The sequence below is a fragment of the Streptomyces sp. NPDC101178 genome (assembly GCF_044767965.1).
In the GTDB taxonomy this organism is placed as follows: Bacteria; Actinomycetota; Actinomycetes; order Streptomycetales; family Streptomycetaceae; genus Streptomyces.
The window spans coordinates 714,272-771,942 of sequence record NZ_JBIWOZ010000002.1 but is presented as its reverse complement, the minus strand read 5'-3'; the positions used below and the strand labels follow the sequence as shown (position 1 = coordinate 771,942).

At 71.7% G+C, this 57,671-nt stretch carries 47 protein-coding genes (1 of these 47 cut by a window edge); 39 read left to right on the top strand and 8 right to left on the bottom strand.

Going from position 1 to position 57,671, the window contains the following annotated elements:
- The 16 genes from ACIRR8_RS07575 to ACIRR8_RS07500 form a co-directional block, all read left to right on the top strand.
- On the top strand, positions 1-78 hold the 3' end of the coding sequence (locus tag ACIRR8_RS07575; protein WP_404060211.1) for an MFS transporter. The gene continues 1,257 nt to the left of window position 1, outside the view; only the last 78 of its 1,335 coding nucleotides appear in the window; its start codon lies off the left edge, out of view; the stop codon is at positions 76-78.
- Between the two features lie 207 nt (positions 79-285).
- A complete protein-coding gene (locus ACIRR8_RS07570) occupies positions 286-540 on the top strand; it encodes a phosphopantetheine-binding protein (protein WP_404060208.1) in 255 nt (84 codons plus the stop codon).
- Positions 537-3,704 carry an amino acid adenylation domain-containing protein gene (locus ACIRR8_RS07565; protein WP_404060205.1) on the top strand — a complete coding sequence of 1,056 codons (3,168 nt, stop codon included), beginning with the start codon at positions 537-539 and terminating at the stop codon, positions 3,702-3,704. Before ACIRR8_RS07570 ends, ACIRR8_RS07565 begins: the two co-directional genes overlap by 4 nt.
- Positions 3,701-4,423, top strand: a complete 723-nt coding sequence (locus ACIRR8_RS07560) for a thioesterase domain-containing protein (RefSeq protein WP_404060202.1) — start codon at positions 3,701-3,703, stop codon at positions 4,421-4,423. The genes ACIRR8_RS07565 and ACIRR8_RS07560 overlap by 4 nt, the downstream gene beginning before the upstream one ends.
- Entirely contained in the window at positions 4,420-5,160 is a 741-nt protein-coding gene (locus tag ACIRR8_RS07555) for an SDR family NAD(P)-dependent oxidoreductase (protein WP_404060199.1), read from the top strand. The genes ACIRR8_RS07560 and ACIRR8_RS07555 overlap by 4 nt, the downstream gene beginning before the upstream one ends.
- A gap of 6 nt (positions 5,161-5,166) precedes the next feature.
- The gene (locus ACIRR8_RS07550; RefSeq protein ID WP_404060196.1) at positions 5,167-6,450 is read left to right on the top strand and encodes a glutamate-5-semialdehyde dehydrogenase; all 1,284 of its coding nucleotides are present in this window, start codon (positions 5,167-5,169) and stop codon (positions 6,448-6,450) included.
- Between the two features lie 39 nt (positions 6,451-6,489).
- Positions 6,490-6,768: an acyl carrier protein gene (locus tag ACIRR8_RS07545; protein ID WP_404060193.1), complete on the top strand. Its 279-nt coding sequence runs from the start codon at positions 6,490-6,492 to the stop codon at positions 6,766-6,768.
- Positions 6,765-8,126, top strand: a complete 1,362-nt coding sequence (locus ACIRR8_RS07540) for a TrpB-like pyridoxal phosphate-dependent enzyme (protein ID WP_404060190.1) — start codon at positions 6,765-6,767, stop codon at positions 8,124-8,126. Before ACIRR8_RS07545 ends, ACIRR8_RS07540 begins: the two co-directional genes overlap by 4 nt.
- Entirely contained in the window at positions 8,123-9,310 is a 1,188-nt protein-coding gene (locus ACIRR8_RS07535; protein ID WP_404060187.1) for a hypothetical protein, read from the top strand. The genes ACIRR8_RS07540 and ACIRR8_RS07535 overlap by 4 nt, the downstream gene beginning before the upstream one ends.
- Positions 9,307-10,824: a class I adenylate-forming enzyme family protein gene (locus ACIRR8_RS07530; RefSeq protein ID WP_404060184.1), complete on the top strand. Its 1,518-nt coding sequence runs from the start codon at positions 9,307-9,309 to the stop codon at positions 10,822-10,824. Before ACIRR8_RS07535 ends, ACIRR8_RS07530 begins: the two co-directional genes overlap by 4 nt.
- Positions 10,808-12,100 carry a type III PLP-dependent enzyme gene (locus ACIRR8_RS07525; RefSeq protein ID WP_404060182.1) on the top strand — a complete coding sequence of 431 codons (1,293 nt, stop codon included), beginning with the start codon at positions 10,808-10,810 and terminating at the stop codon, positions 12,098-12,100. The genes ACIRR8_RS07530 and ACIRR8_RS07525 overlap by 17 nt, the downstream gene beginning before the upstream one ends.
- Positions 12,100-12,375, top strand: coding sequence for an acyl carrier protein (locus ACIRR8_RS07520; RefSeq protein ID WP_404060179.1), 276 nt, complete (start codon positions 12,100-12,102; stop codon positions 12,373-12,375). The genes ACIRR8_RS07525 and ACIRR8_RS07520 overlap by 1 nt, the downstream gene beginning before the upstream one ends.
- Positions 12,372-13,571 carry an acyl-CoA dehydrogenase family protein gene (locus ACIRR8_RS07515; RefSeq protein WP_404060177.1) on the top strand — a complete coding sequence of 400 codons (1,200 nt, stop codon included), beginning with the start codon at positions 12,372-12,374 and terminating at the stop codon, positions 13,569-13,571. The genes ACIRR8_RS07520 and ACIRR8_RS07515 overlap by 4 nt, the downstream gene beginning before the upstream one ends.
- Positions 13,564-14,697 carry an acyl-CoA dehydrogenase family protein gene (locus ACIRR8_RS07510; RefSeq protein WP_404060174.1) on the top strand — a complete coding sequence of 378 codons (1,134 nt, stop codon included), beginning with the start codon at positions 13,564-13,566 and terminating at the stop codon, positions 14,695-14,697. Before ACIRR8_RS07515 ends, ACIRR8_RS07510 begins: the two co-directional genes overlap by 8 nt.
- Positions 14,694-15,335 carry a 4'-phosphopantetheinyl transferase family protein gene (locus tag ACIRR8_RS07505; protein ID WP_404060171.1) on the top strand — a complete coding sequence of 214 codons (642 nt, stop codon included), beginning with the start codon at positions 14,694-14,696 and terminating at the stop codon, positions 15,333-15,335. The genes ACIRR8_RS07510 and ACIRR8_RS07505 overlap by 4 nt, the downstream gene beginning before the upstream one ends.
- The gene (locus tag ACIRR8_RS07500) at positions 15,326-16,279 is read left to right on the top strand and encodes a hypothetical protein (protein WP_404060169.1); all 954 of its coding nucleotides are present in this window, start codon (positions 15,326-15,328) and stop codon (positions 16,277-16,279) included. Before ACIRR8_RS07505 ends, ACIRR8_RS07500 begins: the two co-directional genes overlap by 10 nt.
- A 134-nt stretch (positions 16,280-16,413) precedes the next feature.
- Here ACIRR8_RS07500 and ACIRR8_RS07495 read toward each other — a convergent pair whose 3' ends face one another.
- Complete coding sequence (locus ACIRR8_RS07495) at positions 16,414-17,592, bottom strand: PP2C family protein-serine/threonine phosphatase (protein WP_404060733.1); 1,179 nt, start codon at positions 17,590-17,592, stop codon at positions 16,414-16,416.
- Positions 17,593-17,924: 332 nt separating this feature from the next.
- Between ACIRR8_RS07495 and ACIRR8_RS07490 the strand changes: the two genes are divergently transcribed.
- The 12 genes from ACIRR8_RS07490 to ACIRR8_RS07435 all read left to right on the top strand — a co-directional run bounded on the left by ACIRR8_RS07490 (position 17,925) and on the right by ACIRR8_RS07435 (position 35,081).
- Positions 17,925-20,372, top strand: coding sequence for an ABC transporter family substrate-binding protein (locus ACIRR8_RS07490; RefSeq protein ID WP_404060166.1), 2,448 nt, complete (start codon positions 17,925-17,927; stop codon positions 20,370-20,372).
- Positions 20,373-20,729: 357 nt separating this feature from the next.
- On the top strand, positions 20,730-22,601 hold the full coding sequence (typA, locus tag ACIRR8_RS07485; RefSeq protein ID WP_404060164.1) for a translational GTPase TypA: 1,872 nt from the start codon (positions 20,730-20,732) through the stop codon (positions 22,599-22,601).
- Positions 22,602-23,238: 637 nt separating this feature from the next.
- On the top strand, positions 23,239-24,861 hold the full coding sequence (locus tag ACIRR8_RS07480) for an ABC transporter substrate-binding protein (RefSeq protein WP_404060161.1): 1,623 nt from the start codon (positions 23,239-23,241) through the stop codon (positions 24,859-24,861).
- 94 nt (positions 24,862-24,955) lie between these two features.
- The gene (locus ACIRR8_RS07475; RefSeq protein ID WP_404060159.1) at positions 24,956-25,882 is read left to right on the top strand and encodes an ABC transporter permease; all 927 of its coding nucleotides are present in this window, start codon (positions 24,956-24,958) and stop codon (positions 25,880-25,882) included.
- On the top strand, positions 25,875-26,837 hold the full coding sequence (locus tag ACIRR8_RS07470; protein WP_404060156.1) for an ABC transporter permease: 963 nt from the start codon (positions 25,875-25,877) through the stop codon (positions 26,835-26,837). The genes ACIRR8_RS07475 and ACIRR8_RS07470 overlap by 8 nt, the downstream gene beginning before the upstream one ends.
- A gap of 11 nt (positions 26,838-26,848) precedes the next feature.
- The gene (locus ACIRR8_RS07465) at positions 26,849-27,907 is read left to right on the top strand and encodes an ABC transporter ATP-binding protein (protein ID WP_404060153.1); all 1,059 of its coding nucleotides are present in this window, start codon (positions 26,849-26,851) and stop codon (positions 27,905-27,907) included.
- Positions 27,900-29,042, top strand: coding sequence for an ABC transporter ATP-binding protein (locus tag ACIRR8_RS07460; protein WP_404060150.1), 1,143 nt, complete (start codon positions 27,900-27,902; stop codon positions 29,040-29,042). Before ACIRR8_RS07465 ends, ACIRR8_RS07460 begins: the two co-directional genes overlap by 8 nt.
- A 165-nt stretch (positions 29,043-29,207) precedes the next feature.
- A complete protein-coding gene (locus ACIRR8_RS07455) occupies positions 29,208-30,839 on the top strand; it encodes an ABC transporter substrate-binding protein (protein ID WP_404060148.1) in 1,632 nt (543 codons plus the stop codon).
- A gap of 144 nt (positions 30,840-30,983) precedes the next feature.
- A complete protein-coding gene (locus tag ACIRR8_RS07450) occupies positions 30,984-31,907 on the top strand; it encodes an ABC transporter permease (RefSeq protein WP_018490251.1) in 924 nt (307 codons plus the stop codon).
- Complete coding sequence (locus ACIRR8_RS07445; RefSeq protein ID WP_404060146.1) at positions 31,900-32,877, top strand: ABC transporter permease; 978 nt, start codon at positions 31,900-31,902, stop codon at positions 32,875-32,877. Before ACIRR8_RS07450 ends, ACIRR8_RS07445 begins: the two co-directional genes overlap by 8 nt.
- Positions 32,878-32,890: 13 nt before the next feature.
- Complete coding sequence (locus ACIRR8_RS07440) at positions 32,891-33,868, top strand: ABC transporter ATP-binding protein (protein ID WP_404060144.1); 978 nt, start codon at positions 32,891-32,893, stop codon at positions 33,866-33,868.
- Entirely contained in the window at positions 33,858-35,081 is a 1,224-nt protein-coding gene (locus ACIRR8_RS07435; protein ID WP_404060141.1) for an ABC transporter ATP-binding protein, read from the top strand. Before ACIRR8_RS07440 ends, ACIRR8_RS07435 begins: the two co-directional genes overlap by 11 nt.
- Before the next feature lie 11 nt (positions 35,082-35,092).
- Here the strand turns inward: ACIRR8_RS07435 and ACIRR8_RS07430 are convergent, their stop codons facing one another.
- Both ACIRR8_RS07430 and ACIRR8_RS07425 read right to left on the bottom strand, forming a co-directional pair.
- Positions 35,093-35,578: a DUF3515 family protein gene (locus ACIRR8_RS07430; protein ID WP_404060139.1), complete on the bottom strand. Its 486-nt coding sequence runs from the start codon at positions 35,576-35,578 to the stop codon at positions 35,093-35,095.
- Positions 35,579-35,826: 248 nt separating this feature from the next.
- Positions 35,827-37,953 carry a prolyl oligopeptidase family serine peptidase gene (locus tag ACIRR8_RS07425; RefSeq protein WP_404060136.1) on the bottom strand — a complete coding sequence of 709 codons (2,127 nt, stop codon included), beginning with the start codon at positions 37,951-37,953 and terminating at the stop codon, positions 35,827-35,829.
- Between the two features lie 171 nt (positions 37,954-38,124).
- Here ACIRR8_RS07425 and ACIRR8_RS07420 point away from each other — a divergent pair, with 171 nt between their 5' ends.
- The 4 genes from ACIRR8_RS07420 to ACIRR8_RS07405 all read left to right on the top strand — a co-directional run bounded on the left by ACIRR8_RS07420 (position 38,125) and on the right by ACIRR8_RS07405 (position 42,371).
- Positions 38,125-38,319 (top strand): hypothetical protein, encoded by a 195-nt coding sequence (locus ACIRR8_RS07420; RefSeq protein WP_109163769.1) that lies wholly within the window; start codon positions 38,125-38,127, stop codon positions 38,317-38,319.
- Positions 38,320-38,438: 119 nt separating this feature from the next.
- Positions 38,439-39,425: an N-acetyl-1-D-myo-inositol-2-amino-2-deoxy-alpha-D-glucopyranoside deacetylase gene (mshB, locus tag ACIRR8_RS07415; protein ID WP_404060133.1), complete on the top strand. Its 987-nt coding sequence runs from the start codon at positions 38,439-38,441 to the stop codon at positions 39,423-39,425.
- Complete coding sequence (locus ACIRR8_RS07410) at positions 39,422-39,961, top strand: DUF6113 family protein (RefSeq protein WP_404060131.1); 540 nt, start codon at positions 39,422-39,424, stop codon at positions 39,959-39,961. Before mshB ends, ACIRR8_RS07410 begins: the two co-directional genes overlap by 4 nt.
- Before the next feature lie 175 nt (positions 39,962-40,136).
- Positions 40,137-42,371 carry a hypothetical protein gene (locus ACIRR8_RS07405; RefSeq protein ID WP_404060128.1) on the top strand — a complete coding sequence of 745 codons (2,235 nt, stop codon included), beginning with the start codon at positions 40,137-40,139 and terminating at the stop codon, positions 42,369-42,371.
- A gap of 89 nt (positions 42,372-42,460) precedes the next feature.
- On the opposite strand, the gene ACIRR8_RS07400 is transcribed toward ACIRR8_RS07405, so the two are convergent.
- Complete coding sequence (locus ACIRR8_RS07400; protein WP_404060125.1) at positions 42,461-44,281, bottom strand: coagulation factor 5/8 type domain-containing protein; 1,821 nt, start codon at positions 44,279-44,281, stop codon at positions 42,461-42,463.
- 321 nt (positions 44,282-44,602) lie between these two features.
- Here ACIRR8_RS07400 and ACIRR8_RS07395 point away from each other — a divergent pair, with 321 nt between their 5' ends.
- On the top strand, positions 44,603-45,112 hold the full coding sequence (locus ACIRR8_RS07395) for a DUF4265 domain-containing protein (protein ID WP_404060122.1): 510 nt from the start codon (positions 44,603-44,605) through the stop codon (positions 45,110-45,112).
- 71 nt (positions 45,113-45,183) lie between these two features.
- Here the strand turns inward: ACIRR8_RS07395 and ACIRR8_RS07390 are convergent, their stop codons facing one another.
- On the bottom strand, positions 45,184-45,750 hold the full coding sequence (locus ACIRR8_RS07390) for a sugar O-acetyltransferase (protein ID WP_404060730.1): 567 nt from the start codon (positions 45,748-45,750) through the stop codon (positions 45,184-45,186).
- A gap of 444 nt (positions 45,751-46,194) precedes the next feature.
- On the opposite strand from ACIRR8_RS07390, the gene lanKC reads away from it, so the two are divergent.
- The 4 genes from lanKC to ACIRR8_RS07370 all read left to right on the top strand — a co-directional run bounded on the left by lanKC (position 46,195) and on the right by ACIRR8_RS07370 (position 52,883).
- Positions 46,195-48,846, top strand: coding sequence for a class III lanthionine synthetase LanKC (gene lanKC, locus ACIRR8_RS07385; RefSeq protein WP_404060119.1), 2,652 nt, complete (start codon positions 46,195-46,197; stop codon positions 48,844-48,846).
- A gap of 69 nt (positions 48,847-48,915) precedes the next feature.
- Positions 48,916-49,047 carry a SapB/AmfS family lanthipeptide gene (locus ACIRR8_RS07380; RefSeq protein ID WP_327220400.1) on the top strand — a complete coding sequence of 44 codons (132 nt, stop codon included), beginning with the start codon at positions 48,916-48,918 and terminating at the stop codon, positions 49,045-49,047.
- Positions 49,048-49,252: 205 nt separating this feature from the next.
- Positions 49,253-51,004: an ABC transporter ATP-binding protein gene (locus tag ACIRR8_RS07375; protein WP_404060116.1), complete on the top strand. Its 1,752-nt coding sequence runs from the start codon at positions 49,253-49,255 to the stop codon at positions 51,002-51,004.
- 28 nt (positions 51,005-51,032) lie between these two features.
- Entirely contained in the window at positions 51,033-52,883 is a 1,851-nt protein-coding gene (locus tag ACIRR8_RS07370) for an ATP-binding cassette domain-containing protein (RefSeq protein ID WP_404060113.1), read from the top strand.
- On the opposite strand, the gene ACIRR8_RS07365 is transcribed toward ACIRR8_RS07370, so the two are convergent.
- The 3 genes from ACIRR8_RS07365 to ACIRR8_RS07355 form a co-directional block, all read right to left on the bottom strand.
- Positions 52,852-53,475, bottom strand: a complete 624-nt coding sequence (locus tag ACIRR8_RS07365) for a LuxR C-terminal-related transcriptional regulator (protein ID WP_404060110.1) — start codon at positions 53,473-53,475, stop codon at positions 52,852-52,854. The genes ACIRR8_RS07370 and ACIRR8_RS07365 overlap by 32 nt on opposite strands.
- Positions 53,476-53,928: 453 nt before the next feature.
- Positions 53,929-54,810, bottom strand: a complete 882-nt coding sequence (locus ACIRR8_RS07360; RefSeq protein WP_404060107.1) for a tetratricopeptide repeat protein — start codon at positions 54,808-54,810, stop codon at positions 53,929-53,931.
- Between the two features lie 50 nt (positions 54,811-54,860).
- Positions 54,861-55,880: a GNAT family N-acetyltransferase gene (locus ACIRR8_RS07355; RefSeq protein WP_404060104.1), complete on the bottom strand. Its 1,020-nt coding sequence runs from the start codon at positions 55,878-55,880 to the stop codon at positions 54,861-54,863.
- Positions 55,881-55,997: 117 nt separating this feature from the next.
- On the opposite strand from ACIRR8_RS07355, the gene fdxA reads away from it, so the two are divergent.
- Complete coding sequence (fdxA, locus tag ACIRR8_RS07350) at positions 55,998-56,318, top strand: ferredoxin (protein ID WP_003966501.1); 321 nt, start codon at positions 55,998-56,000, stop codon at positions 56,316-56,318.
- Positions 56,319-56,440: 122 nt separating this feature from the next.
- The gene (dapC, locus tag ACIRR8_RS07345) at positions 56,441-57,535 is read left to right on the top strand and encodes a succinyldiaminopimelate transaminase (protein ID WP_404060101.1); all 1,095 of its coding nucleotides are present in this window, start codon (positions 56,441-56,443) and stop codon (positions 57,533-57,535) included.
- Positions 57,536-57,671 lie beyond the last annotated feature (136 nt).

Genomic DNA, 57,671 nt, shown 5'->3' with positions numbered 1-57,671 from the left:
CTCACCATCCCGCCGTTCTTCAAGGTGCTCACCGGGGCCGCGCTCACCGAGGCGTTCGGGGACACCGCGCGCACCTGACGCGTCAGCTCGTCCCGCACGAAGGGGAGGCCGGAATTCCGGCCTCCCCTTCGTGCTGCGTGTATTGAAATCTCTGATGGGCACCGGCCGGAAAAACCCTCCATCAGTTCCTTCGATGGGAGTCCGAAGGGGCAGTTGACCCTCGCGAGCGACCTGCTGAATCATTTGTGGTGCGCCAGGAAGCGAACTTTCCGAGGAGTCCAAGAAATGAATCCCGCGGACGTGACAGCCGATGGAGAAATCAACTCCGTTCTTGAGAGAAACATTCGCACGTCGTTCGACGACAATTCACCTCTCGCAGAGGTGGGTCTGCATTCGCTGTCCGTTCTGCGCATCGCCGGTGAGGTGATCACCGATCCCGACCGGGAGATCGATCCCAGCGGCCTCGCCGCCGTACGGACGGTGGGCGATCTCCGGCAGTGGCTCCAGGAACTCCGCGCCCCCGAGGAGAACGCCCGATGACCCTCGCCCCCGAGACCGCCACCGGCACCCTCCCGCTCACCGCGGCCCAGCAGGGCCTGCTGGTGGTGCACCACACCGTGCCGGTGCCCCACCTCTACAACGTCACGGCCGAACTGGAGCTGGACCCCGGCCTCGCCCCGGACACCGTCGGGGCCGCGCTGACCTCGGTGCTCGCCGTCCAGCCGGCCCTGCGGCTGGCGATCCGCGGGGGCGCGAAGCCGCACGCGGTGCTGGGCGACGTCCCCGCCGCCCCACCGCTCGACACGGTCACCGTCGACGCCGGCGCGTTCGCCGGGGAACGGGCCCGGCTGCTCGGTGAACTCGGCACCACCGCCTTCGACCTCGACGACCCCCCACTGCTCCGCGCGGTGGTGCTGCGCGCCGCCGACTCCACCCGCACCACCCTCCTGATCGTGGTGCACCACCTCGTCTTCGACGGCTTCTCGCTGCGCCAGCTCGTCCGCGACCTCGGTGCCGCCGTGCGGGGCGAACTCGACGTCGACACCGTCCGCGCCGCCCGAGAACGCGCTCTGCACCGGGAACTGGCCGCCCAACTGCGCGCCGCCGACGACGAGAAGGCGGAGCAGGCGGCGAAGGTGCTGGCCGAGCGCCTGCGTACCGCTCCGGCGACCGTCCTCAACCCGCGGCCCCACCGTCCCACCACCACCGGCTTCACCGGCGCCCGGCGCGAGATACACCTCTCCGCGCAGCGGTCGGCCGCGCTGGACCGGTTGTGCGCCGACCTCAAGGTCAGCCCGTTCGTCCTCTTCTCCGCCGCCTACGCGGCCGTACTCGCCCGGCACTCGGGCAACTCCACGGCCGTCTTCGGCAGCCCGGTCATGGCCCGCCGCACCCTCGGCTCCTTCGACCTGTGCGGCTTCTTCGTCAACACCCTGCCGCTCATCGTCGACGTGCCCTTCGACACTCCTTTCGACAGCTTCGTGCGCGAGAGCGTCCAGCCCGAGGCCGACCGGGCGCGCGCCGACGCCGCCGTCTCCTTCGACCGCATCGTGCGCCACGTCGACCCGGACCGCTCGACCAACCGCAATCCGGTGTTCTCCTGCATGCTCGCCCTCCAGGACGCCACCGGAGCCGAACCCGGCTCCGTGGTGCGGCAGGTGCGGGAACACGGCAACGGCACCGCGAAGTTCGACCTGTGGCTCGGCGTCACCCCCGCGGCCGACGGCTGGCTCCTGGAGCTGGAGAGCGACCGCGAACTGCTGCCGGAGCCGCTGGTGGACGCCCTGGCCGCATCCCTCGAAACGCTTCTCGCACGGGCCGCCGAGAGCCCCGGACGTACCCTCTCCGACCTCTTCGAGGACGCCTCGGCCACCGACTCCCACGCGCACGACGGATACCGGCGCCGCCTGGCCGAACCCGACCTGCCCCACGCGGTCCGGGCCGTCGCGGCCGCGCACCCCGGGCGGATCGCGGTGGAGGAGGACGGGCGGCACCTCGCCTACGGCGAACTCGACCGCCTGGTCACCGTCGGCGCGACCGCGCTGGCCGCCCGTGGCGTGGGCCACGGCACCGTCGTCGGGCTCACCACGACCACCCTCGTGGACACCGTCGTCGCCGTGCTCGCCACCCTCGCCCGGGGCGCCGTGTTCCTCCCGCTCGACCTCGGCCTGCCCGCCGACCGGGTCGAGTACATGACACAGAAGGCCGACTGCCGCCTCGTCATCGGCGAGGAGACCGTCGACGGCGTCGCCCTCATCACCCCGGCGCAGCTCGCCGCCGCCCCGGCACCGGAGGCGGCCGTCCCGGACGAGGCGGCCACCACCGCGACGGGCCCCGACGACGGCGTCTACATCATGTTCACCTCGGGCTCCACCGGCCGCCCCAAGGGCGTGCTCATGCACAACGGGCCGCTGCGCAACCTCACCGAATGGCAGCTCGACGCCCTGGACATGGACGAGCGCACCCGGTTCCTCCAGTACGCGCCGCTCGGCTTCGACGTCTCCTTCCAGGAGATCCTGCCGACCCTCGTCGCCGGCGGCACCCTCGTCTCCCGGGAACCCGCCGACCGCCGGGACCTGCCCGCGGTGGTCGAGCGGATCCGTGCCCACCAGGTCACCCACGTCTACCTCCCGGTCGCCGCGCTGCCCGGATTCGTCCGGGCCGCGCAGGACACCGGCGACGAACTCGCGCAGCTGCGCCAGGTCTGCGTCTCCGGTGAACAGCTCCTCATCACCGACCAGGTGCGGAGCTTCTTCGCCGAACGTCCCCACCTCACCCTCGTGAACCTGTACGGGCCCACCGAGACGCACGCCGTCACCACCCACCGGCTCACCGCCGGCACCTCGCCCTGGCCCTCCCACGTCCCCATCGGCCGTCCGCTCACCGATGTCGCCGCGCACCTGGTGGACACCACCGGGCACCTCGCCCCGCGTGGTGTGCCCGGTGAGCTGTACCTCGCCGGCGCCTGCCCGGCACGCGGTTACGTCAACGACGCCGAACGCACCGCGGAGCGCTTCCTGCCCGACCCGTACGCCGACGACCCGCACGCCCGCATGTACCGGACCGGCGACCAGGTCATGCGCGACGAGAGCGGCGATCTGGTCTTCCTCGGCCGCAACGACGACCAGGTCAAGATCCGCGGCTACCGGGTCGAGCTCGGTGAGCTGGAAGCCGCGGCGGTCTCCCACCCGGACGTACGGCGCGCGGTGGCCGTCGTCCACGGCAACGCCGCCGACCTGCGGCTCGCCCTGTTCGTCCTGCCCGAGAACGACCGCACCCCGGAGCCGGAGCGGGTGCGCGACCACGTGGCGGGCGTCCTGCCCGGATACATGGTGCCCACCCGCACCTTCGCCCTCGACACCGTGCCCACCACGCCCAACGGCAAGGTGGACCGGGCAGCGCTCGCCGCCCGTGCCGAGCGGGCCCTCGCCGAGGAGACCCGGACCGCACCGGCGGCGACCGTCTCCGACGACCCGCTCGTGGTGGAGCTGCGGCTGCTGTGGGCGGACCTGCTGGGCGTCGCCGACGTCCCGGTCGACCGCTCCCTGCTGGAGCACGGCGCGCACTCGCTCACCATCATGTCCGCCGCCGCCACGATCGAGGAGCGGTACGGGGTCCGCATCCCGATCCTCGACTTCTTCCGGTCCCCGACGATCCAGGCCCAGGCCGACCGGATCACCGAGCTGCGCGAGACCGCGTCATGACCGCCACGACGCCGGACGCCGGCCTGCTCGTCCAGTTCGCGACCCGCCCCGGGCCGCTCAGCTCGGTCCTGATCCACCCGGCCGGCGGCGGCCTCGGCCAGTACCTCGCCGTCGCCGCCCACCTCTCCCGGCACGGCGACGTGTTCGGCATCCGCGCCGCGGGCCTGCTGCCCGATGAGGAGCCCGTGGCCGACGTCGAGGAGATGACCAGGACCTACCTCGGCCTGATCGGCACCCTCCCCGAGCGTCCCCGCCTGCTGTTCGGCTGGTCCCTGGGCGGTGTGATCGCCTGGGAGCTGGCCGCGCGCATGGCGCAGGACGGACCCGCGCCGGCGGTCGTCATGATCGACAGCTTCGCCGGACTCCCGCGCGCCACCGACGAGGACTACACCGACATCATCGAACGGTCCGTCAGCCACCTCGACACGGGCATGGACGCCGCCCGCGTCCGCACCACCGCCCACGCACACATCCGGGCGGCCACCGGTCACCGCACCCGCTCCCGCGCCGCCGGCCCCGCCCTGCTCGTCACCTGCGCCGGTCCCGACCGGCAGCGGCAGACCGCCGCCTGGCAGGAACTGGACGACCGGCTGACCGTACGGGAGCTGGACTGCGGCCACTTCGAGGTGTTCGCCCCGCGGCACCAGGAGCACCTCATCACGCACCTGGACAGCTTCCTCCCCTCCCTCATCGACGTGGACCGGGAGACGCCCCGATGACCGACAACGCCCCCCTCGCCGTCGTCACCGGCGGAACCCGCGGCATCGGCCTGGCCCTGTCGGCCCGGCTCCGCCGCCTGGGGTACCGCACCGTGGCCCTCTACCGCTCCGACAAGGACGCCGCCCAGGAGGCCGCCGACCGGCACGGCCTCACGGTCGTCCGGGCCGACCTCGCCGACAGCTCCTCGGTCCACGCCGCCGCCCGCCGGATCCTCGCCGAACACGGCCCGCCCGAGGTGCTCGTCAACAACGCCGGCGTCAACATCGACCGGCCCTTCCTGGAGCTCACAGAGGACGACTGGCGCCAGGTGATCGACACCAACCTCTCCGGCCCGTTCCACCTCACCCAGGCCTTCGCCCCGGCGATGCTCGATGCCGGCGGCGGCACCATCGTCAACGTCGGCGCCACCACCGGCATCCGTCCCCGCCTCAACGGCGTCAACTACGCCGCGTCCAAGGCCGGTCTGCTCCAGCTCACCAAGTGCCTCGCGCTGGAACTCGCCCCCACCGTGCGCGTCAACTGCCTGATTCCCGGCATGACCGAGACCCAGGAACTCGTCGAGCGCTTCGGGCTCGACGACCCGGAGCGCCGCGCGGCGGTGCTGACCGAGATCCCGCAGCACCGCATCGGCACCACCGACGACATCGCCGACGCCCTCGAATACCTCGTAGGCCCGCTCAGCCGCTACGTCACCGGTCAGAAGCTGATCGTCGACGGCGGCCAGTTCATGTGGTAGGAGATCATGACCGACGAACTGCTCGTATCCGCCCGCGAAGCCGTGGCCGCCGCCCCACCGGTCGGCGACCTCGCCTACGAGAACTACTGCCGGGAACTCGCCAAGAGGCTCGCCGCCCGCTGGCCGGCGGTCCTGGAGGCCAACGCCGAGGACGTGGCCCGCGCGGAGGAGCGCAAGCTGCCCCCGGTGCTCCTCGACCGGCTGCGGCTGACCCCCGCGCACCTGGGACAGCTGGAGCGCCTCGCCGAGACCGTCCTGGCCGAACTCCCCGCCGTCAGCGCGCCCGGTGACCCGGTGCCGGCGGGGGAGTGGGGGACGCGCCACCTGGTCCCCAAACCGCTGGGCGTCGCCTTCATGGTCTTCGAGGCCCGCCCCACCGTCACCATTGAGGGAGCCCTGCTGCCGGTCGCCGTCGGCAACGCCGTCATCCTGCGCGGCGGCAAGGAGATCGCCCGCACCAACCAGGCCCTCGCCGGCGTCGTCCACGAGGCGCTGGAGGCCGCCGGGCTGCCGGCCGGCCTGGTCAGCGTCCTCGACGACCCGGACCGCTCCGCCCTGCGCGCCCTGATCAAGCGTCCCGACGCGATCGACGTGCTCATCCCGCGCGGCAGCCCGTCCCTCATCGACTACTGCCGCAACTCCTCCTCGATCCCCGTCATCGCCAGCGGTGGCGGCGTCAACCACCTGTACGTCCACCGCAGCGCGGATCTCGACCTCGCCGCCGAAGCCGCGCTCGACAGCAAGCTCCCCGAGCCGACCGCGTGCAACACCGCCGAGATGGTCCTCGTCGACGCCGAGGTCGCCGCGGACCTCGTCGCGGCCGTCCTGCGCGCCTCCGAGCGCGGCCGGCGCCCCGTCACCGTCCGCCTGTCGACCGGCACACCACGCCCCGACGGCGCCCACGAGCCCGTGGCGGACCGGCCCTGGAAGATCGGCGAACTGCGCGAGCACGACTTCGGCCGCGAGTTCCTCGACGCCACCATCGGCGTGCACCCGGTCGCCGGCCTGAGCGAGGCGACCGGCCACATCCGCCGGTACGGCTCGGGGCACACCGAGGGCGTCATGGCCCGCGACGAGGACGTGACCCGGGAGTTCGCCCGCCACGTCGACGCCGCCACGATCGTGGTGAACGGCTCGCTGCGCCTGCACGACGGCCCCACGCTCGGCCTCGGTTCCGAGCTCTCCATCAGCACCGGCCGCCTGCACGTGAGGGGGCCCGTGACGCTGGCGGCGCTCGTCACCCACAGCTGGGTCGTCGAGGCCCGCGGCACCCTGCGCTCCTCCCTCTGACACCGCTCACTCCGCCCCAACCCCTCACGGAGCTCTTTCATGATCACAGGACTGGACCGGGCGGCGGTCGCCACCACCGTCAAGCGCGTGGTGCTCGCCGAGTCCCGCCTGCCGCTGCAACCCTCCGAGGTCGACGACCACGAGCCCCTCAACGGGGAGCTCCTCCAGGTCAACTCGCTCGGATTCGTCGGCATGCTGGTGCTGCTGGAGGACGAGCTGGACATCGTCCTGCCCGACGACCTCTTCGTAGGCCGCAGCTTCCACACCGTGAACGACCTCATCGAGGTCGTCATGCTCGGAGCGGAGGAGGGCCGATGATCACCACGCAGTTGCCCACCACCTGGCGCAGCGTCCTGCCCCACCTCGACGAACCCCTGCCCCCCGACCGCACCCCGCCCTCCGCCGGCCGCGACGGCGTACAGGTCAACCTGCCGATGGAGCTCGTCCGCCAGAGCGTCCTGCCCCGCGAGCACTGGGACATCCCCGCCGAGGTCGCCGACGCCTACCGGTCCTTCCGGCCGACCCCGCTGTGGCGGGCGCGGGCCTTCGAGCGCGCCGTCGGCGCGCGGGTGCCGATCTACGTCAAGTACGAGGGCGGCAACATCTCCGGCAGCCACAAACTCAACACCGCGCTCGCCCAGGCCTACTACTACGCCAAGGCCGGCGTACGGGAACTGGTCTCGGGCACCGGCGCCGGACAGTGGGGGACCGCGCTCGCCGCCGCCTGCGCCCTGTTCGGGATGAAGTGCACCATCTTCATGGTCGACGGCAGCCTGCGCCGCAAGCCCTACCGCGGAACACTGATGCGTACCCTCGGTGCCACCGTGCACGCCAGCCCGAGCACGCTCACCGAGGTCGCGACGCAGAGCGAGGCAGGCGTCAACAGCCTCTCGCTCGCCATCGGTGAGGCGGTCGAGTACGCCGGCCGCACCGAGGGCGCCGCCTTCTGCATCGGCAGCGGCGAGACGTACAGCATCCTGCACCAGTCCGTGATCGGCCTGGAGGCCATCGACCAGCTCGCCGGGGTCGAAGCCGACATCGACGCCGTCGTCGGCTGCGTGGGCGCCGGCTCGAACTTCGGCGGCATCGCCCTGCCGTTCCTCGCCGCCTCCGCCACCGCCGGCACCGACGCGCCCCTGCTGCTCGCCGCCGAGTCCGCGACCACGCCCAAACTGACCCGGGGCACGTACGCGTACGACCGCACGGACGCCACCGGCACCGGTCCGATGGAGGCGATGTACACGATCGGCAGCTCCTACCCGATCCCCGACTCGCACTCCGCCGGGCTGCGCTTCCACGGCGCCGCCAAGGTCCTCTCCGCACTGCGCCACCGCGACCGCATCGCCGCCACCGCCATCGGCCAGGTCGACGCGCTCGACGCGGGACGGCTGTTCACGCGCAGCGAGATGGTGCTGCCCGCCCCGGAGTCCGGGCACGCCCTCGCGGCCGCCGCCCGGCTGGCCGCCGGCGGAGCCGACGCCAACAGCGGTCCGGTGCGCGCCGAGAAGGGTGTCGTCGTCTGCGTCAGCGGCCACGGCTACCTCGACCTCGGCGCCTACCAGCAGCTCCTGGACGGCGAGTTGAGCGACGCCGCGCCCGACAGCGAGCAGCTGCGCCGCGCCATGACCGGACTGGAGCCGGCCCAGGAATCCGCCGGGACGGGAGCGAGCGCGTGAGCGGCACCCCTCCCACCACCGCGGACTGCGCCCTCTTCGACTGCGTGCAGGTCAACCTCGCCGTCCTCGCCGACCGCTGGCACGGCCCCGGCACCCACCGGGCGCTCGGCGCCGTCCTGCGCTTCGCCCCGAGGCCCGACGCCGACGGTCTGCCCTCCGTGGAGCCGACCGTGGCCGACCACCTCGCCGACGCCCGCCGGCTGCTCGGACTGAGCGTCGTCGCCGAGCGGAGCACCGACCCCGGCGAGCCGCTCCGGCCCGAGCCCGGCCACTACGTCGTGGCCGACGCCTACCACCTGCCCTGGCTGCCGTACGCGGGCCACCGGCACATGGAGCACAGCTTCCTGCTGGAGGGCGACGCGCACGCCCCGGTCGTCCTCGACGGCTACCACAACGAGACGCCGTGGGGCAGCGCCCGTCCGCTCACCCGGAGCATCACCGCAGAGGAGCTGGCCGCCGCCGTCCCCGGACCCGCGACCAGCATCGTCCTCGCCCCGTCCGACCCGTCCCCGGCAGCCGCCGAACCCGACCTGGGCGGGGGCGCGGCGGTCGACGCGTATGTCGCCGCCTACGCCGAGCACCCGGACCGGACCGTCGCCTTCGACCGGCTCACTCTCCAGACGTGGCTGCTGGCCCGCTCCCGCAAGCTGCACGCCCGGTTCCTCGACGACCGCGACCCGGCCGGCGGCCAGGCGCGGGACGCGCACGTCCGGGCCTGGGAATCCCTCGCCGAGAGCGTGTACGTCGGGTACCGCAGGGTCGCCAGAGGGCGCCCAGAACCGACCGGCACGTTCGACCGGCTCGCCGCCCAGCTCCATGCCGACCGGACGGCCTTCGGGACCACGACCGGCTCCACCGCACCGGCCGGCACCGAGCCCGCCGAGGTGCCCGCCGCCCTGCGCGAGAAGGTCGCGCACACCGTCGCCGACGTGCTGGGCACCGACCCGGCCACGGTCCTGGGGGCCGGCTCCCTCGCCGACCTGGACCGCTTCACCTCGTTCCGGGTCGTCGAGATCATCGAGCGCCTGGAGCGGGACCTGTCCGTCGAGTGCGCCGCCGACGACCTCGTCCCCGAGAACCTCCACCACCTCGACGGCATCGGCCGCATCGTCCACACCGCCCTGCGCGCCGCACCGCAACCGGTGCCGGCCCGCGTCGCCGTCCGACCGGGAGGGAACCGGTGACCGCACACCCCGACCTTCTGCACGCCTTCCTCGACCGCACGGCCGCCGACCGGCCGGACGCGCCCGCCGTCAGCAGCGGCGGTGAGACCCTCACCTACCGCGCGCTCCACGACGGCTCCCGGCGGCTGGCCCGCTGGCTCCTGGAGCGAGGACTCGAACGCGGCGACCGGCTCGTCGTGTGCGGGCCCGGCTCCGTCCTCCAGCCGGCCCTGCTCTACGCCGCGTCCCGCGCCGGCATCACCTTCTCGCTCCTGCACGAACAGACCCGCGGCATCCAGCTCGACCACGTGCTCGACGACTGCGAACCGGCGCTGCTGGTCACCGACAACGCCGACGCGGCAGCGGCGGCCGAGCGGCGGAACGTGCGTACGGTGGACACCACGGCCCTCACGGAGGTGGCGTTCGCCGACACCCCCGTACCGGAAGAGGTGCCGCCGGGACCGCTCGCGGTCGATCCGGTCTGCCTCATCTACACCTCCGGTACGACCTCGCTGCCCAAGGCCGTCGTCAGCACGCACCAGCAGCTGACGTTCGCCGCCCGCGCCATCCAGTCCGTGCTCGGATACCGGCCCGACGACGTCGTCTACAGCCCCCTGCCGCTCTCCTTCGACTACGGCCTCTACCAGCTGTTCCTGTCCACCCTGGCCGGAGCCCACGTCACCCTCGGCCGACCCGCCGAGGTCGGGCCGGCGCTCCTGACCAACCTGGTGCGCGCGAACGCCACCGTCCTGGCCGCCGTCCCGTCCGTGGCCGAGGCGCTCGCCCGGCTGCTGCGGCGCGCCCGGGGCCGGGGTGCCCCGCCGCTGCGGCTGCTCACCAACACCGGTGCGGCCATGCCCGGCGAGACGCTCGCCGCCCTGCGCTCCGCCCTGCCCGACCTGCGCGTCCAGCTGATGTTCGGACTCACCGAGTGCAAGCGGGCCACCATCATGCCGCCCGACGGCGACCTCACCCGGCCCGGTTCGAGCGGTCGCGCGCTGCCGGGCACCGAGGTCTTCGTCCTCGACGAGGACGGCAACCGGCTGGCCCCGGGCGAGATCGGCGAGATCGTCGTACGCGGTCCCAACGTCATGTCCGGCTACTGGCGCCGCCCCGAGCTGACCGCCCAGCGGTTCCGCCGCGTCGAGGGCCTCTTCCCGCAGCTGCACACCGGCGACTACGGCTGGGTCGACGAGGACGGCTTCCTGTTCTTCGACGGCCGCCGCGACGACATCTACAAGGCGAGCGGCTTCCGCGTCAGTGCCACCGAGGTCGAGGCCGCCGCCCGCAGGGTGCCCGGCGTCACGGCCGCGGCCGTGCTGCCTCCGCAACCCACCGCGCCGGCACTGCTGTTCGTGGTGGGCGACGTCGATGCCGGCCAGGTGCTCGACGGCATGCGCGAGCAGATCGAGGAGTTCAAGATCCCCGGACACTGCCTCCCGCTGGACGCGCTGCCGCTCACCGGCAACGGCAAGGTCGACCGCAAGGCGCTGGCCGCCCTGACCGAGGAGGCCGTCCGTGTCCGCACCCGCTGAATCCCTCGCCCGGCCGCTGGGCCTGGACCCCGCCGTACTGGCCGGCATCCCGACCCCCACGTACGTCTACGACCTGGCGGAGGTCCGCCGCAACCACAGCGCCCTGCGCGCCGCGCTCCCCGACGGCAGCGGCCTCTACTACTCGCTGAAGGCCAACGCGCACCCGGCCCTCCTGCGCACGCTGCGAGCCGAGGGAGCCGCCCCCGAGGTCTGCTCCAGCGGCGAGCTCGACGCCGCCCTGGCCGCGGGCTGGCCCGCCGCCGAGGTCCTCTACACCGGCCCCGGCAAGCGTGACGCCGAGGTCGACGCGGCCGTGCGCGCCGGGGTGCGCCACTTCTCCGTCGACTCGCCGCACGCCATCGAGCAGCTGGACCGGATCGCCGCCGGGCACGGCGTCCGTGCCGAGTACCTGCTGCGGATCAACGACGACCAGCCCGTGCCCGGCCAGGGTCTCGCCATGACCGGTGTCGCCTCGCAGTTCGGCGCGGACACCCGCTGGGTGCTGGCGGAACCGGCCCGGTTCGCCGGGCGGCCGCACGCCGAACTGACCGGCCTGCACCTGTACATGGGCACCAATCTGGCCCAGCCCGAAGCGCTCCTGGGCCAGTTCGCCCGGTCGCTCGACACCGCCAAGACCCTGCGCGCCGAACTGGCCCGGCACGGCGCGCGTATCCGGGTCCTGGACCTCGGCGGCGGCTTCGGCGCGCCCTTCGCCACCGCCGGGGAGCGGATCGACCTGACCGCCCTGCGCCCGGAACTGACGGAGCTGCTCGACCGGGAACTGCCCGGCCGGGGCTCCGACGGCACCCGCGTCGTCTTCGAGTCGGGCCGCTACCTGGTGGGCACCGCCGGCGTGCTGCTGACCTCCGTACTGGACGTCAAACGCTCGCACGGCAAGGACGTCGTGACCCTGGAGTCCGGCATCAACCACCTCGGCGGCATGCCCGGCCTGCGCCGTCTGCCCCCGCTCAACCCCCACCTCGTCGCCCCATCGGGCGAGGAGCGGCCCGCCGACGTGGAGACCCTGGTCACCGGGCCGCTGTGCACCCCGCTCGACACCTGGTCCCGCGCGGCGAAGCTGCCCCCGCTGCACCCCGGGGACGTGCTCGCCGTGCCCAACGTCGGCGCGTACGGCCTCAGCGCCAGCCTCGTCGCCTTCCTCGGCCACCCGCTGCCGACGGAGGCCGTCGTCGACGGCGACGCCCCCGGCCGCGCCCCCGAACTCACCCGTGTCCACCTGACCCGCACCGCCGAACCCGCCTCAGGAGTGAAGTGATGGACCCCCGTTTCACCGAAGCGCTCACCCCCTTCCTCAAGTTCCTCAACGGCCAGGAGATCGACCCCCAGGCCTCCCTGCGCGGATACGGCCTGGACTCGATGCAGGCCATCGAGTTGCTGTTCGCCCTGGAGGACGCCTTCGAGGTGACGCTGCCCGACGACGCCATGAACGACGCCACCTTCGCCACCGCCGACGCTCTGTGGCGGGCCGTGTCCGAGGCGCTGGAAGCGCAGCACGGCGGCGCGGGCACCACCACGGCGGCCGTCGCATGACCGCCCCCACCGCGCTGCTGGAATCCCGCCCCGCCGGCCCCGGCACGCTCGGCATCGACGAACGGCTCGCGGAGGTCGCGGCCGTCACCGCCGACCACCTCGCCCGGCACGAGCGCGACGCCGACTTCCCCGTCGAGGCGCTGGCCGCGATGCGCACCACCGGCCTGCTCGGCCTGCTCGTCCCGCGCGAGTACGGCGGTCTCGGCGGCACCACCGCCGACGTGATCCGGGCCGGGGTGGCCCTCGGCCGGGTCGACATGTCCACCGCGATGATCCTGGTCATGCACTGCCAGCAGGTCGCCGCCCTGGTCCGCTTCGCCGGTCCCCGGCTGCGCGACGACGTGCTCCCGGAGATCGCCGCCGGCCAGCAGTACCTCGCCTCCGTCACCACCGAGGCGGGCAAGGGCGGCCACCTGCTGACCTCACACAGCGCCCTCGCCACCGACGACGACGGCCTCGTCCTGGACCGGTTCGCGCCGATCGTCACCGGCGGCGAGCACGCGGACGCCTTCCTCGTCACGATGCAGAGCCCCGGCACCGAGAACGCGCAGGAGGTCTCCCTGGTCTACGCCCACCGCGACCAGCTGAGCGTCGAACGCTCCGGCGACTGGGACCCCCTGGGCATGCGGGCGAGCCACAGCGTCGCCCTGCGCCTGTCCGGGACCGTTCCGGCCCACCAGGTCGTCGGTGAACACGGAGACTTCCACACCGTCGTCACCTCCGTGTTCGGACCCATGGCCCACCTGGGCTGGTCCGCCTGCTGGCTCGGCACCGCGGCCGGAGCCCTCTCCCGCGTGGTGAAACTCCTGCGCTCCCCGCGCACCCGCGGCCGGGCCGACCTCGACTCCGAACTGCTGCTCACCCGGCTCTCGCGGACCCGGCAGCGCATCGACACCGTGCACGCGCTGCTCCAGCACACCCGCACCGCCCTGGAGCAGGCTCCGGACGTGACCGCCCCCCGGACGCAACTCCTGCTGAACGGACTGAAGATCACCGCCGCCGAGGAGTGCCACCGGGCCGTCGACGAGCTGGTGGAGGCCGTCGGGATGCGCCACGGCTACCTCAAGGACTCGCCCACCCGGCTGGAGCAGAGCCTGCGCGACCTGCGTTCCGCCGCGCTCAACTACAGCAACGACCGGCTCCACCTCGTCGACGGCAAACTCACCCTGCTCGACTCCGAGGTGCGTCTTGACTGACCTGCCCACCATCCGGGCCCCGCGGCCCCCGGCCCCGCCACCGGAGGCCGCCGACGCCCTGGCCGCCCTGCCCGGGCACGCCCCCGCCGCACGCGTGTGGGAGGCCTGCGGGGCGGCGGGGCTGATCGGGGGACTCTACGACGAGCAGGGCACGGTGGTCCCACGGCGTCTGGCGGACCTCCTGGCGGCCGTCGACGCCCGCGGCGACAACGGCGCCACGCTCAGCGTGCTCGTGCAGGCGGCGAGCGCCCTGCCGGTCCTGGTCACCGAAGCGCCCGGCGAGGGGCCGGTACGCCAGGCGCTGGACGGGGTCCGCTCCGGCCGGCAGACCCTCGCCCTGGCCGCCACCGACAGGGATGCCGCCGGTTCCGACCTCGCCGGGCTCACCACGGCGGTGGACATCGGCCCCGACGAGCTCGTGCTGCGCGGCGGCAAACGCTGGATCACCACCGCCTGCGCCGCCGACTGGTTCCTGGTGCTCGCCCGGCACCGGCCCGGCCGGCACTTCACCAGCTTCACCTGGGTCCTGGTGCCGTCCGGCGCCCCCGGGGTCCGGGTGACCCCCGCAGAGACCGATCTGCTGCCCGGCTCCGCCACCGGACACGTCGAGTTCACCGACGTACGGCTGGCCCCCGGTCACGTCGTCGGCCGGCCCGGACGCGGCATGGCCGCCTTCGCCCGCCACATGGGCACCGAACGGCTCGCCGGAGCCCAGTGGGCCCTCGCCCTCACCGGCAGAGTGCTCGCCGACACCAAGGAACGACTGACGCTGCGCACCGTGGACGGCACCCCGCTGTGGCAGAACCCCGCCGTACGCCAGCGCTACGCCACCTGCCTCGTACAGGTGCGACAGCTGCGGGCGCTCTGCGACCAGCTCGGCGACCGGATCGCCCGGCAACGGGACCTCGCGGCGGCGGCCCTGCTCAAGAGCGCGGTCGGTCTCACCGTGGACCCGGTCCTCACGGCCTGCTCACAGCTGCAAGGGGCGGACGGCCTGGCGCGGGACGGGGCCCAGCGCATCCGTGCCGAGGCCGCCGTGTTCGGCATCGGCGGCGGAGTCACCGAACTCGTCCTCGACGCCGTCGCCGACCACGCGGACCAGATCCTCGGGGAGCTGAGCCCGTGACCGCGACCCCCACCCGCGTCGCCCCGGACGTCTGGGTCGCCACCGGAACGCGCGACCGGTGGCGCGCCGCCGCCGCACACGCCGAGGATCTGGCCGCCGCGGCACCGCTGCCGCACCCGCGCCGGGCCGAATACCTCGCGGGCCGCGCCCTGCTGCGCCACCTGCTCCGGCTCACCGTTCCCGAGCACGCGGAGGCCTCCGTGCGGACCGACGGGCACGGGCGGCCCTACCTCGAAGGCGCTCCGGACACCGGCATCAGCATCTCCCACGACGGGGATACGGTGGCGGCCGCCGTGGGCCGCCGCCACCGGGTCGGCGTGGACGTCCAACTCCCGTCGCGGAGTGTGCCCGACGGTCTGCTGCGCCGCTGTCTGGGCCCGCACGCCGACCACGTACGAACCCTGCCCGCACGGCGGCGCGCTCTCGAACTGGCCTGGGTGTGGACCGTGCAGGAAGCCTGCGTCAAAGCCGCCGGCACCGGACTGTCCGGCAGCCCCTGGACCATCGACGTGCCGCCCGGACACCGGCAGGGTACCTGGGGCGCCTACCGCTGGATCAGCCTGCGCGACCACTCCCGCACTCCCTTGAGCTGTGCCTACACCCGCCTCGACGATGCTCGGGAGACCCTGTGTTCCTGACCGATGTCCCCTCCACCATGCCGGGCCTCAGCTGCTACACCACCAACCTGCTGGCCCACCTGGCGCCGGACCTGCCCGACGTCCGGCGGCGGCTGGCCGGCGGCGTCCGGCTCGCCGTACGCACCGACCTGCCGGCCGGGCACCTGGCCTTCTCGCACCATCCGCGTATCGACACCGGCGACGACGGCAGCCGCCTGGAAGCGGCCGGTGCACCCGACTGGGCCGGCACGCGCGAGGCCCTGCACCACCTGCTGCGCCGGGACGGCCGGGTCCTCGCCGCCGGGAACGTCCGCCATCTGCCCTGGTCGCCGGCGTACGGTCAGATGGACGCCCCGCACTGGTTACTGGTCCGGGAGCACCGTGACGGCCGCTGGCTGATCGCCGACCACTTCGCCGCCCTCACCCCCCACGGCGACCAGGAACCCTTCCGCGGCTGGATCGAGGACGCCCAGCTCGCGGCGGCTCTCGCCCCGACCGGGGAGCCGGCACCGGAGATCGCCCGGCGCGACCGTCTCGCCCTCGGCGAGGAGATCTCCCTCCCGCCGCACGACCACTACCGCTGGTTCGCGCGCGCACCCGCCCCACCGGACCGGCAGACCGGCGGGACACCCGGACCCGGTACCTGGATACTCGGGCTCGACCCCGCGCTGGAACACGTGTCCCAGGTCCTGTGCGCGGACCCGGACGCGGTGACGCGGCACGTCGACGACCTGTGGGCGGCATCCCGCCACCACACCTTCAGGCTCGCCTTCGACGTCGCGGCCGGCACCGCCGACTCCGACAAGGCGGCGGCCGTCTCGACCGCCTGGGAGGAGCTGCCCCGGGCGCTGAGGTTCGCCGCCCAGTCCGCCGCCCGCGGCCGTCCCCGGCCGGGGGCGATCGAGCGCTCGGTGGATCAACTCCGCGCGGCGCTCAAGGACATGCCGGCAGCCGACGGGGCGTGACAGCGGGCCGGCCCGGACCGCCCCGGGCCGCGCCCCGGGGGGTCGGACCGGGTGCCGCACGGGATCGACGCCGGTGAGTCGTACGACGCACGTCATCGGCGCGGGGCCGCCCGGGTGTCCCGGCCGTGCGGGGCTCAGGCGCGTGGCCGGCCGGTCTCGCTCCGGGGGCCGTTCCAGTCCAGGCACAGGACCGTGGCGTCGTCCTTGGGCGGGCGGCCGCCGTAGGCGTCGGCCACCGCGGTGATCACCGTGCGGACGACCTCACGCGGGTGCTCCGCGGCGGTCCGCGCAAGGAGTCCGGGCAGGTCGACCGTCTCCGCCTCGCGCTCCTGCACGCCGTCGGTGTACAGCAGGACGCGGTCGCCGGGGCGCAGGTCGAAGTCCTGGATCCGGTAGGCACCCTGCGGAGGGAAGCCGAACGGCATGTCGACCCGCAGCGCGACCTCCGCGACCTGGCCGTCGCGCATCCGGAGCGGTGCGGGATGGCCGGCGTTGACGAGCTGGGCGCGGCTCCCGTCCAGGGCGACGCGGAGCAGCTGGCCGGTGGCGAAGGTGTTGGTCCCGTGGTCGAGGAGGGCCTGGTGCATCTGGCGGGCCTGTTCGGCCAGATCGGTTCCGGCGCGGCGGGCGCCGCGTGAGGCGTTCACCGCGAGCGTGGCGATCAGCGAGGCGTTGACGTCGTGGCCCATGGCGTCGGTGACGGACAGGTGCAGGGCGCTGTTGTCGAGGCTGTAGTCGTAGGTGTCCCCGGCGATGTCGGAGGCCGGGACCAGCGCTCCGGCGAGAGCGAATTCGACCGCGTCGCAGGAGGGAGCGGAGGGCAGGAGCTGGCGCTGGATCTCCGCCGCCAGGCTGACCGGCGTGGTGCGGTTGCCCCAGTGGTAGAGGTCGGTGAAGCGGCGGTCGGTGACGATGATGTACGCCAGCGCGTGCGCGGCCTCCGCGACCTGGGCCAGTACGTCGTCGGTGACGGTGTCGAGGAACAGCTCCAGCACGCCGATGGCGTCACCGCGGTTGGTCACCGGCGCGAGGACGCGCTGCCCCTTCCCGTCCTGCCCCTCCCGCACCGGCTTCTGGGACCGCAGCACCTTCTCGTAGATGCCGCTGCCGGCCAGCGGCACCGGCTCGGTCCGGTGCTCCTGGGAGGTGCCGGCCATGTCGCTGACCCGCAGCAGGCGGTTGCCGACCATGTCCACGAAGAGGAACGACACGTACCGCGCACCGAACCGGGTGCGCAGGTCGCGCGCCACGACATCGACCGAATTCACCGGTGCGGCATCCCGCGCGGCCGCCAGCACCGAGGCCAGTTCCATCCCGTCACCCGCCACCACAGCCTCCTCAGTAGGACGTGCTTATGCCCTCCCTGCCCCGGTTCAGTGCCGCCGGGTACGCAGCCGGGTTCGCCGGATGTCCTCGTACACCGTGGGGGCGCGCACCCGGCCGACCGTGCGCTGCTTCTGAGGAATCGTTCCTCCGGGTGGGTGAGCTTGCGGTCTCCTTCCGCCGTGTCGGCTGTTCCTCCCGCGCGGGGGCGCTTTCAGTGGGTCACAGGAATCAGTGTGATCAACTGCAAATGCCATCAGATACGCACTATCCGGTCCATTCCGGTGCGGGGTGGTCCGGGACGGCCCCGGAGGTATCAGCCATGTCCCACGTCGGCGTCCCGCGCGGGACGGTACGAAAGCGCCGCTCGCTCGCGCTCCTCACGGTGGGGGTGCTCACGATCCCCGCGCTGGCGGGGTGCAGCTCCGACACCGAGGACACCTCCCGAGGGGTCCCGCAGGACATCGCGCCCGCCGCCCGCGACCGGGTCGCCGACGGATCCACGGTGAACTGGGCCGTTGACGCGATGCCCACCACCCTCAACGCCTTCCAGGCGGACGCCGACAGCGCCACCACCAAGATCACCGGGGCCCTGCTGCCCACGCTCTTCGCGATGGACGCGGCCGGGCAGCCCAAGCTCAACCCGGACTACCTGGAGTCCGCCAAGATCATCGAGCGCGAGCCGAAGCAGGTCGTCCTCTACAAGCTCAACCAGCAGGCGGTCTGGAGCGACGGCCGCGAGATCGGCGCCCCCGACTTCGTCGCCCAGTGGCGGGCGCTCAGCGGCAAGGACTCGGCCTTCTGGACGGCCCGCAACGCCGGTTACGAGCGGATCGAGAAGATCGAGCGCGGCGCCGACGACCTCCAGGTCCGGGTCACGTTCGCGAAGCCGTACGCGGACTGGCGCTCGCTCTTCTCGCCGCTCTACCCGAAGGAGATCACCGGCTCGCCGGACACCTTCAACGACGGCGCGCGCACCGCGCTGAAGAACACCGCGGGGCCCTTCCAGCTCAAGAGCGTGAGCAAGGCCAAGGGGACCGTCACCCTCGTTCGCAGCCCCCGCTGGTGGGGCGATAAGGCCAAGCTGGACAGCCTCGTCTTCCGGGCCGTCGCGCCCAAGGACCGCACCAAGGCCCTCGCCGACGGCACCGTGCACATCGCCGACATCGACGCCACCACCGCCGACCGCATCACCCTCGCCCTCCGCGACGGCAGCAACGGCCAGCCGCTCACCCACGGCCCCGGCGCCGACCTCACTCCCGCCGCCGCGCTGCGCTCCTGGGCCCTGGCGCACGGCTCCGACGAGGAGCAGGCCGAGATCGCGCAGGCGGCCCGCGAGAAGACCCGCAAGGCCGTCGCCGCGTACGGGGCGGAGCAGAAGGCCCTGCGCGGCTATGCCGTACGCAAGTCCCTGGAGCCCGCCTACACCCAGCTCGCGCTGAACGGCGAGTCGGGCCCGCTCGCGGACGACCGGGTCCGCCGCGCGGTGGCCCGAGCGCTGGACCGGCAGGAGATCGCCGAGACCGTACTGAAGCCGCTCGGGCTCCCGGCGAAGCCGCTCGGCAGCCACCTGGCCCTGGCCGGGCAGCCCGGCTACAAGGACGGCAGCGGGGCGCTCGGCGACCAGAACACCAAGGAGGCCCAGGCGCTGCTGGCCGACGCGGGCTGGACGCAGGGCGGTGCGGCGGAGAAGCCGAAGGACACCAAGGCAGGCAGCGAGGCGGAGAAGAAGGACAGCAAGGAGGAGGAGAAGGACAGCAAGGACAGCAAGGACAGCAAGGAAGGCACGGAGAAGACCGAGGCGGACGAGGAGAAGGCCGAGAAGACCGACAAGGACGAGAAGGCCGAGGAGAAGGCGGAGAAGAAGGCCGGCGAGACGGACGACCGGGCCGCCACCGGCTCCGACGACAGCGCCGCCTCCCGCGCCGAAGGCCTCTACATCGTCGGCCAGGACGACAAGCCGGGCGCGGGACCCGTCCAGGGCCCGGACGCCTCCGGCGCCATCCGCATCCTGGCCCCCTCCCAGGCCGCCGCCGCCCAGAGCCTCGCCCTGCTCCGCCAGGCGCGCGCCCTGAGCGAGGACGGCTCCGCCGCCGACACCGCCGCCAAGGCCAACGCCCAGGACAAGCAGCCCGGCGGAGCCGCCGGCGCGTACGCCCCCCTGGGCACCGCCGCACCCGCACCCGCCTCGGTGCAGGGCCCGCTCGGCAAGGACGGCAAGACGCTGACCCTGCGCTTCGTGCTCCCCTCAGGGCCCGGCTCGCAGTCGCTGCGCGGCGTCGGCGACAAGATCGCGGCGATGCTGGAGAAGATCGGCATCGGTACGGAGATCACCAAGGTCCCCGACGAGAGCTACTTCAAGGACCACATCGCCTCCGGCGACTACGACCTGGCGCTCTACTCCTGGCCCGCCACGGCCTACCCGGCCACCGACGGACGCCCGATCTACGCCAAGCCGGAGCCGGCCACCGACGGTTCGCTCCTCGTCGAGCAGAACTACACCCGGGTCGGCACCGACCACATCGACCAGCTCTTCGACCAGGCGGTCGCCGAGCTCGACGAGAAGGCCTCACGGGAGCTGATGAAGCAGGCGGACGCCCGGATCTGGGCGGCCGCCGGATCGATTCCGCTCTTCCAGCGCCCGCAGCTCGTCGCGGTGGACAAGAAGCTCGCGAACATCGGTGCCTTCGGTTTCGCGGCCCCCCGTTATCAGGACATCGGGTTCACGGACCGGCAAGCGGCAGGTTCCCCCGCAGACCGCAAGAAGTAGCAGGTCAGCGGAGAAAATAGCAGGTCAACGGTTTGCACAAGCTCAGATGCTGCTCAAAACCCTTGCCCGTCGGAGACCCCGGCGGGCAAGGTGGTATCCGCCCTGACCCGGGCCGTCCGACCTCCTCACACCCTCCCCCCACGCGGTCCTCCACCGGCCGTCGCCGCTTCTTGACATGAGCTGAATATCGGCTGAATCACACGGGAAGACCGCCTCCGCGGATCGGCCCGGGAAGCCCGGCGTGCGCGGGGCCCGTACCATGGGACGAGCCGTGGCGTGCCGCCCGGCGGGCGTACGAGGACTCGAAGACCGACTGAGACGCCTGATCCCACGATCCGAGAGAAGCGCAAGCCACCCATGCCCACGCGCCACGACATCCGTAACGTAGCCATCGTCGCCCACGTCGACCACGGCAAGACCACGCTGGTCGACGCCATGCTCAAGCAGGCCGGCTCCTTCGCCGCGCACGCTGCCGAGTCGCTCGACGACCGCATGATGGACTCGAACGACCTGGAGCGTGAGAAGGGCATCACGATCCTCGCCAAGAACACGGCGGTGAAGTACCACCCCAAGGACGGCGGGGACCCGATCACGATCAACATCATCGACACCCCCGGCCACGCCGACTTCGGTGGTGAGGTCGAGCGCGGTCTGTCGATGGTGGACGCGGTCGTGCTGCTCGTCGACGCCTCCGAGGGCCCGCTGCCCCAGACCCGCTTCGTGCTGCGCAAGGCGCTGGCCGCGAAGATGCCGGTCATCCTCTGCATCAACAAGACGGACCGCCCGGACTCCCGGATCGCCGAGGTCGTCGACGAGACGTACGACCTGTTCCTGGACCTGGACGCGGACGAGGACCAGATCGAGTTCCCGATCGTCTACGCCTGTGCCCGTGACGGCGTCGCCTCGCTGACCAAGCCCGAGGACGGCACCGTCCCGCAGGACAGCGAGAACCTGGAGCCGTTCTTCTCCACGATCCTCAGCCACGTCCCGGCCCCGGAGTTCGACGAGGCCGCGCCGCTCCAGGCCCACGTGACCAACCTGGACGCCGACAACTTCCTCGGCCGTATCGCGCTCTGCCGCGTCGAGCAGGGCGAGCTGCGCAAGGGCCAGACCGTCACCTGGATCAAGCGTGACGGCACCATGTCCAACGTCCGCATCACCGAGCTGATGATGACCGAGGCGCTCACCCGCAAGCCGGCCGAGGTGGCGGGCCCCGGTGACATCTGCGCCATCGCCGGTATCCCGGACATCATGATCGGCGAGACCCTGGCCGACACCGAGAACCCGATCGCGCTGCCGCTGATCACGGTCGACGAGCCGGCCATCTCGATGACCATCGGCACCAACACCTCGCCGCTCGTCGGCAAGGGCGGCAAGGGCCATAAGGTCACCGCCCGCCAGGTGAAGGACCGCCTGGACCGCGAGCTGATCGGTAACGTCTCGCTCCGCGTCCTGGACACCGAGCGCCCCGACGCCTGGGAGGTCCAGGGCCGTGGTGAGCTCGCGCTCGCCATCCTGGTCGAGCAGATGCGCCGCGAGGGCTTCGAGCTGACCGTCGGCAAGCCCGAGGTCGTCACCAAGCAGATCGACGGCAAGGTCCACGAGCCGATCGAGCGCATGACGATCGACTCGCCCGAGGAGCACCTCGGCGCCATCACCCAGCTCATGGCGACCCGCAAGGGCCGCATGGAGACCATGACGAACCACGGCTCCGGCTGGGTCCGCATGGAGTGGATCGTCCCGTCCCGCGGCCTCATCGGCTTCCGTACGGAGTTCCTCACGCAGACCCGCGGTACGGGCATCGCGCACTCCATCTTCGAGGGCCACGAGCCGTGGTTCGGCGAGCTGCGCACCCGTCACAACGGCTCGCTGGTGGCGGACCGTTCGGGTTCGGTGACGCCGTTCGCGATGGTCAACCTCCAGGAGCGCGGTGTCATCTTCACCGAGGCCGGCACCGAGGTGTACGAGGGCATGATCATCGGCGAGAACTCCCGCGCCGACGACATGGACGTGAACATCACCAAGGAGAAGAAGCTCACCAACATGCGTGCGGCCTCCGCGGACACCACGGAGAACGTGGTCCCGGCCCGCAAGCTCTCCCTGGAGCAGTCCCTGGAGTTCTGCCGCGAGGACGAGTGCATCGAGGTGACCCCGGAGACCGTGCGGATCCGCAAGGTCGTCCTGGACGCCAAGGAGCGCGGCCGCACCGCCTCCCGCGCCAAGCGCTGACGCCAGCCCCGCGGCAGCGGGCACGTAACCCGGTAGCCGGGTGCTGGGACGGTTCTCGGCGCCCGGCGGTACGGGGACCGAGTACGGCGAGATCGGTCCGGCCTTCCACGACCTGTGGAGGCCGGACCTTTCGCTTGTCCCGTACGCCGGCCTTCCCGTTTCCCGCGGCCGCAGCCGGAACGTGCCGCCGGAAACATCCTGATGGAGCGTCACCATCCGGTCCGACCGGGTCGGCAATACGCCTGTCAGGGCCCTGGTTCCGGTGGGAGAATGCGGTTCAGGACAGGTCGGTACGCAATCCATTTTCCTGATGCATGTGTCCGGTTATCGGGCGTCGCCCTCCGGAAGTTGCGTTAACAGTCCGTTTCGCGGGCGTCTGTCTAGGATCACTTTGTCCGGATTTCGGGCATCCGAGGACCGGTGATGTTGTCAAACCGAGACCCTTTAAGTGTGGTTTACGGCCCGGTCGTACTCAATAGTTGGCTCCATTGAGCTCGGGTCAATGGGTCACGCGCTGTGGGGAGCGCCGACTCACGAGCACACTTCAGGGTCACTGTTCATCGCCGTCAGGGGTGTCGGCGACGTTCCAGTGCCCCTCTCGTAGTGATCAAAAGTGGACTCTTGAGGAGGAGAACCCATGCGTGGTTCCAAGATGGTCGGGTGCGCGATAGTCGTCGCCCTGGCTGCGACCGCCTGTGGCGGTGGCGGTAGCGACGAGGGCGACAAGGGCTCGTCCGGCGGCGGGTTCAGCATGAACATCGCCGAGCCCAAGCGACTCATCCCGCAGTCGGTCACCGAGTCCGGTGGCTCGCAGGTCCTGTCGGGCCTGTTCACCCCGCTCGTCGACTTCGACTCGAAGAACGAGCCGGTGCTGGCCGCCGCGGAGTCCATCGAGAGCCCGGACAACAAGGTCTGGACGATCAAGATCAAGGACGCCACCTGGCACGACGGCAAGCCCGTCACCGCCAAGGACTACGTCGCCGCCTGGAACTGGGGCGCCTACGGCCCGAACACGGCCGACGGCAACTACTTCTTCAGCACCATCCAGGGCTACGACGAGATGAACCCCGTCGACCCGGACGGCGAGGAAGGCCCGAAGAAGGCCGCCGCGCCGAAGGCCAAGGAGCTCACCGGCCTCAAGGCCGTCGACGAGAAGACCATCGAGGTCACCCTCAAGGCCCCGTTCGCCGGCTACAAGTCGGTCCTCGGCTACACGGTGTTCTACCCCGTGCCCGAGGCCGCCCTCGCCGACGTCAAGGCGTACGAGGAAGCCCCGATCGGCCAGGGTCCGTTCCAGATGGACGGCAAGTGGAACCACGACAAGTTCGTGAAGGTCAAGGCCTACCCGGACTACAAGCTCGGTGAGAAGCCGAAGGTCGACTCGGTCGAGTTCCGGATCTTCCAGGACCAGAACACCGCGTACAACGACCTGCTCGCCAACAACCTCGACATCGTGGACCAGATCCCGACCGAGGTCATGGGCACCGCCCCGAGCGAGCTCGGTGACCGCTTCAAGACGTCGCCGGCCTCCACCTTCCAGTTCGTCGCCTTCCCGACGTACGACAAGAAGTACAGCGACCCGCGCGTGCGCAAGGCCATCTCGATGGCCATCGACCGCGACGAGATCATCAAGGTGGTCTTCCAGGGTTCGCAGTCCTCCGCGCGTTCCTTCGTCTCCCCGGTCGTGGGCGGCTACCGCGAGGACACCTGTGGCGAGGCCTGCAAGTTCGACCCCGCCGCCGCCAAGAAGCTGCTCGCCGAGGCCGGCGGCATCGCCGGTAACAAGATCAACATCGGTCACAACGCCGATGGCGGTCACGAGCAGTGGATCAACGCCACGTGTGACCAGCTCAAGAAGAACCTGGGCCTGGAGTGCGTGAGCCAGGCCGTGCCGAAGTTCGCCGAGCTGCTGACGCAGGTCGAGAACAAGAAGTTCTCCGGCATGTTCCGCATGGGCTGGATCATGGACTACCCGTCCATGGAGAACTACCTGGGCCCGCTGTACACCACCAACGGTTCCTCGAACTACTACGGGTACAGCAACAAGGACTTCGACCGCCTCGTCTCCGAGGGCCGTCAGGCCAAGACCGAGGAAGAGGCCATCGTCAAGTGGCAGGCCGCCGAGGACATCCTCGCCAAGGACATGCCGGTGATCCCGCTGCGCTTCGGCAAGAACGTCTTCGGTCACTCGACCAACGTCAAGAACGTTGAGCTGAACGTGTTCAACCAGGTTGAGCTCACCAAGGTCGAGAAGTCCTGACCTGCGTCCTCGCATGACGCAGTAGGCAAAAATTAGGGCCTGACGACGGGGGGCGGACCCAATCCGCCCCCCGTCGTTCCCACGAGGAGGAACCATGGGCCGCTACGTCGCAAGACGGCTGCTCCAGATGCTCCCGGTCATCATCGGGACCACCTTTCTGGTCTTCGCTCTCGTCACCGCCATGGGCGGTGACCCGGTACAGAACCTGTACGGAGAGCGACCTGTCCCGGAGGCGACCAGAGCCGCGCTGACCGCGCAGTACCACCTGGACGACCCCCTGCCGATCCGCTACGGCTACTACCTCGCGGGTCTGGTCCAGGGTGATTTCGGGACGAGCCTCAGCGGCTCCCGTCCCATCAGCGAAATGATCGCCGACGCGTGGCCGGAGACCCTCCGCATCGCCGGCATCGCCTTCGTCTTCGAAATGATCATCGGTGTCGCCGCCGGTGTGATGGCGGGCATGCGGCGCGGAAAGTTCCTGGACAATCTCGTCCTGCTCTCCACGCTGACCGTCATCGCTGTCCCGATCTTCGTCCTCGGGCAGGTCAGCCAGATCTTCCTGGGCGTCAAGGCCGGCATCTTCCCCGTCTCGGGGACCAACGAGGGTTTCGCCAGCTACCTTCTGCCCGGCCTCGTGCTCGGTTCCGTCTCGCTCGCCTACATCGCACGCCTCGCCAGAGCCTCCGTCGCGGAGAACCTGCGGATGGACTACGTGCGTACGGCGAAGGCGAAGGGCCTTTCCCCGTCCCGCATCACCGGCATCCACGTCCTGAGGAACTCGCTGATCCCCGTGGTCACCTACCTCGGCGCGGACCTCGGAACGCTCATGGGCGGGGCCATCGTCACCGAACGGATCTTCAACATCCCCGGTGTCGGCTACAACCTCTTCAAGGCGATCCAGATCGAGGACGGACCGGCGCTCGTCGGCTTCGTGACCCTCCTCGTCATCGTCTACGTGGTGATGGCGCTCGTCGTGGACCTGCTCTATGCCGTGCTTGACCCGAGGATTCGCTATGCCTGACGCAACCAAGACCTCCGCAGCCCCGGAGTCCGCCGAGGAGGCCAAGGCCGCATCGGCGAAGGGCACCAAGGCTCCCGTGAAGGAGCTGGCCAAGCCGCGCAGCCTCCTCCAGGACGCGATCCGCGACCTCGTGCGCCGACCGCTCTTCCTGATCCCCTCCGGCATCATCCTGGTGCTGGTCGCCATGGCCGCGTTCCCGTCGCTGTTCGCCAGCGCCGACCCGCAACTGTGCGAACTGGGCCGCTCGTTGCAGAAGCCCAGCGCCGACGCCTGGTTCGGCTACGACGCCCGTGGCTGCGATGTCTACGCCCGTACGATCTACGGCACCCGCACCTCGATCACCGTCGGTGTCCTCGCCACCCTCGGCTCGGCCCTCATCGCCCTGGTCTTCGGCCTCGTCGCCGGGTTCTACGGCAAGTGGGTCGACGCGATCATCTCGCGCGGCATCGACATCGTGATGGGCATTCCGTTCCTCGTCGGCGCCATCGTCATCCTCAACAGCTTCCGCGACGACGACGGTTTCCGTATCGGCGGCATCTGGGGCGTGCTCACCGCGCTCACCGTGCTCGGCTGGATGAGCATGGCCCGCATCATGCGGTCCACCGCCATGCAGACCAAGCAGTCCGACTACGTCACCGCCGCCCGCTCGCTCGGTGCCTCCACCGGCCGGCTGATGTTCCGGCACGTGCTGCCGAACGCGCTGACCCCGCTGATCGTGCTGGCGACCATCTCGCTCGGCGTGATCATCTCGGCCGAGGCGACGCTCAGCTTCCTCGGTGTCGGTATTCAGGAGCCGACCATCTCCTGGGGCGTCATGATCAACCAGTCGCTGGGGCGGATCCGCGAGTCGCTGCACCCGCTGCTCTTCCCGGCCGGCTTCGTCAGCATCACCGTGCTGGCGTTCATCATGCTCGGCGACGCGGTGCGCGACGCCCTCGACCCCAAGCTGCGCTGAGGGAGGCGTACGTGACTACGATCGAAAAAACCGCGAACGTCCCCGCTCCCCGCAGCGACGACGGACACCAGGGCCCGCTGCTCGAAGTGCGTGACCTGCACGTCGAGTTCCACACCCGCGAGGGTGTCGCCAAGGCGGTCAACGGGGTCAACTACACCGTCGACGCCGGTGAGACGCTGGCCGTGCTCGGCGAGTCCGGCTCCGGCAAGTCCGTGACCGCGCAGGCGATCATGGGCATCCTGGACATGCCTCCGGGCCGTATCCCGCAGGGAGAGATCCTCTTCCGCGGCCAGGACATGCTCACCATGTCCGAGGAGGAGCGCCGCAAGATCCGTGGCCGCCGGGTCGCGATGATCTTCCAGGACGCGCTCTCCTCGCTGAACCCGGTCCTGACCGTCGGCTACCAGCTCGGCGAGATGTTCCGCGCGCACCTCGGCATGTCCAAGAAGGACGCCAAGCTCAAGGCCATCGAGCTGATGGACCGGGTGCGTATCCCGGCGGCGAAGGAGCGGGTCAACGACTACCCGCACCAGTTCTCCGGCGGTATGCGCCAGCGCATCATGATCGCCATGGCGCTGGCCCTGGAGCCCGATCTGATCATCGCGGACGAGCCCACGACCGCTCTGGACGTCACCGTCCAGGCTCAGGTCATGGACCTACTCGCGGAGCTCCAGCGCGAGTACAACATGGGGCTCATCCTGATCACCCACGACCTCGGCGTGGTCGCCGACGTCGCGGACAAGATCGCGGTGATGTACGCGGGCCGGATCGTCGAGACCGCCCCGGTGCACGAGCTCTACAGCCGCCCGTCGCACCCCTACACGCGCGGTCTGCTCGACTCGATCCCGCGGCTGGACCAGAAGGGCCAGGAGCTCTACGCGATCAAGGGCCTGCCGCCCAACCTGACGCGTATCCCGTCGGGTTGCGCGTTCAACCCCCGCTGCCCCAAGGCGCAGGACATCTGCCGTACGGAGATCCCGGCGCTGCACCCGGTTACCGAGCGGGACGGCACCGACCTGCCGGGCCGCGGAAGCGCGTGCCACTTCTGGAAGGAGACGATCCATGGCTGAGCTCGACAAGGAGTCCGTGGACGCCACCCCTAACGTCACCGAGGTGGAGACGGTCGACGCCGCCACCGAAGCGGAGGCCGTAGCCGCTATCGAGGCGCCGGTCGAGCGGGGCGAGCCGATCCTCCAGGTGCGCAACCTGGTCAAGCACTTCCCGCTGACCCAGGGCATCCTCTTCAAGAAGCAGATCGGCGCGGTCAAGGCCGTGGACGGGATCTCCTTCGATCTCTTCCAGGGCGAGACGCTCGGCATCGTGGGCGAGTCCGGCTGTGGCAAGTCCACGGTCGCCAAGCTGCTCATGATGCTGGAGAAGGCGACCGCCGGCGAGGTCTTCTACAAGGGCCAGGACATCACCAAGCTGTCCGGGCGCGCGCTGAAGGCGGTGCGCCGCAACATCCAGATGGTGTTCCAGGACCCGTACACCTCGCTGAACCCGCGCATGACGGTCGGCGACATCATCGGGGAGCCGTTCGAGATCCACCCCGAGGTGGCTCCGAAGGGCGACCGGCGGCGCAAGGTCCAGGAGCTCCTGGACGTCGTCGGCCTGAACCCGGAGTACATCAACCGGTACCCGCACCAGTTCTCCGGCGGCCAGCGCCAGCGCATCGGCATCGCCCGCGGCCTCGCGCTCAACCCGGAGATCATCATCTGCGACGAGCCGGTCTCCGCGCTCGACGTGTCGGTGCAGGCGCAGGTCATCAACCTGATGGAGAAGCTCCAGGACGAGTTCAACCTCTCCTACCTCTTCATCGCGCACGACCTCTCCATCGTCCGGCACATCTCGGACCGGGTCGGCGTCATGTACCTCGGCAAGATGGCCGAGATCGGTACGGACACGCAGATCTACGACCACCCGACGCACCCGTACACCCAGGCGCTGCTCTCCGCGGTGCCGGTGCCGGACCCGTCCGCGCGTGAGGGCCGGGAGCGGATCATCCTCACCGGTGACGTTCCGTCACCGGCGAACCCGCCGTCGGGCTGCCGATTCCGCACCCGGTGCTGGAAGGCCGAGGAGCGCTGCGCCACGGAGGTGCCGCTGCTGGCGATCCCCGAGCGCTTCGTCGCCTCGGGCGGCCCGGCCGCGCACGAGTCGGCGTGCCACTTCGCGGAGGAGAAGGACGTCGTTCACGCGGCGTAACCTCTCGGCGTAGCTGTACGTCGGATGCCCGGCCCCTTCGATAGGGGCCGGGCATCCGTGCGTCCGGCCGCGCCCGTGCCCGTACGGGGTAAGCCCACATGCGATGTGTGGCGGTATGGGGTGATATGAGGCATTGAGCTACTCGATGACTCTAGGAGGCACTTCATGCGCGGAGCCACACGGACCCGGTGGGCCGCATGTGCGGTGGCCGTCGCCCTGGCAGCGACGGCCTGCGGCGGCGGAGGCGACGACAGCGGCGGCAGCGGCGCCGACGGGATCGTGAGCTCCTCCTGGGGCGACCCGCAGAACCCGCTGGAGCCCGCCAACACCAACGAGGTACAGGGCGGCAAGGTCCTCGACATGGTCTTCCGGGGGCTCGTCCGGTACGACCCCAAGACCGGCGAGGCGCAGAACATGCTCGCCGAGTCCATCGACTCCGACGACGCCCAGAACTTCACGGTCAAGCTCAAGGAAGGCTGGACCTTCTCCAACGGCGAGAAGATCACCGCCAAGTCCTTCGTGGACGCCTGGAACTACGGCGCGGCGCTGAAGAACAACCAGAAGAACGCCTACTTCTTCCAGTACATCGAGGGGTACGAGCAGGTCCACCCCGAGTCCGGCTCCGCCTCCGCCGAGACCCTCTCCGGCCTCAAGGTCGTCGACGACCTGACCTTCACCGCCAAGCTCAGCCAGAAGTTCTCCCTCTGGCCCGACACCCTCGGCTACGCGGCCTTCGCGCCGCTGCCCAAGGCGTTCTACACCGACCACGACGCCTGGCTCTCCAAGCCCGTCGGCAACGGCCCGTACACCGTCGAGTCGTACGCCAAGGGCTCCGCGATGAGCCTGCGGAAGTGGGACGACTACCCGGGCGACGACAAGGCGAAGAACGGCGGCGTCGACCTCAAGGTCTTCACCGACAACAACACCGCCTACACCTCGCTGACCTCCGGCAACCTCGACCTGGTCGACGACGTGCCCGCCTCCCAGCTCCGGAACGTGGAGCAGGACCTCGGTGACCGGTACATCAACACCCCCGCCGGCATCATCCAGACGATCTCGTTCCCGTTCTACGACAAGGAATGGGACACGGACAACGCCCGCAAGGTGCGCCAGGGCCTCTCCATGGCGATCAACCGGAAGCAGATCACCGACCAGATCTTCCAGAAGACCCGCACTCCCGCGACCGACTGGACCTCCCCGGTCCTCGGCGAGGACGGCGGCTTCAAGGAAGGGCTCTGCGGCAAGGAGTGCGAGTACGACAAGGCCGCGGCCAAGAAGCTGATCGACGAGGGCGGCGGCATCCCCGGCGGCCAGCTGAAGCTCTCGTACAACGCGGACACCGGCTCCCACAAGGAGTGGGTCGACGCCGTCTGCAACAGCATCAACAACGTCATGGGCAACAACAAGGCCTGCGTCGGCGGCCCGATCGGCACCTTCGCCGACTTCCGCAGCCAGGTCTCCACCCAGAAGATGACGGGCCCCTGGCGCGCCGGCTGGCAGATGGACTACCCGCTCATCCAGAACTTCCTGCAGCCGCTCTACTACACCAACGCCCCGTCCAACGACGGCAAGTGGACCAACAAGGACTTCGACGACCTGGTCGACAAGGCCAACGCCGAGACCGACAAGGCGAAGGCCATCACCACCTTCCAGGACGCGGAGAAGGTGCTGGTCGAGCAGATGCCGTCCATCCCGCTCTGGTACCAGAACGGCAGCGCGGGCTACTCGGAGCGGATCGACAACGTCGAGCTGAACCCCTTCAGCGTGCCGGTCTACACGGAGATCACGGTCAACTGACCCGCCGGGACCGGGGGCCGGGGCGCCTGGGGCGTGTCCGGCGGATCCTGATCCGCCGGACACGCCCTGAAGCGCCCCGGCCCTCAAGCCCATCCGCCCGTCCGGCCTGACCGACAAGGCACCCCCCGACCCCCGGAGCCCCTCATGGGACGTTATGTGATCCGGCGGCTGCTGCAGATGATCCCCGTCTTCTTCGGCACCACGCTGCTGATCTTCCTCATGGTGAACGTGATGGGCGACCCCATCGCGGGCCTCTGCGGCGACCGCCAGTGCGATCCGGCCACCGCCGCCCAGCTGCGCTCCGAGTTCGGCCTCGACAAGCCGGTGTGGCAGCAATACCTGACGTACATGGGGAACCTCTTCACCGGCGACTTCGGCACCGCGTTCAACGGGCAGAAGGTCACCGAGCTGATGGCCACCGCCTTCCCCATCACCATCCGGCTCACCATCGTCGCGATCGTCTTCGAGATCGTCATCGGCATCAGCCTCGGCGTCGTCACCGGCCTGCGGCGCGGCCGACCCGTCGACACCACGGTCCTCATCCTCACCCTGGTCGTCATCGCCGTCCCGACCTTCGTCACCGGCCTGCTGCTCCAGCTCCTCCTCGGCGTCAAGTGGGGCATCATCAAGCCCTCCGTCTCCCCGGACCCCACCTTCGACGAACTCCTCGTCCCCGGCCTCGTCCTCGCCTCGGTCTCGCTCGCCTACGTCACCCGGCTCACCCGGACCTCGATCGCCGAGAACGCCCGCGCCGACTACGTACGCACCGCCGTCGCCAAGGGCCTGCCCCGGCGCCGGGTCGTCGTACGGCACCTGCTGCGCAACTCCCTGATCCCCGTCGTCACCTTCATCGGCACCGACGTCGGCGCCCTGATGGGCGGAGCCATCGTCACCGAACGGATCTTCAACATCCACGGGGTCGGCTACCAGCTCTACCAGGGCATCCTGCGCCAGAACTCCCAGACCGTCGTCGGGTTCGTCACCATCCTGGTCCTCGTCTTCCTGGCCGCCAACCTGATCGTCGACCTCCTGTACGCCGTACTCGACCCGAGGATCCGCTATGCCTGAGCCGCAGACCCCGGACGAAGCGATCTCCCAGGCGGGCGCCGGTGGCGCGACGGACCTCGCCATGGAGGAGGGCACCAGCCTGGAGAGGACCCCGGGCGGACCCGACGGCACCGGACCGGCCGGGAAGCCGCGCAGCCTCTGGTCGGACGCCTGGCGCGACCTGCGGCGCAACCCGGTCTTCATCATCTCCTCGCTGGTCATCCTCTTCCTGGTGATCATTTCGATCTGGCCCTCGCTGATCGCGAGCGGCGACCCGCTCCAGGCCAACCTGGACGACGCCCAGAAGGGCTCCGAGCCCGGCCACCCCTTCGGCTTCGACCCGCAGGGCCGCGACGTCTACACCCGGGTCGTGTACGGCACCCGCACCTCGGTCACCGTCGGCGTCTGCGCCACCCTCGGCGTCGCCCTCCTCGGCAGCGTCCTCGGCGGGCTCGCGGGTTTCTTCGGCGGCTGGTGGGACTCGATCCTCTCCCGCCTCACCGACGTCTTCTTCGGCATCCCCGTCATCCTCGGCGGCCTGGTCTTCCTCTCCGTCGTCACCAGCTCCACCGTCTGGCCCGTCGTCGGCTTCATCATCCTGCTCGGCTGGCCGCAGATCGCCCGTATCGCCCGCGGCTCGGTGATCACCGCCAAACAGAACGACTACGTCCAGGCGGCCCGCGCGCTCGGCGCCTCCAACTCCCGGATGCTGCTGCGCCACATCACCCCGAACGCCATCGCGCCCGTCATCGTCGTGGCGACCATCGCGCTCGGCACGTACATCTCGCTGGAGGCGACGCTCTCCTACCTCGGCGTCGGCCTGAAGGACCCGGCCGTCTCCTGGGGCATCGACATCTCCGCGGCCTCCAACTACATCCGCAACGCCCCGCACATGCTGCTCTGGCCCGCCGGGGCGCTGGCGATCACCGTGCTCGCCTTCATCATGCTCGGCGACGCGGTGCGCGACGCCCTCGACCCCAAGCTGCGCTGAGGAGCCGGTTGCCATGTTGCTCGAAGTGCGCGATCTGCACGTGGAGTTCCACACCCGCGAAGGCGTCGCCAAGGCCGTCAACGGGGTCAACTACTCGGTGGCCGAAGGCGAGACGCTCGCCGTCCTCGGGGAGTCCGGCTCCGGCAAGTCCGTCACCGCCCAGGCCGTCATGGGCATCCTCGACATGCCGCCCGGGAAGATCTCCGGCGGCGAGATCCTCTTCAAGGACCAGGACCTGCTGAAGCTCAAGGCGGAGGAGCGGCGCAAGATCCGCGGCCAGGAGATGGCCATGATCTTCCAGGACGCGCTCTCCTCGCTGAACCCGGTCCTCACCGTCGGCGAACAGCTCGGCGAGATGTACGTCGTCCACCGCGGGATGTCCCGCAAGGACGCGCGGGCCAAGGCCGTCGAGCTGATGGACCGGGTCCGCATCCCGGCGGCGAAGGAGCGGGTCGGCCAGTATCCCCACCAGTTCTCCGGCGGGATGCGCCAGCGCATCATGATCGCCATGGCGCTGGCCCTGGAGCCGTCGCTGATCATCGCGGACGAACCGACCACCGCGCTCGACGTCACCGTCCAGGCCCAGGTCATGGACCTGCTCGCCGAGCTCCAGCGCGAGCTGAACATGGGCCTCATCCTCATCACCCACGACCTCGGCGTCGTCGCGGACGTGGCCGACAAGATCGCGGTGATGTACGCGGGCCGGATCGTGGAGACCGCCCCCGTCCACGAGATCTACAAGGCGCCCGCCCACCCGTACACCAAGGGCCTCCTCCGGTCGATCCCGCGCCTGGACCAGAAGGGCCAGGAGCTGTACGCGATCAAGGGCCTGCCGCCCAACCTGCTGCACATCCCGCCCGGCTGCGCGTTCAACCCGCGCTGCCCGATGGCCAAAGACGTGTGCCGCACCGATGTGCCGCCGCTCCACGAGGTGGACGAGCGGCGCCGGAGCGCCTGCCATTTCTGGAAGGAGACGCTCGATGGACGCTGACCGGACGGGGAACGCGGCTGGCTCGACCCTGCTGTCCAAGGCGGGGGAGGGCACACGGCCGTACGTCGAAGGCGAGCCGATCCTCGAAGTACGGGACCTCGCCAAGCACTACCCGCTGACCCAGGGCATCCTCTTCAAGAAGCAGGTCGGCGCGGTCCGGGCCGTCGACGGCGTCGACTTCGACCTGCACGCGGGCGAGACGCTCGGCATCGTCGGAGAGTCCGGCTGCGGCAAGTCCACGGTCGCGCGGATGCTCGTCCACCTGGAGAAGCCGACCGCCGGCGCCATCCGCTACAAGGGCGAGGACATCTCCCAGCTCTCCGGCCGCGCGCTGAAGGCGGTGCGCCGCAACATCCAGATGGTGTTCCAGGACCCGTACACGTCGCTGAACCCGCGCATGACGGTCGGCGACATCATCGGGGAGCCGTACGAGATCCATCCCGAGGTCGCTCCGAAGGGCAGCCGGCGCCGGAAGGTGCAGGACCTGCTGGACGTGGTCGGACTCAACCCGGAGTACATCAACCGCTATCCGCACCAGTTCTCCGGCGGCCAGCGCCAGCGCATCGGCATCGCCCGCGGCCTCGCGCTCAACCCGGAGATCATCGTCGCCGACGAACCGGTCTCCGCGCTCGACGTCTCCGTACAGGCGCAGGTCGTCAACCTGCTGGACCGGCTCCAGGCGGAGTTCAGCCTCAGCTTCGTCTTCATCGCGCACGACCTCTCCATCGTGCGGCACATCTCCGACCGGGTCGGCGTGATGTACCTCGGCCGGATCGTGGAGATCGGCTCCGACGCGGAGATCTACGACCACCCCACCCACCCGTACACGCAGGCGCTGCTCTCCGCCGTCCCGGTCCCGGACCCCGAGGCCCGCGCCCACCGCGAGCGGATCATCCTGCACGGCGACGTGCCCTCGCCCGCCAACGTCCCCTCGGGCTGCCGCTTCCGCACCCGCTGCTGGAAGGCGCGGGAGCGGTGCGAGCTGGAGGTGCCGCTGCTGGCCATCCCGGCGGAGTTCCGGCTGGCCGACACCCCGGCCCGGCACGACTCGGCGTGCCACTTCGCGGAGGAGAAGCAGGTGGTGCCGCAGGAGGGGGAGCTGGAGGCCCTGGGGCGTCCGGTGGAGGAGGTGCGCGGGCCGGGAGACCCGGAAGACGGCTCCGAGGGCCTGGGAGAGCCGCCGGAGCCTTCCGGGCCCGAAGGCACTTCGTAAGGCCTGCGTCGTCAGCTGCCGGTGGCGGCGCAAGGCTCGCCGGCCTCGATCTTCTGCACCGCCGGGCCGAGGGCCGAGAGGACGGACGCGGCGTCGGTGGTCTCGTGGTGGAGGCGGACCTGCACGCCCGGGGTGCGGCCGTGGGTGGCGAACATCTTGGCGGTCCGGTCGTCGGCGGGCGCCTGGGCGACCCAGTCGACCCCGCCCTCGTCGATGCACTCCGCACCCGCCTCGGGCTCGGGCATGCCGCAGTACACGATGACGTCGCCGTCGCCCCAGGCGCCCGCACCGGCCACGTCCGTCTTCTCCAGCACGTAGCCGCCGAGTCTGTCCGGGATCGCGCCGGTGAACGTGTCACACGCCGGGTTGTCCGAGAAGGGCGGCCTGACGAGGGTGTAGCCGTCGCCGCTGCCACATCCGGCGAGCCCGGCGGCCACGGCGGCACAGGCGGTCAGGGCGGCGGCGAGGCGCAGCGGCCCGCGCAGGTCGTTCGTCAACGTGCTTCCCCCGTGTGGGTGATTTGTCGGTCGGTACGGAAATCTATCCTCCGACCGCGCACCGACCGCCCACCGGCTGCCGAGCAACCCTCATATCCGTTAACAAGCAGGCAACTTGACCGTCGCCGCACCGATATACGGACGGCTCATGCTGGACACCGTACGGCCGTGCGGGTGCCGTGGACCGGCCGGAGCGTCGTCTTGTCGCTCCGGCCGGTTGGCCGCGCTCCGTCGCCGCCGGTGACGTCCTACGCTCGGGGCAGCCCCAGCGACCGCTTGAGGAAGTCCACCTGGAGCAGCAGCAGGTTCTCCGCCACCTGTTCCTGAGGCGTCATGTGCGTCACCCCGCTCAGCGGCAGCACCTCGTGCGGCCGGCCGGCCGCCAGCAGCGCCGAGGAGAGCCGCAGCGCGTGCGCGACCACCACGTTGTCGTCCGCGAGCCCGTGCACGATCATCGTCGGCCGCGCCGGCTCGGCCGCGTGCGAGAGCCCGTCGTCGGTCATCAGCGCGTTGTACGCGTACACCTCGGGCTGGGCGGCCGGATCGCCGAGATAGCGCTCGGTGTAGTGCGTGTCGTAGAGCCGCCAGTCCGTCACCGGAGCGCCGACCACGGCCGCGTGGAAGACGTCGGGGCGGCGCAGCACCGCGAGACCGGAGAGGTATCCGCCGTACGACCAGCCCCGGATGGCGACCCGCTCCAGATCCAGCGGGAACCGCCCGGCCAGCGCGTGCAGGGCCTCGATCTGGTCGTCCAGGGTCAGCACGAAGTCGTCCCGTACGGCCTTCTCCCAGGCGGGCGAGCGGCCCGGCGCGCCCCGCCCGTCCGCCACGATCACCGCGAAGCCCTGGTCCGCGAACCACTGCGAGGTGAGGTACGCGTTGTGGGCGGCGACCACGCGGCGGCCGTGCGGTCCACCGTACGGATCCATCAGGACCGGAAGCGGACCGTCCGACTCCTGGTACTCCGACGGAAGCAGCACGGCGCACGGAATCCGCCGTGCGCCCCCCTCGGTGAGCGTCACCCGCGCCGCGATCACCGGCTCCTGCGCGTGGCTCGCGATCCGGACCAGCCGCTTGCCGTCCCGGACGACCCAGGCGGCCGATCCGGGCTCGTCCGGGGTGGCCGAGACCAGCACGGTCAGGCCTCCCGAGCGGACGGCGGAGTGCACACCCACCCCTTCGGAAATCCGCTCGATTCCCAGCTCGTTGACCCGGTAGACATGGCTCTCACCGGTCTCCGGCGCCGCCGCCTCCTCGCCCGCCACGGCCGAGACCAGGATGTCGGACTCGCCGATGTCCAGCACCGCCTGAAGGTGCAACTGCGCCCCGGTCAGCAGCCGGTCACCGACGGCCAGCACCCGCGCGCCGCCCTCGTCCGCGATCCGCACGAGCCGTCCGTCCGGCGCCCACGCGGGCACTCCACCGAACAGATCCAGCCACACCGGGTCCTCGTCGACATGGACGATCCGGGTCTCGCCGGACTCCGGGTCCACCGCCAGATACCGCTGACTGCGCTGGTCACGGGCCTGCACGAGGAGCAGCGGAGCACCGGCGGAGGACCAGTGCACCTGGGCCAGGTACGGGAACGCCGCCCGGTCCCAGACCACCTCCGTACGGGCGCCCTCCAGGTCCGTCACGAAGAGCCGCACCTCCGCGTTGGGCGTCCCCGCCGCCGGATAGGCCACCTCGGCCGGCTTCCGCTCCGGATGCGCGGGATCGGAGATGAACCACCGCTGTACGGCACTGTCGTCGGCCCGCGCCACCAGCAGCCGGTCCGACTCCGGCGACCACCAGAAGCCCCGGAAGCGGTGCATCTCCTCGGCTGCGACGAACTCGGCCAGACCGTAGGTGACATGGGCGTCCTCCGGCTCCGCCAGCGCCCGGTCTCCGTCGCCCTCCGCGCCCACGATCCGCAGCGCGCCCTTGGAGACGTACGCGATGAGGCGCCCGTCGGGGGAGGGCCGCGGGTCGATCACCGGACCCGGCACCGGCAGCGCCCGCGCCGTACCGGCCCGCAGCTCGGCCACGTACACCTTTCCGGACAGCGCGAACGCGGCCAGCTCGGCCGCCGCGTCCACCGCGTACGACACGATCCCGGCCGATCCCTCACGGGTCCGCTCGCGCCGGGCCCGCTCCTGCGGCGACAGCCGCTCCGCCGAACCGCCCAGCAGTGCCTCGGGATCGGCGACCAGGCGCTCCTCGCCGGAGGCCGGATCGAGCACCCAGAGCCGGTTGGTCCGGTCGGTGCCCGAGGCGGAACGCAGGAAGATCACGCGCGTCTCATCCGGTGAGACGGTGAAGGCGCGCGGTGCGCCGAGAGTGAACCGCTGGGTCCGTGCGTGCTGGCGGGGAAAGGAGAGCTTCGGTGAGGTCATGGCCCCGAACTTAGCCTCGCGCAGCGGTCCGTGCGCCCCTCGTGCTGCTGTGCCCCGATCAATGCGTTGGCACGGATAGTTATGATCCGTAGCGCTCGGTGGGTAAGAAACCCATCGGCTCCCCGTATCCCCGTGTCCCCGTCCCAAACGTACTGATGGAGGTGAACCGCCGTGGCGCTCTCGATTTCGGCGGTGGTGCTGCTGGCGATCATCGTCTTCCTGCTGATCCGGAAATCCGGACTGAAGGGCGGACATGCGGTGGTCTGCGTGCTGCTGGGGTTCTACATCGCGAGTTCGTCCGTGGCGCCGACCATCTCGGACCTGACGTCCAACGTGGCGGGGATGATCGGGAGCATCAAGTTCTGACCGTGTGTACGCGCCTTCCGACCGCGTGTACCCGCTTTCCGACCCGGTACGCCCGGCGTTGACGCGGTCGGCGGGGAGCGGGGGACACCGGGGGCCGCCGGGCTCGTAGGGTGGTCCCCATGAAGGACCTCCCCGCCCGCCGTCTGCTGCTGGTGCACGCGCACCCGGACGACGAGTCGATCAACAACGGCGCCACGATGGCCAGGTACGCGGCCGAGGGCGCCCACGTCACGCTGGTGACGTGCACGCTCGGCGAGGAGGGCGAGGTCATCCCGCCCGCCCTCGCCCACCTCGCCGCCGACCGGGACGACGTGCTGGGCCCGCATCGCGTGGGCGAACTGGCCGCGGCGATGAAGGAGCTGGGCGTCACCGACCACCGCTTCCTCGGCGGTGCGGGCCGGTTCCGGGACTCCGGGATGATGGGCACCGAACAGAACGAGCGCCCCGGCGCCTTCTGGTCCACCCCGGTGGACGAGGCCGCCGCCCCGCTCGTGGAGGTGATCCGCGAGGTCCGCCCGCAGGTCCTGATCGCCTACGACCCCGACGGCGGCTACGGCCACCCCGACCACATCCAGGCCCACCGGGTCGCGATGCGCGCCACCGATCTGGCCGCCGACCCGGCGTACGGCACCGGCACCCCGCACACCATCGCCAAGGTGTACTGGAACCGCGTGGAGCGGGCCGTACTGGAGGCTGCCTTCCACCACCTGCGCGCGACGGCCCCGGACGCCTTCCCGGGCATCGCGGCGGTGGACGACGTCCCGGGTGTGGTGGACGGTGACGCGATCACGGCGGAGATCGACGGATCGGCGTACGCCGGAGCGAAGGCGGCGGCCATGCGCGCCCATGCGACGCAGATCGCGGTGACGGGCGAGGACGCCTTCTTCGCGCTCTCCAACGACCTGGGCCAGCCGCTGCTGACGACGGAGTGCTATCAGCTGGTGCGGGGTGTGCCGGGGGCCGGCGGGGGAGCGCGGGAGGACGACCTGTTCGCGGGGGCCGGGCCGGATGCCGTACGGGACGGGGTTTCCGGTTCCGTTTCGGGTGCCGGGACGGATTCCGGTTCGGGTGTCGGGCGTGGTTCCGGTTCGGAGGCGGGCGCATGAGCGGGAACTCCGGCAAGGGCCGTGACCGCGCCGGTGCGCGAGGTGGTGAGGCGGCGCCTGCCAAAGCGGCACGACCCAAGGGCGCGCGCTCCGGTGTGCCGAGCAGCAACGCGCCGCGCACCAACGCACCGCCGCGCGTGCCGGAGGGCACCGGCCTCACCGCGCGGCCGAACCCGGCCCGGATCGCGGCCTACTTCGGGCTCGCGGTGCTCGGCGCCCTCGTCGCGCTCGCCGGGACACTGGTCCAAGCGGCCTGGTTCCCGGGCGGGTTGATCATCGCGCTGGCCGGGGCGGCGGGCCTCTTCTACGGCGGCCGCATCCTGACCGGCACCCAGATCGGCGCACTCGCGCCCGCGGTCGGCTGGTTCATCACGGTGTTCCTGCTGCTGTCCGGCCGACCGGAAGGTGACTACGTCTTCGGCGACGAACTCGGCCTGGTGCTCTTCATGCTCGGCGGGACCGCCGTCGCTGTGATGTGTGCCACGACCTCCAAAGTGCCGCAATCGGCCACGCGTAACGGCCGGTCCGGTATCTGAAGTGCTAAGTCCGTGCCCGGAATGCCCCCCACAGGTGTGATGCCGAGGTGGAGGTTTCTCCCGGTCGCGGAGTGTCCTACGGCGGCGGCCAGTATGGTGGTGCGCGCGCCGAGCCGTCCCCTGGCCTGCGGCATGGGGGAAGTACGGGCGGCGGAGCCAATCGGGAGAACCTGCTTTGAGTCGTGAAACTGACAGTTCGTCCTCCGGGCCCCAGGGGCGCGGTGGAGCCGCGTACCCGTCGGGTACGCCGCCGTACGGATCCCGCCAGTATGCGTCGCCGGCCGGCTCGGACGAGACCCCGGAATCCGTCGATCCGCCCCGGCCCGAAGAGCCGAAGACCGAGACGACGCTGACGACGCGCATCCGGATCAACATCCCCGGATCGCGTCCGATCCCGCCGGTCGTGATGCGTACGCCGATGGCGGAGAGCGACATCGCCACCGGCCGCCCCGACGCGGAGCGCACCGGCTCCACACCGCGCCCCGGCACGCCGCCGTCCGCGCCCTCGGGCCTGGCCGACGGAGCTTCGGGCGGAACCGGCCCGTCCGGTGACCCGGCCTCCTCGTCCGCGCCGGCCCAGGCCCGGGACGGCGGCGGCTTGGCCGACCCGTCCCCGTCCGGCGAGCCGGCCAAGGGGAAGAGCGGCAGCGACTGGTTCGCCCCGCGCAAGAACCCGCCCCCGGCCTCGGCCTCCGGTACGGACGGTGCGCCTGGTTCCGGTGGTGCGCCCGGTACGGGTTCCGGCGGCGCGGGTCCGCTGGGCGCGGGCGATCCCGGCGGGCCGGGTGCCTCCGGCGGCCCCGGCACTCCCGGCGGTCCCGGTGGCGGCTTGGACGCCACCGGCCGGCCCCGCCCTGACCTGCCGTACTTCTCCGACGCCGTACCACGCCCCGGCAGCGGCCCGGGAGCGTCCGGCTCCGGCATCCCCGGCCCCGGAACGTCCGGCTCCGGCAGCGCTTTGGACGGCTACAGCACCGAACCCCCCGGCGCGGGCCCCCGGTCCACGCCCGACCTCGGCGTCCGTACACCGGGTGCGCCCGGCCCGTCCGGCCCCACGACGGGCCCGGCCACCGGCACCTCCTCGCTGACCCCGAACCTCGACGGCGTCCCGGGCCTCGGCGGCCCCGGCCCGATGGTTCCGGGCGGCGCCCCCGGAGGCGTACCGCCCCGGCTCTCCGACGACACCGCGATCCTGACGCCGCAGTCCCCGGCACCCGACTCCGGCCCCGGCGGCCATGTCTCGGGCGACACGCTGACGAGCGGCATCCCCGTGGTTCCCAGCGAGCCCCGCTCGACGTTCCCGGGCGGTCCGGGCGGTCCCGGCGGCCCGTTCCCGGGCGGCCCGGGCGGAAGCGACCCGTTCGCGGGCGGCCCCGGCGGCCAGGCAGGCGGGCCCGTGGCCGGCCGCACCGCGGCGCGTCCGGCGCCGACGCCTCCGGCCCCCGCGCCCGCTCCCGCGAAGAAGGGCCGCTCCAAGCTGGTCCTCCTCGCCGTGGCCGCGGTCGTGCTGCTCGGCATCGCCTACGGCGCCGGACTCCTGCTGAACCACTCCGAGGTCCCCAAGGGCACCACGGTGCTGGGCGTCGACATCGGCGGCGGCACGAAGGAGGAGGCGGTCGCCAAGCTGGACGCCGCGCTCGGCGAGCGGTCCCAGGCGCCGCTGACGCTCTCCGTGGACGGCAAGGAGCAGAAGCTGGACCCGGAAAAGGCCGGTCTCGTCCTGGACAGCCAGGAGACCGTGCGCGGTGCCGCCGGCAGCGACTACAACCCGGTCTCGGTGATCGGCTCGCTCTTCGGCGGGGCGCGCACCGCGGACCCGGTGATCCCGGTGGACGAGGAGAAGCTCGGCGTCGCGCTGGCCGACCTGGCGGGCGTCGCCGGTTCGGCCCAGGACGGCACGATCCGCTTCGAGCCGAACAAGGCGGTCGCGGTGCCGGGCAAGCCCGGCAAGACCCTGGACGTCGGCCAGTCGCTGATCTCGGTCCGCGACGCCTACCGCACCCAGGTGCAGACCGGCCAGGCCCGCGTGGTCGACCTGCCCGTCGCCACCAGGGAGCCCACCATCACCCAGGCCGAACTGACCCGGGCGATGAAGGAGTTCGCCGAGCCCGCGATGTCCGACCTGATCACCATCAAGGCGGGTCCGAAGCAGATCCAGTTCGGTCCGGCGCGTTCGCTGCCGCAGATCCTCTCCATGAAGGCCGTCGACGGCCGGCTGGTCGACGTCTACGACAAGGACGCGATCAACACCCTCCTGGACGGCGTCTTCGACGGCATCGAGGCGGTCAAGGCCGACGGTTCGAAGCACCCGGTCGACGCCGACGACGTGGCCCAGGCCATGAAGACGGCCCTGACCGGCACTACACCGGAAGCCCGCACGGTCACCATCAACCTGACCGGCGAGGGCTGAGCCTCCCGCCCGTACGCACGGGAGAAGCAGTGAAGCGGGGCCCGGCGCTCATCAGCAGCCGGGCCCCGCTTCCGTACAGGTCCCGTGAACTACGGGAAGGACACCACCTGCGAGGGGATCGTGTCCGTGCCGGAGGTCGGGGAGCCGACCTCGTTGATCACGTGTTCGTACTGGCCGTTGCCGCCGAGCGAGACCACGATCAGGCTGTGGAACTTCACGCCGGGCTTCACCGGTGCCTTGAAGCCGTGGCCCTGCACGATGGTCGGATCGACGTTGTAGTAGCAGTAGCTGCCCATGCCCCAGCCCTCGTGCTCCTCCACCGAATCGTCGACCCGGTAGGCCGCGTAGCCCTTGGTGTCGCCGTTCTGGATCGCCTCCTGGTTCGGGGCGTCGTACGCCTTCTCGTTCTGGAAGAAGATGGTCCGGCCGCGTTCGCCGTACCACTCGACGTCGTACTTGTTGAAGTGCTCGACGAACAGCCCGGTCGCCAGCACGTCGTCACCGTTGACGCGGACGCCGTAGTCGGCGCGGTTGGTCTCCCAGCCCCAGCCCTCGCCGTGGTCGGCGCGCCAGACCCAGGTGTGGTCGATGATCACGTCGTCGCTGTTGACGACGATGCTCGTGGTCGCCTTGCCGGGGCCCGCGCCGCCGATCCGTACGAACACGTCCTGGAGCGAGGTGGGGTTGGCCGCGTGGTCGGCCGAGGCGTTCTCCGGGCCGACCTCGATCAGCGTCTCGGAGTTCACCGGGCCCGCGTCGACCAGCAGGCCCGCGAGCTTCACGCCGGATACGTCACCGACCTTGATCGCCGTCACCCCGTTGTCCGGGATGATCGTCGCGAGGCCGATGCCGAGGGCCACGGTGTCCGCGCGGTTGATGTTGATCGTCTCGTCGACGTGGTAGACGCCGGGCGTGAAGAGCAGATGCAGGCCCTGCTCCACGGCCGCGTTGATGGTGGCCGCGTCGGCGCCCTCCTTCACGACGTAGAACTGGTCCAGCGGGATCGACTCGCCGGCCGGTGTGCCGTCGGCCCACGAGACGCCGCGCGCGTTCTCCCGCTTCTTTGGCACGAAGACCTTGTAGTCGTCGCCGTCGAGGTAGAGGAACGGCTTCTCGCGCGAGATCGGGGTGGTGTCCAGCGTGGTGTACGGAGGCTCCGGGAAGCTGTTGGCCGGTGCGCCCTCGACGCCGGAGAACGTCATGTTCCAGACGCCGTTGCCCCAGCCGCCCACCGAGCTGTCGCGGGTGTACCACTGCTGCTGCGAGTACGGTCCGACCTCGCCGTCGATCTTGGAGTCGGCGATGTAACCGCCGCTGGCCCAGCCGTAACCGTCGGGCGCGAGGTTCAGCCCGCCCTTGACGTGCATCCGGCGGAAGGGTGCGGCCTGCGAGACGGCCCAGCGGTTGGTGCCGGAGACCGGGTTGAGCGTCAGGTTCTCCGCCGAGCGCCAGAAGTTCTGCGTGGCGTTGCCGTCGAACCAGCCCGCGTCGACCGTCACATCGCCGTTGAACGTGGTGTCGTTCGGGTTGAGGCCGAGACCGGCGATCTGGGTGTAGAAGCCGATCTGCGCGTTGATGTCGTCGTACGTGCCCGGCTTGAACAGCAGCGCGTAGCGGTCCAGGCCGAACTGCGCCGACTCCTGCTTCTTGAAGATCTCGTCGACCTTGCCCTGGATGTCGGGCGTGGACGGGTCGAAGACATGGACGTTCGGTCCGAGGTCACCGCCGCCCGGGACGGCGGCCTGGGCCTTCCGGTCCCCTTGGACCTCTTCGCCGAACGCTGTCTGGGCGGTGGGGACGGCCATGAGCAGCGATACGGCGAGCGCGGCGAACCCGAGAGCTCTGGAACGGCGGTGCCGGCGGGGTGCGGAGCGCGGTGCGGTGCTTGGTGCGGTGGGGGGAACATGCATGAAGGTACGTCTCCTGGGTCGTGGTACGTGTGCACGACGGACGGGCGGGAGAGCGCCTGTGGGGAGAATGCGAGAGAGCGCTCTCTCGTTACGGTGATGTTTCCCCGGTGGGCCTGTACGCGTCAAGAGGTGTGCGTGAGGTGTCTCGTCGGAGCGGCCGGATTCGCAACAACTGACTTCAGCGGTGCGGTGATTGAGCGATTTCGTGGCTAGTTGGGGTGCTCGTTGACTTCATGAACTGATGCCCCGCCTGTGTGCGGTGGTCGCCGTCGGTACGGATCCGGACGAGCGGGTGCGCGGCGCACGGGGGACCATGGGGTCATGAGCTCGCCCGACGCCGGTCCGCCGCGCCCGCCTCGGGGCGGCGGGCGGCGGATCAAGGTCTGGTTCCGGTTCGTCCCACGGGCGGACCGGCTGCCGTACGACACCGAGGGGCTGTGGGCGACCCGGCTCGGCGCCGACACCGCCCGGGTCGACAACGTGCCCTTCCTCCAGGACGGAGTGGCCGAGGGCGAGACCGTACGGTTCACGACCGACGCGGACGGCGTGCACTGGGCCGCCGGACGGGTGGCGGACTCGGGCAACTGCACCGTACGCGTGCTGCCCGTGCCGGACGGGCCGCTCGGCCGGGACGCCCGCGCCGTGCACGAGCGGCTCGCCCCGTTCGGGCTCGGCTGCGAGGTCTTCAGCGCGGACTTCCCGCTGGTCGCGTTCACCGTGCCGGGCGGCGCGGACCTCGGCGCGATCAAGGAGCTGCTCGTCCGGGGCGAGGACGAGGGGTGGTGGCACGTCGAGGTCTCGTGCGCGACGGAGGCGTGGTGGGAGGCGTAAGAGGCGGGAAGCGTAGGAGATGAGCCGCCGGGGCCGTGGCGCAGGCTCGGTCCACGACCCCGGGTTCATGGTCACGGTGCCGCCGGCCCCGCCTCCTCGCCCTCCCCGATCTTCCGGATCACCCGGGCCGGATTGCCCACCGCGACCACGTTCGCCGGCAGGTCCTTCGTGACCACCGCGCCCGCGCCCACCACCGTGTTCTCCCCGATGCTCACGCCCGGACAGACGATCGCTCCGCCGCCCAGCCACACGTTGTCCCCGATCGTGATCGGCTGCGCGGCCTCCCACTTGGCGCGGCGCGGCTCCGGGTCGATCGGGTGGGTCGGGGTGAGGAGCTGGACGTTCGGGCCCATCTGGACGTCGGCGCCGATCGTGATGCGGGCGACGTCCAGGAACACCGCGCCGAAGTTCACGAACGTGCGCGGGCCGACCGTGGTCCGGTGCCCGTAGTCCACCCGCAGCGGCGGCCGGATCTCGGCGCCCTCGCCCAGCTCGCCCAGCAGCTCGGCCAGCGCGGCGCGGCGGGCCTCGGGGTCGCCGGCCGACGTGGCGTTGAAGCGCTCGTTGAGGAGCGCAGAGCGCAGGGCGTCCGCCGCGATCTCCGGGTCGTCGGCGAGGTAGAGCTCGCCCGCGAGCATGGCCTCCCGCTGGCTGCCCGGCGCCTTCTTCGCTTCGTTCTCGGGGGAGTCGGGCGTGTGCTGGCTGGTCACGAGGTCGTCGTCTCCTTCGTTTCCTTCGTACGGGGTGATCCGTTCCCCTGCAGTCTGCCTGCCGCCTCCCGTCCGCGTCCCGCCCGCAGCCCCGGCGTCAGCGCCACCGTCACCGCCGGCGAGGGCCGGGCCGTGACCGCACGGCCCGCGCTCCGCAGGCGGAATCCGTACCTCGGCGAGGACGGGCCGTTGTGCGCCGCCTGCCGAACGCGCCCCGCGCGCGCCCCCGCCCGCAGCAGGGAAAGCACCATTGCGCGATGCGGTCCGCATGGATCGTGCGCATGTATGAGTCGTGACATCGGTGACTATTGGCGGTGCTCATCGTTATGACAATTTCTCTCTCGCCACCGAAGACCGAGCGGAGGGAATGTCGTGAATCCGGAGTACGCCGCGTACTGCCAGGCGAGCCGCCGCTTCTACGACGCACCCCACCGTTCCCTCGAAGAGGGCGCCGAGGACCGCTCGTTCTACGCTCCGGTCCAGGGCGCCGCACCCGACGGATGGACCCGTTCCCGGCGCGGTGACTGGCTCTCCTTCAGCCCGGACGGGCTCCGGCTGCCGGCGCAGGGCTGGAAGATCCACATATCGGCCGCCGCCGACAACGCCGAGTCGGTCCTGGAGCGGGTCGCGGCCTACTGTCTGGCCCACCGGCTGCCTTTCAAGTGCATACCCTCTCCCGGCCTGTTGGCCCTGCGGAACTCCAAGTACGCGGACCGGGCCGGGAGCGGCAAGTTCATCACCGTGTATCCCCACTCCGAGGACACCTTCCCCAAGGTGTGCACCGCGCTGATGGAGCTGCTGGAGGGCGAGCACGGCCCGTACATCCTCAGCGACCTGCGCTGCGGCGACGGCCCGGTGCACACCCGGTACGGCGCGTTCGCCGCCCGCTTCTGTACGGGCCCCGACGGGCGGCCCGTGCCCGCCGTCGCCGATCCGCAGGGCCGCCTGGTCCCGGACGACCGGGGGCCGGCCTTCCGGATACCGGCCTGGGTGACCGCGCCCGACTTCCTGCGCCCGCACCTCGAAGCCCGCGCCGCCGTCGGCCTCGGCGACCTCCCGTACACCGTCGAGAAGGCGCTGCACTTCTCCAACGGCGGCGGGGTCTACCTCGGACGCGACACCCGGACCGGCGAGCAGGTCGTCCTCAAGGAGGCCCGTCCGTACGCCGGGCTCGCCGCCGACGGCGCGGACGCCGTCGCCCGTCTTGAGCGGGAGCGGACCGCGCTGGAGCACCTGGCCGGACTGGAGTGCGTACCGGCCGTGCACGACGCGTTCGAGGTCGGCGACCACCACTTCCTGGTCCTCCAGTATCTGCCCGGCATCACGCTCAACACCGTCTTCGCCCGCCGCTTCCCGCTCGCCCGGCAGAACCCGGCGCCCGAGCAGCTCGCCGAGCACGCCGCCTGGGCCGAGGAGTTGTACGGGCAGGTCGAGCGCGCCGTCGAGGCCGTCCACGCCCGTGGCATCGTCATCAGTGACCTGCACATGAGCAACGTCATGGTCGACGAGGAGTCCGGCCGGATCGCGCTGCTCGACTTCGAGGCCGCCTCACCGGCCGCCGACCGCCGCCGCCAGATCGTCGCCAACCCGGCTTTCGTCGCCCCGCCCGACCGGCGCGGGACCGACATCGACCGGTACGCGCTCGCCTGTCTGCGGCTCGCGCTGTACCTGCCGCTCACCACGCTCTTCGGCATCGACCGCACGAAGGCCGCCGGCCTCGCCCGGGAGATCGCCCGCGTCTTCCCGGTGGCGGAGGACAGCCTGCGGCCGGCGGTGGAGGAGATCCGGCGCGGTGCGGAACCGGAGGTGCGGGCGGGTGCGGAGACGGCCGACACCGCCGGTACGGCGGTGCCCGATCCCGGCGACTGGCCCGAGAGCCGCGCCGCGATGGCCCGCGCCATCGCCGCCTCCTGTACGCCCGACCGCGACGACCGATGTTTCCCCGGCGACATCGCCCAGTTCGCCACCGCGACCGGCGGCCAGTCCTTCGCGTACGGCGCCGCCGGCGTGCTCTACGCCCTCCACGAGACCGGCGCCCCGCGCTGCGAGCCGGCCGAGGAGTGGCTGGTGCGGCAGGCCAAGGACCCGGCCTCCGGCTCCCCGCTCGGCTTCTACGACGGCCTCACCGGTATCGCCTGGACCCTGAACCGGATCGGCCGCACCGCCGAGGCCGCCGACCTCGTCCGGATCGTCCTGGACCAGCCGCTCGAAGGCCTGGCACCCGGACTGCACAGCGGTTACGCCGGTATCGGCCTCGCCCTCGACGACCTGGCCCGCACCGCCTCCGCCACCGAGGCCCCGGCGCTCGCCGCGGCCGCCGGCCGCGCCACGGCCCTCGCCGTACGCGCCCTGGTCGACGGCCCGCCCTCACCGCGCACCGGTCTCCTGCACGGCGCGACCGGCGTCGCCCTGCTGCTGGTCCGCCGGTACGAGACCACCGGCGACCCCGCCCTGCTCGACCTGGCCGCCGCCGCTCTCCGGCGCGACCTGGACCGGTGCCGGGCGGGCGACGACGGCGAACTCCTCGTCGTCGAGGGCAAGCGGCTGATGCCGTACCTCGGAGCGGGCAGCGCCGGCATCGCGGCCGTCATCGACGCCTACCTCGCCCACCGCCCCGATCCGGAGCTGGAGGCCAAGGGCCGCGCCCTGCTCCCGGCCGCGCTCTCCGCCTTCTACATCCAGCCCGGACTGCTGCGCGGCTCGGCCGGACTCCTGATGCACCTGGCGGCCACGCCGCTGTGCGACGAGGAGACCCGGCAGCGCGCTGTCGGCCTCCACACCCGCCTCCTGGCCGGTCACGGTCTCGCGTACGGAGGCGGACTCGCCTTCGCCGGCGAGCAGTTGATGCGGATGTCGATGGACCTGGCCACCGGGACCGCCGGCTGCCTGCTCGCCCTGGGCAGCGCGCTGGACACCGCGCCGGGTCCGCCCACCACGCTTCCCTTCCTCGCCGCCGCCGCTCCACCGGTGGCGCACCCCGGCCGCGCGAGCGGCCCCACGGACCGGCTCCTTCAGGGGTCGTAGCACCACAACCGCTCAACACCCAGCCGGAGCAACGGGTTCCGGTTACCGTCCCAGAAAGGAAACACCATCATGGCGCTTCTGGACCTTCAGGCGATGGAGACCCCGGCCGAGGAGGCCTTCGGCGAGCTCGCCACGGGCAGCCAGGTCTCGCTGCTGGTCTGCGAGTTCAGCTCGCTGAGCGTGACCCTCTGCACCCCGTGATGCAGCGCCGCCCGGCCCGCCGGTGACCTCACCGGTGGGCGGGGCGGCCCGTCCGCCGGTCCCGAGCGGTTCGTCCGCCCGGGACCGGCGGCGTACGTACGTCAGCCCGTCCGTACGCGAGCGCGTCCGTACGTCCGTACGCGAGCACGTCCGTACCGCCAGCACGTCCGAACGCGATCGACGCGGGTCCGGAAGGGAAGACCACGTGCGGCTGAAGCCCCGCCCACCGACGCCCTCCGGCACACGCCGGCTCGCCCGGCGCCACCCGGCCGCCCTCCTGGCCCTGTTCCTCTGCTCCACCGGCGGCGCGCTCGCCGCCCTCGCGCTGCCCGCCGCCCTCGGCCACACGGTCGACGGGCTCATCGGCGGCGGCCCCGTCCCCTGGTCCGGGCTGCTGCTCTGCGCCGTACTGACCCTCGCCGAGACCGGGTTCGACGCGGGCGCGGCCGTGCTCACCACCCGCACGGGCGCCCAGCTCACCGCCCACCTGCGCACCCGCACCACCACCCGGGTCCTGGCCGCCGAACCGCGCCGTGCCCTCGCCGTACCGACCGGCGACCTCACCGCCCGGCTCACCGCCCGCACCGCCGACGCGGCGACCGCGCCCACCACCGCGGCCGGAGCCGTCGCGGGCGTCCTGCTGCCGCTCGGCGCGGTCACCGGCCTCTTCCTCATCGACCCGTGGACGGCGGCAGCTTTCCTGCTCGGCGCGCCTCTCCTCTTCGCCCTCCTGCGCACCTTCACCCGCCGCACCGCCGACGCCGGGGCCGACTACCAGCGCGCCCAGTCGCTCATCGCCCACCGCCTCACCGAGGCCCTCGACGGCGCCGAGACCATCCGCGCCGCCCGCACCGGCGCCCGCGAGTACCGCCGCATCCTCGAACCGCTCTCCGCACTGGCCGACCACGGCCGCCGCACCTGGGCCGTGTACGGGCGGGCCGCCGGCCAGAGCGCGCTGCTGCTGCCGCTCCTCATGCTGCTGGTCCTCGCGGTCGGCGGACTCCGGCTCCACACGGGCGCGATCGGCGTCGGCGACCTGGTCGCCGCCTCCCGGTACGCGGCCCTCGCCGTCGGCATCGGCTCCCTCACCGGAGCGCTCGGCGCCCTCGCCCGCAGCCGCGCCGCCGCTCGCACGCTGGACCCGCTCCTCACCCTGGACCCGCTGCCGCACAAGGGCCTCGGCCCGCTCCCCGGCGGCCCCGGACACCTCGAACTCCGGGACGTCGGCGTCGTACAGGACGGAGAGCCGCTGCTCACCGGCGTACGCCTCACCATCCCCGGCGGTACCTCCCTCGCCGTCGTCGGCCGCTCCGGCTCCGGCAAGTCGGTGTTCGCGGCGGTCGCGGGCCGGCTGCTCGACCCGGACACCGGAACCGTGCTCCTGGACGGCGTACCGCTGGCCGCCATGGACCCGGCCCTCCTCCGCCCCGAGATCGCCTACGCCTTCGCCCGCCCGGCCCTGCCCGGCACCACCGTGGAGGACACGATCGCCCTCGGGCCGTGGACCGCCGGTCCCGAGGCGGTACGGGACGCCGCCCGCGCCGCCCGCGCCGACGGGTTCGTCGGGCTCCTCCCGCACGGCTACGCCACCCCGCTCACCGACGCCCCGCTCTCCGGCGGTGAACGCCAACGCCTGGGCCTGGCCCGCGCGTTCGCCCACCCGGGCCGCCTGCTGATCCTGGACGACGCGCTCTCCGGCCTCGACACCGTCACCGAGCACCACGTGCGCCGCGCGCTCGACGAACGGGCCGGGCGCTCCACCCGGGTGATCGTGGCCCACCGCCTCTCCTCGGCCGCCCGCGCGGACCAGGTGCTCTGGCTGGAGGACGGCCGGGTCCGGGGGACGGGCCCGCACGAGGAGCTGTGGACGGACCCGGAGTACCGGGCGGTGTTCCGTACGGAGGCGGGGGAGGCGCAGGCGCTGCCACGGGCCCGTACGGAAGCGGGGATGCAGTGACAGCCCGGAGTACGGAGGCGGAGGCCCGGTGAAAGCACCTCGAACCGCCCGCCGCGACGGCGCCCTCACCCGCGTCACCCGTGACGCCCGTCCCTTCCTCCGCGCCCGCACCGCAGTGGTCCTGCGGCTGGCCGGCTGGTCGCTGCTGGAGTTCGTCCAGACCTTCCTGGGCGGATTCGGCGTCGCCAGGGCGCTGGACCACGGCTTCCTCGCCGGACGCCCGCTCACCGGCCTCCTCTGGCTGGCCGTCGCCGCCGTCGCCGTACTCCCCGCGCAGCTCGCCACCCGCGGGGTCTTCGGACGCCTCGCGGACCTGGTGGAGCCGCTGCGCGACGGACTCGTGCGGCGCGCGGTCTCCCGCGCGCTCACAGGCGCCCTCGCGCACCCCGCCGGGACCACCGCCCGCTCCCTCTCCCAGGTCACCCACCAGAGCGAGATCGCCCGCGACGGCTGGGCCGGACTCGTCCTGACACTGCGGTCGTTCGTGTTCACGGTGGCCGGGGCCGTGGTGGGCCTGCTGGCCCTGGAGCCGCGCCTCCTGCTGCTCGTGCTGCCGCCGCTCGTCCTGGGCGCCGCGCTCTTCCTGGCCACCCTGGTCCCGATGGCCGCCCGCCAGCGCGACTACCTCACCGCCGACGAGGCGTACGCGGCCCACGCGGGGCGGACCGCCGCCGACCTGCGGGACATCGCCGCCGCCGGAGCCGCCGACCGCACGGTGGCGGAGTCCGAGGCCCTGGCAGAGGACCAGGTCCGCGCGGCCCGTGCACTGGCCCGCTGGTCCGGCGTACGGGTGGTGGCCCTGGCGGTCTGCGGACGCTTCCCGCCCCTCCTGCTGCTCCTCGGCGCCCCGTGGCTACTCCGCGACGGCCTTACACCGGGCGCGCTGGTCGGCGCACTCACCTACCTCACCCAGGCGCTGGCCCCGGCGGTCCAGGCGCTGATGACCATGCTCTCCACGGTCGGCGGCCGGCTGCTGGTGGTCCTGGACCGGTTCACCGACGCGCCGCCGCCCCCGGCCGAGGACGAAGCCGACGACCGGCGGCCACTCCCGCAGGGCCGCGCACCCGTCGCCGAGCTCCGCGCCGTCACCTTCGCGTACGGACCGGCCGCGCACCCCGTGCTGGACCGGCTCTCGCTCACCGTCGCACCCGGCGAGCAGCTGGCCGTCGTCGGGCCGAGCGGCAGCGGCAAGTCGACGCTCGCCGCCGTCCTCGCCGGGGTGGAGGCGCCCACCGGCGGCGCGGTGCGGTGGCACGGGCGGCCGGTACGCGCGGCCGACGCCACCTCCGTACGGGCTCTGCTGCCGCAGCACGCGTACGTGTTCACCGGTTCGCTGCGGGACAACCTCCGCTACCTCCGCCCCGGCGCGAGCGACCGCGACCTGGCCGCCACGGCCGACGCGCTCGGCCTGGACCCCCTGCTCACCCGGCTCGGCTCGCTCGACGCCCTGCTGGAGCCGGACCGGCTCTCACAGGGAGAACGCCAGCTGATCGCGCTCGGCCGGGCCCATGTGGCGGCCCCGCCGCTCCTCGTGCTCGACGAGGCGACCAGCCGGCTCGACCCGGCCGCCGAGACCCGGGCCGAACTGGCCTTCGCCGCGCTGCCGGGCGCTCTGGTCGTCGTCGCCCACCGCCTCAGCTCGGCCCGGCGCGCCGACCGGATCCTCGTGATGGACGGCCCGCGCACCCGCTGCGGAACCTCGGCGGAGCTGCTGCGCACCTCGGAGCTCTACCGCGACCTGGCGGGCCTCTGGGCGCCGGACGACGCCCACGGCGAGCCAGTGGCAGTGGACCACGGGCCGGAGCGCACACCTCACGAGGCGGAGAGCACACCTCACGGGGGCGGGTTCATATCCACCCCGCCTCCTTCGCCCGTCTGATCGCGTCGACCCGATTCCGCGCGCCGGACTTCCGAATGGCGGCGGCGAGGTAATTCCGTACCGTCCCCGGCGTCAGATGCAACCGCCCCGCGATACCGGAGACCGTCTCCCCGCTCTCGGCAAGGGAGAGCACGCTCAATTCCCGCGGAGATAAGGGCATGTCGGCCACCTGCAACAGGCTGAAGGCAAGTGACTCGTCGATATGCCGCCCGCCGTCGGCCAGTTTGTGCATGACCTCGGAGAGGTCGTCCACCGGCCGGTACTTGTCGATATAGCCGCGGGCCCCCGCCTCGTACGCCCGGCGCAGTCCGCGCGGCCGGTCGCTGCGGGTGAGCACCGCCAGCGGACAGCCCCTGCCGTGCGGTTCTGCCAGCGATCTCACCTCCGCCAGGACGTCCAGCGCGTCCGGACAGTCGAGGTCGGTGAGGAGCACATCCGGTGCTGGTCCCGCCTCCTGACCGAGGCCGGCGAGCGCCGAACGTATCGCGCCCCGGTCGGCGGTCGTCACGTCTATTCCCTGCCCCGCGCCGAGCAGGGAAGCCAGCGAAGCACGCCACAGCGGCACGGTGTGGACCAGCAGAACGGTTGTCATCAAGCTGCCCTCGGCATTTCTCTCCGGGCGCGCGCACTACAGACGTATCGCAGAACGCGATGGCGTGTGCGCGTCGGGTGACGGGTCTCCAGTGGAGCGCATGAGCATTCGGGTACGCCGACGAATTGGCGGATTCCCGTGCCTGATGGGCGCGGATGGGGGCGTTCGGATGTACAGCGGGAGCGCACGGCGTGGCGGACTGGCCGAATCCGGCTCCATGAGAGGGGGGTCGGACGGGCGGGAGCGCGCAATTCCAGCCGATTCCGGCGGTTGTTGGCTCAGTTCAGCCGCGAACCTCTGTCGGTCGGCCGTTATTCCGTTCGTGCCAGAGGTCCCGACCGGCCGTTGGCTCAGTTCTGCTCAGTTCAGTTCAGATTCCAGCTCGGTCCAGCTCAGCTCGGTTCAGTTCTGTTCGGTCCAGTTCTGTTCGGTCCAGCTCGGGTTCGATTCTGCTCAGTTCAGCAGGGCCCGGGCCGCTTGGGCCTGGTGCCGGACCGACTCGGCCGTGGTCGGCTCGATGGTGTCGAGCACCTCCGCGTACTCCTCCATCTCCGCCGCCCCGCGCTGGAACTCGCCGCGCCGGACCAGGATCTGGGCCCGCTCGTAGCGCAGCCGTGCCGGGTGCGAGGGCAGGAGCAGGGAGAGCTCCACGGCCCAGAGGGCCACGTCCGTGCGCTCGGGCCGGGCGGCGGCCCAGGCCCGGACGTTGTTGAGGATCCGCAGCACGATCTCCAGCGGCCGCGCGGGCGTCAGCATCGACGGCTCAAGGGGCGCGCCCGTCGCCGTGGTGACCAGGAGGTCGGCGTCCTCACCGGTCAACGGCGCGCCGCCGGTGAACGGATCGACGAGCACCTGATGGCCCGGATCCCCGAAGCCGACCACGAAATGGCCCGGCAGCGCCACCCCGTACACCGGGGCGCCGGCCCGCCGGGCGACCTCTATCCACACCACAGAGAGCAGGATCGGCAGTCCCCGGCGGCGGCGCAGCACCTGCTGGAGGAGCGAGGACTCCAGCCGCTGGTAGTCCGCCGACGATCCGCAGAACTCGTGCCGGTCACCGAGCAGTTCGGCCAGCGCCGAGGCCCAGGCGGCCGGTGAGCGCGAGCCGTACGGCAGCAGCCCGGCCAGCCGGTCCAGCTCGATCTGCGCCGCGTCGATCCCGTACGGATCGGCGGACGGCTCGTCCGGGTCGATGGGGCGCGGCTCCTCGGGCCCGACCGGGCCCGCCTCCGCGCCCAGCAGCAGGCAGAGCAGAGCCAGATCCGGCCGCTCGGACCGGGCCTCCTCTGCGAACTGCCGCCGGCGGTCGGCCGTACCGGAATCCCGCGCGCTCATATGCGAACCATGCTCCTGCTCGTGCCTGCCTCCGCGCGACCGCGGAACCTTCAGCTCCGCTCCGCGGGCCGGAAGTGGTGGTAGCGGTGGTGCGCGGCGAAACCCATGCCGTCGTACAGCGCCCGCGCCCCTTCATTGTCCTCCTCCACCTGGAGCCAGGCCGCCGATGCGCCCTCGTCCAGGGCCTGCCGGGCCAGGGCCGCCATCACCGTGGTGGCCAGCCCGCGCCGCCGGTGCCCGGGCGCGACCTCGACGGCCATGAACCCGGCCCACCGCCCGTCCACCACACACCGCCCGATCGCCGCAGGCGCCTCGTCCCGGCCCTCGCCCTCGTCGCCGGCCACCGTCGCGAACCAGACCGAAGGACCGCTGCCGAGCACCTTCAGCACCTCGGGGCCCGGCGTGGAGAAGCGCTGGTAGCGCGCGAGCCAGGCGTCGGCCGGCGCACGGCTCAGCCGCACCGCCGACACGTCCACGTCCAGGTCACCGACGGGTGCCAGCGCGGCGATCCGCACCTCCGCCGTGACCTCGCGCCGCCACCCGTGCCCCTCCAGCTCCGCGCAGAGTGCCTCCTGCGCGCCCTCGGCCCCGGTCGCCGTCTGGATGTAGGGAGGCAGGCCCCGCTCCTCGTACCACCGCTCGACCCGCCCGAACGCCTCGCCGAGCGGCAGACCCGGATCGCCGAGCGGCAGCGCGGAGTTGGCGCGCCGGGTGAAGCCGCCGGCGGCGCGCAGCCGCCACTCGCCCAGCGGTTCGCTCTCCACCGGCTGCCAGGCGCGCGCGGTGACGGCCGCCAGCTCCGCGAACGAGGCCGCCGGGCCCCGCCTGCGGGCCGGGGCGGCGGGGACGACCTTGCCCGCCACCAGGGAGGATTCCACGATGTGGACGGACTCCCCGCTCTTCGGTGTGATCGCGACCACACCGTCGTTCCATGATGTGAGAACGCCGACCGTGTCGGTGAACTCCGCGCCCGCGTCGCCCGCCGCGGAACGCCGCCGGACCGAAACGCGTTTACCCACGTCAGCCGGTGTGATCCGGACTTCCAGCCGTCCGCCCATGGTGAATTCCACAGCTCAGTCCGCCCCTCCTGTTCGGATCGTGCCCGAGAACGGAGATACTAGGGGCGGGCATCGACGACGCCGCGCTCCCGCGCGAGAGCCAACGCCCTACCGAGGAGGAACGACAGCGTGACCTACGTCATCGCGCAGCCTTGTGTCGACGTGAAGGACAAGGCCTGCATCGAAGAGTGCCCCGTCGACTGCATCTACGAGGGCCAGCGGTCCTTGTACATCCACCCGGACGAGTGCGTCGACTGCGGAGCCTGTGAGCCGGTCTGCCCGGTCGAGGCCATCTTCTACGAGGACGACACCCCGGAGGAGTGGAAGGACTACTACAAGGCGAACGTCGAGTTCTTCGACGACCTCGGCTCGCCGGGTGGTGCTTCCAAGCTCGGTCTCATCGAGCGCGACCACGCGTTCGTCGCCGGACTGCCGCCGCAGAACCAGTAACCGGCGGTACCACGTGCGCAGCCCGGTCCCGTACGGCATGTCACCGTGCGGGACCGAGGCGTTCCCCCGTACCGCTGCCGGTATCCGAGCAGCCTGAGAAAGCCCCGAGAAAGCAGAGCCCCGTGTCCGCAGTCTCCTCCCGCCTCCCGGCCTTCCCCTGGGACAGGCTCACGCCGTACAAGACCACGGCCCAGGCCCACCCGGACGGCATCGTGGACCTCTCCGTCGGTACGCCGGTGGATCCGGTGCCCGAGGTGATCCAGCGGGCGCTCGTGGCCGCCGCCGACAGTCCCGGCTATCCGACGGTGTGGGGCACCGAGGCACTGCGCGACGCGCTCACCGGCTGGGTGGAGGGCCGCCTCGGCGCGGTCGGTGTGACGCACGCCAACGTGCTGCCGGTCGTCGGCTCCAAGGAGCTGGTGGCCTGGCTGCCGACGCAGCTCGGGCTCGGCGCGGGCGACAGGGTCGCCTACCCGCGGCTCGCCTACCCGACGTACGAGGTCGGCGCGCGGCTCTGCGGTGCGGAGCCCGTCGTCTACGACGACCCGACCGAGCTGGACCCGGCCGGGCTGAAGCTGCTCTGGCTCAACTCGCCGTCCAACCCGACCGGGAAGGTGCTGGCCAAGGACGAGCTGATCCGGATCGTCGCCTGGGCGCGCGAGCACGGCGTGCTGGTCTTCAGCGACGAGTGCTACCTGGAGCTGGGCTGGGACGCCGAGCCCGTCTCGGTGCTCCACCCGGACGTCTGCGGCGGTCACTACGACGGGATCGTCGCCGTCCACTCGCTCTCCAAGCGCTCCAACCTGGCCGGTTACCGGGCCGCGTTCATCGCGGGCGACGCGGCGGTCCTCGGTGAGCTGCTGCTGATCCGCAAGCACGGCGGGATGATGACGGCCGCCCCGGTCCAGGCCGCCACCGTCGCCGCCCTCGGGGACGACGTGCACGTGGCCGAGCAGCGCGCCCGGTACGCGGACCGCCGCCTGGCCCTGCGCGCGGCCCTGGAGGCGCACGGCTTCCGGATCGAGCACAGCGAGGCGAGCCTGTACCTCTGGGCGACCCGCGACGAGCCGTGCTGGGAGACCGTGGCGTACCTCGCGGAGCTGGGCATCCTGGTGGCACCCGGCGACTTCTACGGCCCGGCGGGCGAGCGCTTCGTCCGGGTGGCGTTCACCGCGACCGACGAGCGGGTGACGGCGGCGGTCAAGCGCCTGTCCTGACGTACGGTGTACGGGAGGGGCTCCTGACGTACGCGTTGGGGAGGGGCGGGGGGGGGGGGGGGGCGGCCCCCCCCCCCCCCCCCCCCCCCCCCCCGCCGGGGGGGGCCCCCCCCCCCCCCCCCCACCCCCCCCCCCC

What these genes read in the sequence shown, in the direction of transcription:
- ACIRR8_RS07570 (WP_404060208.1), top strand. Translation starts at nt 286, where the DNA reads ATGAATCCCGCGGACGTGACAGCCGATGGAGAAATCAACTCCGTTCTT.
- ACIRR8_RS07565 (WP_404060205.1), top strand. Translation starts at nt 537, where the DNA reads ATGACCCTCGCCCCCGAGACCGCCACCGGCACCCTCCCGCTCACCGCG.
- ACIRR8_RS07560 (WP_404060202.1), top strand. Translation starts at nt 3,701, where the DNA reads ATGACCGCCACGACGCCGGACGCCGGCCTGCTCGTCCAGTTCGCGACC.
- ACIRR8_RS07555 (WP_404060199.1), top strand. Translation starts at nt 4,420, where the DNA reads ATGACCGACAACGCCCCCCTCGCCGTCGTCACCGGCGGAACCCGCGGC.
- ACIRR8_RS07550 (WP_404060196.1), top strand. Translation starts at nt 5,167, where the DNA reads ATGACCGACGAACTGCTCGTATCCGCCCGCGAAGCCGTGGCCGCCGCC.
- ACIRR8_RS07545 (WP_404060193.1), top strand. Translation starts at nt 6,490, where the DNA reads ATGATCACAGGACTGGACCGGGCGGCGGTCGCCACCACCGTCAAGCGC.
- ACIRR8_RS07540 (WP_404060190.1), top strand. Translation starts at nt 6,765, where the DNA reads ATGATCACCACGCAGTTGCCCACCACCTGGCGCAGCGTCCTGCCCCAC.
- ACIRR8_RS07520 (WP_404060179.1), top strand. Translation starts at nt 12,100, where the DNA reads ATGGACCCCCGTTTCACCGAAGCGCTCACCCCCTTCCTCAAGTTCCTC.
- ACIRR8_RS07515 (WP_404060177.1), top strand. Translation starts at nt 12,372, where the DNA reads ATGACCGCCCCCACCGCGCTGCTGGAATCCCGCCCCGCCGGCCCCGGC.
- ACIRR8_RS07495 (WP_404060733.1), bottom strand. Translation starts at nt 17,592, where the DNA reads ATGGAACTGGCCTCGGTGCTGGCGGCCGCGCGGGATGCCGCACCGGTG.
- ACIRR8_RS07490 (WP_404060166.1), top strand. Translation starts at nt 17,925, where the DNA reads ATGTCCCACGTCGGCGTCCCGCGCGGGACGGTACGAAAGCGCCGCTCG.
- typA (WP_404060164.1), top strand. Translation starts at nt 20,730, where the DNA reads ATGCCCACGCGCCACGACATCCGTAACGTAGCCATCGTCGCCCACGTC.
- ACIRR8_RS07480 (WP_404060161.1), top strand. Translation starts at nt 23,239, where the DNA reads ATGCGTGGTTCCAAGATGGTCGGGTGCGCGATAGTCGTCGCCCTGGCT.
- ACIRR8_RS07475 (WP_404060159.1), top strand. Translation starts at nt 24,956, where the DNA reads ATGGGCCGCTACGTCGCAAGACGGCTGCTCCAGATGCTCCCGGTCATC.
- ACIRR8_RS07470 (WP_404060156.1), top strand. Translation starts at nt 25,875, where the DNA reads ATGCCTGACGCAACCAAGACCTCCGCAGCCCCGGAGTCCGCCGAGGAG.
- ACIRR8_RS07460 (WP_404060150.1), top strand. Translation starts at nt 27,900, where the DNA reads ATGGCTGAGCTCGACAAGGAGTCCGTGGACGCCACCCCTAACGTCACC.
- ACIRR8_RS07455 (WP_404060148.1), top strand. Translation starts at nt 29,208, where the DNA reads ATGCGCGGAGCCACACGGACCCGGTGGGCCGCATGTGCGGTGGCCGTC.
- ACIRR8_RS07450 (WP_018490251.1), top strand. Translation starts at nt 30,984, where the DNA reads ATGGGACGTTATGTGATCCGGCGGCTGCTGCAGATGATCCCCGTCTTC.
- ACIRR8_RS07445 (WP_404060146.1), top strand. Translation starts at nt 31,900, where the DNA reads ATGCCTGAGCCGCAGACCCCGGACGAAGCGATCTCCCAGGCGGGCGCC.
- ACIRR8_RS07440 (WP_404060144.1), top strand. Translation starts at nt 32,891, where the DNA reads ATGTTGCTCGAAGTGCGCGATCTGCACGTGGAGTTCCACACCCGCGAA.
- ACIRR8_RS07435 (WP_404060141.1), top strand. Translation starts at nt 33,858, where the DNA reads ATGGACGCTGACCGGACGGGGAACGCGGCTGGCTCGACCCTGCTGTCC.
- ACIRR8_RS07425 (WP_404060136.1), bottom strand. Translation starts at nt 37,953, where the DNA reads ATGACCTCACCGAAGCTCTCCTTTCCCCGCCAGCACGCACGGACCCAG.
- mshB (WP_404060133.1), top strand. Translation starts at nt 38,439, where the DNA reads ATGAAGGACCTCCCCGCCCGCCGTCTGCTGCTGGTGCACGCGCACCCG.
- ACIRR8_RS07410 (WP_404060131.1), top strand. Translation starts at nt 39,422, where the DNA reads ATGAGCGGGAACTCCGGCAAGGGCCGTGACCGCGCCGGTGCGCGAGGT.
- ACIRR8_RS07400 (WP_404060125.1), bottom strand. Translation starts at nt 44,281, where the DNA reads ATGCATGTTCCCCCCACCGCACCAAGCACCGCACCGCGCTCCGCACCC.
- ACIRR8_RS07395 (WP_404060122.1), top strand. Translation starts at nt 44,603, where the DNA reads ATGAGCTCGCCCGACGCCGGTCCGCCGCGCCCGCCTCGGGGCGGCGGG.
- ACIRR8_RS07390 (WP_404060730.1), bottom strand. Translation starts at nt 45,750, where the DNA reads ATGCTCGCGGGCGAGCTCTACCTCGCCGACGACCCGGAGATCGCGGCG.
- ACIRR8_RS07380 (WP_327220400.1), top strand. Translation starts at nt 48,916, where the DNA reads ATGGCGCTTCTGGACCTTCAGGCGATGGAGACCCCGGCCGAGGAGGCC.
- ACIRR8_RS07365 (WP_404060110.1), bottom strand. Translation starts at nt 53,475, where the DNA reads ATGACAACCGTTCTGCTGGTCCACACCGTGCCGCTGTGGCGTGCTTCG.
- ACIRR8_RS07360 (WP_404060107.1), bottom strand. Translation starts at nt 54,810, where the DNA reads ATGAGCGCGCGGGATTCCGGTACGGCCGACCGCCGGCGGCAGTTCGCA.